The sequence below is a fragment of the Klebsiella sp. HMSC25G12 genome (assembly GCF_001807705.1).
Classification (GTDB): Bacteria; Pseudomonadota; Gammaproteobacteria; order Enterobacterales; family Enterobacteriaceae; genus Klebsiella; species Klebsiella variicola.
Genome location: NZ_KV789778.1, coordinates 1 through 54,648 on the forward strand (window position 1 = coordinate 1; position 54,648 = coordinate 54,648).

Annotated in this window: 56 protein-coding genes and 1 pseudogene (1 of these 57 only partly in view); 30 read left to right on the forward strand and 27 right to left on the reverse strand. The window is 59.1% G+C overall.

Annotation, left to right across the window (positions count from 1 at the left end):
- Positions 1-133: 133 nt before the first annotated feature.
- The 4 genes from phnE (HMPREF3096_RS00005) to phnC form a co-directional block, all read right to left on the reverse strand.
- Positions 134-1,018: a phosphonate ABC transporter, permease protein PhnE gene (gene phnE / locus HMPREF3096_RS00005; protein WP_012968865.1), complete on the reverse strand. Its 885-nt coding sequence runs from the start codon at positions 1,016-1,018 to the stop codon at positions 134-136.
- The gene (gene phnE, locus HMPREF3096_RS00010; RefSeq protein ID WP_012968864.1) at positions 1,015-1,887 is read right to left on the reverse strand and encodes a phosphonate ABC transporter, permease protein PhnE; all 873 of its coding nucleotides are present in this window, start codon (positions 1,885-1,887) and stop codon (positions 1,015-1,017) included. Before phnE (HMPREF3096_RS00010) ends, phnE (HMPREF3096_RS00005) begins: the two co-directional genes overlap by 4 nt.
- A 67-nt stretch (positions 1,888-1,954) precedes the next feature.
- Positions 1,955-2,893, reverse strand: coding sequence for a phosphonate ABC transporter substrate-binding protein (phnD, locus tag HMPREF3096_RS00015; protein ID WP_032691132.1), 939 nt, complete (start codon positions 2,891-2,893; stop codon positions 1,955-1,957).
- 22 nt (positions 2,894-2,915) lie between these two features.
- Positions 2,916-3,758 carry a phosphonate ABC transporter ATP-binding protein gene (gene phnC / locus HMPREF3096_RS00020; protein WP_012542738.1) on the reverse strand — a complete coding sequence of 281 codons (843 nt, stop codon included), beginning with the start codon at positions 3,756-3,758 and terminating at the stop codon, positions 2,916-2,918.
- Between the two features lie 843 nt (positions 3,759-4,601).
- On the opposite strand from phnC, the gene ecpR reads away from it, so the two are divergent.
- From ecpR to HMPREF3096_RS00050, 6 genes are all read left to right on the forward strand, one after another.
- Positions 4,602-5,144, forward strand: a complete 543-nt coding sequence (gene ecpR, locus HMPREF3096_RS00025) for an ECP biosynthesis operon DNA-binding transcriptional regulator EcpR (RefSeq protein ID WP_008805314.1) — start codon at positions 4,602-4,604, stop codon at positions 5,142-5,144.
- A gap of 74 nt (positions 5,145-5,218) precedes the next feature.
- Positions 5,219-5,806: a common pilus major fimbrillin subunit EcpA gene (gene ecpA, locus HMPREF3096_RS00030; protein WP_012542737.1), complete on the forward strand. Its 588-nt coding sequence runs from the start codon at positions 5,219-5,221 to the stop codon at positions 5,804-5,806.
- Between the two features lie 58 nt (positions 5,807-5,864).
- A complete protein-coding gene (locus HMPREF3096_RS00035) occupies positions 5,865-6,533 on the forward strand; it encodes an EcpB family pilus assembly chaperone (protein WP_032729410.1) in 669 nt (222 codons plus the stop codon).
- Between the two features lie 25 nt (positions 6,534-6,558).
- The gene (gene ecpC, locus HMPREF3096_RS00040) at positions 6,559-9,084 is read left to right on the forward strand and encodes a fimbrial usher EcpC (RefSeq protein ID WP_012542736.1); all 2,526 of its coding nucleotides are present in this window, start codon (positions 6,559-6,561) and stop codon (positions 9,082-9,084) included.
- The gene (gene ecpD, locus HMPREF3096_RS00045; protein ID WP_012968862.1) at positions 9,074-10,717 is read left to right on the forward strand and encodes a fimbrial adhesin EcpD; all 1,644 of its coding nucleotides are present in this window, start codon (positions 9,074-9,076) and stop codon (positions 10,715-10,717) included. Before ecpC ends, ecpD begins: the two co-directional genes overlap by 11 nt.
- Positions 10,686-11,396, forward strand: a complete 711-nt coding sequence (locus tag HMPREF3096_RS00050; protein ID WP_012542735.1) for a fimbria/pilus periplasmic chaperone — start codon at positions 10,686-10,688, stop codon at positions 11,394-11,396. The genes ecpD and HMPREF3096_RS00050 overlap by 32 nt, the downstream gene beginning before the upstream one ends.
- A 3-nt stretch (positions 11,397-11,399) precedes the next feature.
- Here HMPREF3096_RS00050 and HMPREF3096_RS00055 read toward each other — a convergent pair whose 3' ends face one another.
- From HMPREF3096_RS00055 to HMPREF3096_RS00070, 4 genes are read right to left on the reverse strand one after another with little or no spacing between them, the layout of a single operon-like run.
- Positions 11,400-12,089, reverse strand: coding sequence for an amino acid ABC transporter permease (locus tag HMPREF3096_RS00055; protein WP_012968861.1), 690 nt, complete (start codon positions 12,087-12,089; stop codon positions 11,400-11,402).
- Positions 12,079-12,831, reverse strand: a complete 753-nt coding sequence (locus HMPREF3096_RS00060) for an amino acid ABC transporter permease (RefSeq protein WP_012968860.1) — start codon at positions 12,829-12,831, stop codon at positions 12,079-12,081. The genes HMPREF3096_RS00055 and HMPREF3096_RS00060 overlap by 11 nt, the downstream gene beginning before the upstream one ends.
- Entirely contained in the window at positions 12,828-13,646 is an 819-nt protein-coding gene (locus HMPREF3096_RS00065; protein ID WP_008805322.1) for an amino acid ABC transporter ATP-binding protein, read from the reverse strand. The genes HMPREF3096_RS00060 and HMPREF3096_RS00065 overlap by 4 nt, the downstream gene beginning before the upstream one ends.
- Position 13,647: 1 nt before the next feature.
- Positions 13,648-14,457 (reverse strand): ABC transporter substrate-binding protein, encoded by an 810-nt coding sequence (locus HMPREF3096_RS00070; RefSeq protein WP_002890106.1) that lies wholly within the window; start codon positions 14,455-14,457, stop codon positions 13,648-13,650.
- Positions 14,458-14,895: 438 nt separating this feature from the next.
- On the opposite strand from HMPREF3096_RS00070, the gene HMPREF3096_RS28275 reads away from it, so the two are divergent.
- Positions 14,896-15,072: a hypothetical protein gene (locus HMPREF3096_RS28275; RefSeq protein ID WP_012542732.1), complete on the forward strand. Its 177-nt coding sequence runs from the start codon at positions 14,896-14,898 to the stop codon at positions 15,070-15,072.
- A 116-nt stretch (positions 15,073-15,188) separates the two neighbouring features.
- Here the strand turns inward: HMPREF3096_RS28275 and HMPREF3096_RS00080 are convergent, their stop codons facing one another.
- Genes HMPREF3096_RS00080 through HMPREF3096_RS00100 form a run of 5 tightly spaced genes read right to left on the reverse strand, consistent with a single transcriptional unit; the run spans position 15,189 to position 19,720 of the window.
- Positions 15,189-15,884: an ABC transporter ATP-binding protein gene (locus HMPREF3096_RS00080; protein WP_004204908.1), complete on the reverse strand. Its 696-nt coding sequence runs from the start codon at positions 15,882-15,884 to the stop codon at positions 15,189-15,191.
- The gene (locus HMPREF3096_RS00085) at positions 15,877-16,659 is read right to left on the reverse strand and encodes an ABC transporter ATP-binding protein (protein ID WP_032729412.1); all 783 of its coding nucleotides are present in this window, start codon (positions 16,657-16,659) and stop codon (positions 15,877-15,879) included. Before HMPREF3096_RS00085 ends, HMPREF3096_RS00080 begins: the two co-directional genes overlap by 8 nt.
- Complete coding sequence (locus HMPREF3096_RS00090) at positions 16,646-17,695, reverse strand: branched-chain amino acid ABC transporter permease (protein ID WP_008805324.1); 1,050 nt, start codon at positions 17,693-17,695, stop codon at positions 16,646-16,648. The genes HMPREF3096_RS00085 and HMPREF3096_RS00090 overlap by 14 nt, the downstream gene beginning before the upstream one ends.
- Positions 17,695-18,594, reverse strand: coding sequence for a branched-chain amino acid ABC transporter permease (locus HMPREF3096_RS00095; RefSeq protein WP_002890128.1), 900 nt, complete (start codon positions 18,592-18,594; stop codon positions 17,695-17,697). Before HMPREF3096_RS00095 ends, HMPREF3096_RS00090 begins: the two co-directional genes overlap by 1 nt.
- Positions 18,595-18,613: 19 nt before the next feature.
- Positions 18,614-19,720 (reverse strand): ABC transporter substrate-binding protein, encoded by a 1,107-nt coding sequence (locus tag HMPREF3096_RS00100; protein WP_004147267.1) that lies wholly within the window; start codon positions 19,718-19,720, stop codon positions 18,614-18,616.
- On the opposite strand from HMPREF3096_RS00100, the gene HMPREF3096_RS30685 reads away from it, so the two are divergent.
- Positions 19,713-19,856 (forward strand): hypothetical protein, encoded by a 144-nt coding sequence (locus HMPREF3096_RS30685; protein WP_048293348.1) that lies wholly within the window; start codon positions 19,713-19,715, stop codon positions 19,854-19,856. The two genes, HMPREF3096_RS00100 and HMPREF3096_RS30685, sit on opposite strands and share 8 nt — an antisense overlap.
- Positions 19,857-20,295: 439 nt before the next feature.
- Here the strand turns inward: HMPREF3096_RS30685 and eutC are convergent, their stop codons facing one another.
- Genes eutC through eat form a run of 3 tightly spaced genes read right to left on the reverse strand, consistent with a single transcriptional unit; the run spans position 20,296 to position 23,846 of the window.
- The gene (eutC, locus tag HMPREF3096_RS00105) at positions 20,296-21,072 is read right to left on the reverse strand and encodes an ethanolamine ammonia-lyase subunit EutC (RefSeq protein ID WP_023297110.1); all 777 of its coding nucleotides are present in this window, start codon (positions 21,070-21,072) and stop codon (positions 20,296-20,298) included.
- On the reverse strand, positions 21,069-22,457 hold the full coding sequence (locus HMPREF3096_RS00110; protein ID WP_032729415.1) for an ethanolamine ammonia-lyase subunit EutB: 1,389 nt from the start codon (positions 22,455-22,457) through the stop codon (positions 21,069-21,071). Before HMPREF3096_RS00110 ends, eutC begins: the two co-directional genes overlap by 4 nt.
- Before the next feature lie 9 nt (positions 22,458-22,466).
- Positions 22,467-23,846 (reverse strand): ethanolamine permease, encoded by a 1,380-nt coding sequence (gene eat / locus HMPREF3096_RS00115; RefSeq protein ID WP_008805328.1) that lies wholly within the window; start codon positions 23,844-23,846, stop codon positions 22,467-22,469.
- Positions 23,847-23,908: 62 nt separating this feature from the next.
- On the opposite strand from eat, the gene HMPREF3096_RS30690 reads away from it, so the two are divergent.
- The 3 genes from HMPREF3096_RS30690 to mmuM all read left to right on the forward strand — a co-directional run bounded on the left by HMPREF3096_RS30690 (position 23,909) and on the right by mmuM (position 26,448).
- Positions 23,909-24,037, forward strand: a complete 129-nt coding sequence (locus tag HMPREF3096_RS30690) for a hypothetical protein (protein ID WP_162494421.1) — start codon at positions 23,909-23,911, stop codon at positions 24,035-24,037.
- 82 nt (positions 24,038-24,119) lie between these two features.
- Entirely contained in the window at positions 24,120-25,529 is a 1,410-nt protein-coding gene (gene mmuP / locus HMPREF3096_RS00120) for an S-methylmethionine permease (RefSeq protein WP_008805329.1), read from the forward strand.
- The gene (gene mmuM / locus HMPREF3096_RS00125; RefSeq protein WP_008805330.1) at positions 25,516-26,448 is read left to right on the forward strand and encodes a homocysteine S-methyltransferase; all 933 of its coding nucleotides are present in this window, start codon (positions 25,516-25,518) and stop codon (positions 26,446-26,448) included. Before mmuP ends, mmuM begins: the two co-directional genes overlap by 14 nt.
- Positions 26,449-26,754: 306 nt before the next feature.
- Here mmuM and HMPREF3096_RS00130 read toward each other — a convergent pair.
- Positions 26,755-27,765, reverse strand: a pseudogene (locus HMPREF3096_RS00130) (IS110 family transposase).
- 276 nt (positions 27,766-28,041) lie between these two features.
- Here HMPREF3096_RS00130 and tauA point away from each other — a divergent pair.
- The 4 genes from tauA to tauD are packed head-to-tail and all read left to right on the forward strand — an operon-like array spanning position 28,042 to position 31,455.
- Positions 28,042-29,004, forward strand: a complete 963-nt coding sequence (gene tauA, locus HMPREF3096_RS00135) for a taurine ABC transporter substrate-binding protein (RefSeq protein WP_008805331.1) — start codon at positions 28,042-28,044, stop codon at positions 29,002-29,004.
- 11 nt (positions 29,005-29,015) lie between these two features.
- Positions 29,016-29,783, forward strand: coding sequence for a taurine ABC transporter ATP-binding subunit (gene tauB, locus HMPREF3096_RS00140; protein ID WP_004893960.1), 768 nt, complete (start codon positions 29,016-29,018; stop codon positions 29,781-29,783).
- Positions 29,780-30,607 carry a taurine ABC transporter permease TauC gene (gene tauC, locus HMPREF3096_RS00145; RefSeq protein WP_032729417.1) on the forward strand — a complete coding sequence of 276 codons (828 nt, stop codon included), beginning with the start codon at positions 29,780-29,782 and terminating at the stop codon, positions 30,605-30,607. The genes tauB and tauC overlap by 4 nt, the downstream gene beginning before the upstream one ends.
- Entirely contained in the window at positions 30,604-31,455 is an 852-nt protein-coding gene (gene tauD, locus HMPREF3096_RS00150) for a taurine dioxygenase (RefSeq protein ID WP_004144604.1), read from the forward strand. Before tauC ends, tauD begins: the two co-directional genes overlap by 4 nt.
- A gap of 174 nt (positions 31,456-31,629) precedes the next feature.
- Here the strand turns inward: tauD and HMPREF3096_RS00155 are convergent, their stop codons facing one another.
- From HMPREF3096_RS00155 to ampH, 4 genes are all read right to left on the reverse strand, one after another.
- Positions 31,630-33,348, reverse strand: a complete 1,719-nt coding sequence (locus HMPREF3096_RS00155) for a bifunctional ornithine lipid synthase OlsF (RefSeq protein WP_008805333.1) — start codon at positions 33,346-33,348, stop codon at positions 31,630-31,632.
- A 178-nt stretch (positions 33,349-33,526) separates the two neighbouring features.
- Complete coding sequence (locus HMPREF3096_RS28280; RefSeq protein WP_012968855.1) at positions 33,527-34,018, reverse strand: REP-associated tyrosine transposase; 492 nt, start codon at positions 34,016-34,018, stop codon at positions 33,527-33,529.
- 255 nt (positions 34,019-34,273) lie between these two features.
- Positions 34,274-35,248 (reverse strand): porphobilinogen synthase, encoded by a 975-nt coding sequence (hemB, locus tag HMPREF3096_RS00160; protein WP_032729418.1) that lies wholly within the window; start codon positions 35,246-35,248, stop codon positions 34,274-34,276.
- A gap of 105 nt (positions 35,249-35,353) precedes the next feature.
- Positions 35,354-36,514, reverse strand: coding sequence for a D-alanyl-D-alanine-carboxypeptidase/endopeptidase AmpH (gene ampH / locus HMPREF3096_RS00165; RefSeq protein WP_032729419.1), 1,161 nt, complete (start codon positions 36,512-36,514; stop codon positions 35,354-35,356).
- Between the two features lie 219 nt (positions 36,515-36,733).
- On the opposite strand from ampH, the gene HMPREF3096_RS00170 reads away from it, so the two are divergent.
- The 3 genes from HMPREF3096_RS00170 to HMPREF3096_RS00180 all read left to right on the forward strand — a co-directional run bounded on the left by HMPREF3096_RS00170 (position 36,734) and on the right by HMPREF3096_RS00180 (position 39,709).
- On the forward strand, positions 36,734-37,246 hold the full coding sequence (locus tag HMPREF3096_RS00170) for an isochorismatase family protein (RefSeq protein WP_162493340.1): 513 nt from the start codon (positions 36,734-36,736) through the stop codon (positions 37,244-37,246).
- Between the two features lie 117 nt (positions 37,247-37,363).
- On the forward strand, positions 37,364-38,584 hold the full coding sequence (sbmA, locus tag HMPREF3096_RS00175) for a peptide antibiotic transporter SbmA (RefSeq protein ID WP_008805336.1): 1,221 nt from the start codon (positions 37,364-37,366) through the stop codon (positions 38,582-38,584).
- An 18-nt stretch (positions 38,585-38,602) separates the two neighbouring features.
- Positions 38,603-39,709, forward strand: coding sequence for a DUF1615 domain-containing protein (locus HMPREF3096_RS00180; RefSeq protein WP_012968854.1), 1,107 nt, complete (start codon positions 38,603-38,605; stop codon positions 39,707-39,709).
- On the opposite strand, the gene HMPREF3096_RS00185 is transcribed toward HMPREF3096_RS00180, so the two are convergent.
- Entirely contained in the window at positions 39,706-40,008 is a 303-nt protein-coding gene (locus HMPREF3096_RS00185) for a YaiY family protein (protein WP_012542723.1), read from the reverse strand. The two genes, HMPREF3096_RS00180 and HMPREF3096_RS00185, sit on opposite strands and share 4 nt — an antisense overlap.
- Before the next feature lie 253 nt (positions 40,009-40,261).
- On the opposite strand from HMPREF3096_RS00185, the gene HMPREF3096_RS00190 reads away from it, so the two are divergent.
- Positions 40,262-40,465, forward strand: coding sequence for a DUF2754 family protein (locus HMPREF3096_RS00190; protein WP_012968852.1), 204 nt, complete (start codon positions 40,262-40,264; stop codon positions 40,463-40,465).
- A 31-nt stretch (positions 40,466-40,496) separates the two neighbouring features.
- On the opposite strand, the gene ddlA is transcribed toward HMPREF3096_RS00190, so the two are convergent.
- The gene (gene ddlA / locus HMPREF3096_RS00195) at positions 40,497-41,594 is read right to left on the reverse strand and encodes a D-alanine--D-alanine ligase (protein ID WP_012542722.1); all 1,098 of its coding nucleotides are present in this window, start codon (positions 41,592-41,594) and stop codon (positions 40,497-40,499) included.
- A 99-nt stretch (positions 41,595-41,693) separates the two neighbouring features.
- Between ddlA and HMPREF3096_RS00200 the strand changes: the two genes are divergently transcribed.
- From HMPREF3096_RS00200 to HMPREF3096_RS00220, 5 genes are all read left to right on the forward strand, one after another.
- Positions 41,694-42,377, forward strand: a complete 684-nt coding sequence (locus tag HMPREF3096_RS00200; RefSeq protein ID WP_023297115.1) for an extensin-like domain-containing protein — start codon at positions 41,694-41,696, stop codon at positions 42,375-42,377.
- A gap of 169 nt (positions 42,378-42,546) precedes the next feature.
- The gene (locus tag HMPREF3096_RS00205; RefSeq protein ID WP_032729420.1) at positions 42,547-43,746 is read left to right on the forward strand and encodes a multidrug efflux MFS transporter; all 1,200 of its coding nucleotides are present in this window, start codon (positions 42,547-42,549) and stop codon (positions 43,744-43,746) included.
- Between the two features lie 300 nt (positions 43,747-44,046).
- Positions 44,047-44,307 (forward strand): anti-adapter protein IraP, encoded by a 261-nt coding sequence (gene iraP, locus HMPREF3096_RS00210; RefSeq protein ID WP_008805343.1) that lies wholly within the window; start codon positions 44,047-44,049, stop codon positions 44,305-44,307.
- Positions 44,308-44,397: 90 nt separating this feature from the next.
- Entirely contained in the window at positions 44,398-45,828 is a 1,431-nt protein-coding gene (gene phoA / locus HMPREF3096_RS00215; RefSeq protein ID WP_008805344.1) for an alkaline phosphatase, read from the forward strand.
- A 91-nt stretch (positions 45,829-45,919) separates the two neighbouring features.
- Complete coding sequence (locus tag HMPREF3096_RS00220; RefSeq protein WP_008805345.1) at positions 45,920-46,237, forward strand: PsiF family protein; 318 nt, start codon at positions 45,920-45,922, stop codon at positions 46,235-46,237.
- A gap of 71 nt (positions 46,238-46,308) precedes the next feature.
- Here HMPREF3096_RS00220 and proC read toward each other — a convergent pair whose 3' ends face one another.
- Positions 46,309-47,118 (reverse strand): pyrroline-5-carboxylate reductase, encoded by an 810-nt coding sequence (gene proC / locus HMPREF3096_RS00225; protein WP_008805346.1) that lies wholly within the window; start codon positions 47,116-47,118, stop codon positions 46,309-46,311.
- Between the two features lie 115 nt (positions 47,119-47,233).
- Between proC and HMPREF3096_RS00230 the strand changes: the two genes are divergently transcribed.
- On the forward strand, positions 47,234-47,692 hold the full coding sequence (locus HMPREF3096_RS00230; protein ID WP_008805347.1) for a YaiI/YqxD family protein: 459 nt from the start codon (positions 47,234-47,236) through the stop codon (positions 47,690-47,692).
- Here HMPREF3096_RS00230 and HMPREF3096_RS00235 read toward each other — a convergent pair.
- Positions 47,689-48,387, reverse strand: coding sequence for a DUF2076 domain-containing protein (locus HMPREF3096_RS00235; protein ID WP_032729422.1), 699 nt, complete (start codon positions 48,385-48,387; stop codon positions 47,689-47,691). The two genes, HMPREF3096_RS00230 and HMPREF3096_RS00235, sit on opposite strands and share 4 nt — an antisense overlap.
- A 326-nt stretch (positions 48,388-48,713) precedes the next feature.
- Here HMPREF3096_RS00235 and aroL point away from each other — a divergent pair, with 326 nt between their 5' ends.
- From aroL to ppnP, 4 genes are all read left to right on the forward strand, one after another.
- Positions 48,714-49,247: a shikimate kinase AroL gene (gene aroL / locus HMPREF3096_RS00240; RefSeq protein WP_008805349.1), complete on the forward strand. Its 534-nt coding sequence runs from the start codon at positions 48,714-48,716 to the stop codon at positions 49,245-49,247.
- A 71-nt stretch (positions 49,248-49,318) separates the two neighbouring features.
- A complete protein-coding gene (locus HMPREF3096_RS00245) occupies positions 49,319-49,510 on the forward strand; it encodes a YaiA family protein (RefSeq protein ID WP_008805350.1) in 192 nt (63 codons plus the stop codon).
- A 249-nt stretch (positions 49,511-49,759) separates the two neighbouring features.
- Positions 49,760-50,440 carry an AroM family protein gene (locus HMPREF3096_RS00250; protein WP_008805351.1) on the forward strand — a complete coding sequence of 227 codons (681 nt, stop codon included), beginning with the start codon at positions 49,760-49,762 and terminating at the stop codon, positions 50,438-50,440.
- Positions 50,441-50,517: 77 nt separating this feature from the next.
- Complete coding sequence (ppnP, locus tag HMPREF3096_RS00255) at positions 50,518-50,802, forward strand: pyrimidine/purine nucleoside phosphorylase (RefSeq protein WP_002890284.1); 285 nt, start codon at positions 50,518-50,520, stop codon at positions 50,800-50,802.
- Between the two features lie 71 nt (positions 50,803-50,873).
- On the opposite strand, the gene rdgC is transcribed toward ppnP, so the two are convergent.
- On the reverse strand, positions 50,874-51,785 hold the full coding sequence (gene rdgC / locus HMPREF3096_RS00260) for a recombination-associated protein RdgC (RefSeq protein ID WP_002890285.1): 912 nt from the start codon (positions 51,783-51,785) through the stop codon (positions 50,874-50,876).
- A gap of 91 nt (positions 51,786-51,876) precedes the next feature.
- Here rdgC and mak point away from each other — a divergent pair, with 91 nt between their 5' ends.
- On the forward strand, positions 51,877-52,791 hold the full coding sequence (mak, locus tag HMPREF3096_RS00265) for a fructokinase (protein WP_022065176.1): 915 nt from the start codon (positions 51,877-51,879) through the stop codon (positions 52,789-52,791).
- Positions 52,792-52,997: 206 nt separating this feature from the next.
- On the opposite strand, the gene sbcC is transcribed toward mak, so the two are convergent.
- Positions 52,998-54,648 carry the 3' portion of an exonuclease subunit SbcC gene (gene sbcC, locus HMPREF3096_RS00270; protein WP_032729423.1) on the reverse strand. It continues 1,487 nt past the right edge of the window, so 1,651 of the gene's 3,138 nt are visible here — the last part of the coding sequence; its start codon lies off the right edge, out of view; the stop codon is at positions 52,998-53,000.

The following is a 54,648-nucleotide window of genomic DNA, read 5'->3' on the forward strand; positions in this document are numbered from 1 at the left end:
CGGGAACGTCTCAGCGATTTTGAGGCCGCCAGTACCGGCAGTTTCAGTTGCCCCAGGCCCGGCGGTGAGTCAACAGCCAGTCCTGGACGAGTAGGCCGGATAAGGCGAAGCCGCCATCCGGCGCAAAGGTGTGCTAGCGTCCGCCCTGATACAGCGGCACCGCGGCGCCGCCGATATAGCGACGGCGCAGCCAGGCGGAAAGGGTGTCCATGATCATCACCACCGCCACCAGCAGCAGGGTGATAAACATCACCACATCCCAGTTCCACAGGCGCATGTTCTCGGCATAGATAAGCCCGATACCCCCGGCGCCGACGAAGCCCAGCACCGCCGCGGAGCGGGTGTTGGATTCAATCTGATACAGGCTCAGGGCGAGGAAGGTTGGGAACGACTGGGTAAAAATGCCAAAGCGATGCTTTTGCAGGCCGTTCGCGCCCACGGCGGTCAGCCCGCGCCCGGGCGAGCGGTCCACGGCTTCGTGTCCTTCCGCGTACAGCCGTCCCAGCAGACCGGTGTCCTGCATGATGATCGCCAGCACCCCAGCCAGCGGCCCGAGGCCGACCGCGCGCACGAAAATCAACCCCCAGATAGCCATGTCGATCCCGCGCAGCACATCAAACAGGCGGCGCATCAGCAGGGCAAGGGTCCCCAGCACCACGCCGCGCATGATGTTGCGGGCGGCAAAGAAGGAGAGCAGCAGCGCCAGCACCGTGGCGGTCAGCGTCCCGGCGAAGACGATAGCCAGGGTGATGCCGATTTGCGTGAAGTAATAGCCGAACGGCCAGTTCCAGAAGTCGTGCCAGACGAACATCCGCGCCAGGTAGCGGCCAATCTGCTGCAGACCGGTGGTCAGCTGCTCGCCGCTGATGCCAAACTGCAGAAAAAACCAGACGTAATAGAGCACGCAGGCCAGCGCCACCAGCCCGACGTAGCGCAGGTAGCGCCCCTGAACCTGATAGAGCTGTTTATGCTGCCGCCGGCTGGCGGCGATATCCGGTTGCATGTGCCAGACGCTCATTTCTTACCCTCCAGTACCCACAGGCGCAGACGACCGGACAGCATGTCCAGCGCCGACACCACCAGAATGATCAGCAGCAGGGTGATGCTCACCTGATCGTAGCGGTCGAGCTTGATATTGGTCATCAGCTCCTGGCCGATACCGCCCGCGCCCACCAGCCCGAGAATCGTCGACGAACGGAAGTTGATTTCAAGCCGCATAAAGCCGTAGGAGAGAAACAGCGGTTTCACTTGCGGCCACAGGGCGAAGCGGATTTTCTGCAGCGGCGACGCGCCGCAGGCCGCCAGGCCGCGTACCGGTTTGTTTTGCGCGCTCTCCACCGCCTCGTAGAACAGTTTGGTCAGGCTGCCGACGGTGTGCAGCATCAGCGCCAGAAATCCCGGGATCGCGCCGATGCCGAACGCCATGACAAAGATCACCGCCCACGCCAGCTCGGGCATGGTGCGCAAAAACGCCACCAGTACCCGAATGGCAAAGCGTACCGGCGCTGGGGTCCAGGCGTTGTTGGCGGCGAGGAACGCGAAGATGGTGGCAATGGCGACCGCCACCAGCGTCGAGGCCAGCGCCAGCTGCAGGGTTTCCCAGATGAGCGGCAGCTGGATCGGCAGGCGATAGCCCCACCAGGCCAGCGAGCCTTTGGTCTGCACATCGGCGAACAGGTTACCGGCACTCAGAGGCGGAATGGTCTCTGCCATATAGTCAAAGAAGTGGGGCAGCGAGTGCCAGATGGTCAGCAGATTAAATTCTGCGGCGCTGCCGGCGGCAAAATAGAGCGCCAGCAGGAGTAACGACCAGCAGACGGTATCGCGCTTTTGCCGCGAGCGTACTTGCTGGTAATAGCGTTCAAATTCGGTGTGGGTCGTCTTCATGCGTCGGGGATCTTCAACGTAGCGCCGCCGCTCACCCTGGGGGCAAGCAGGCGGCGTTGAGGCAGGATTAACGCGCGCTCACCAGCTCGCGTTTCATGTCGATAATCTGCTGGAAGTCAGCCACGCTGCCCGGACCGATGTGCTGGGTACCGCCCATCGCTTTGATAAAGCAGGCGTGATCCTCGGTGTCCAGTTTTTTCACCGCCGCCACGACCTTCGCCTTAAAGTCCGCCGGCAGCGCATTGCTCACCAGGATCGGGCCGTTCGGGATCAGCGGCGATTGCCAGATAATGCGGATCTGCTTCATCAGATCCGGATGATCCATGCGAATCAGACGGTTGAACGCGCCGGTGGTGTAGCCGGTGTTGTAATCGCCGACCATCGAGGTCCAGGTGACCGCGCCCGCGAACTGGCCGTTCAGCACGCCGAGAATGTCCTGCTCGTGGCCGCCGGAGAAGGTGACGCTGGAGAAGGTATTGTTGTATTTGTTGTCGGCGTTTCCGCCAAATTTTTCTTTAAACGCATGGTTAGGGATCAGATACCCGGAAGTGGAATCCGGATCGGCGAAGCCGAAGGCTTTGCCTTTTAAATCGTCCAGCGTTTTGTACGGGGAGTCGGCTTTGACGATCACCACGGAGTGATAGCCGCGGGACTGATCTTTATCGTCCACGGCGATGCCGACGATATCCACGGCTTTCGGGTTATTGATATAAACCGAAGCGTAAGAGGAGGGGGACATGCTCAGCACCACGTCGACTTTACCCCCCAGCAGACCCTGGATCACCCCGGAATAGTCGGAAGAGTTACGCAGTTTGGTATCCACGTTCAGCTCTTTATCGAGGAAGGTCTTCACACACTGGTTATCACCGATTTGCTGGGTGGCGTTCTGCCCGCCGAGAATGCCCAGATTCAGCTCTTTCGGCTGCGCTGCCGCCGCCTGCCATGCCATCATCATGCCCGCGACCACTGCGGATAAACGAACTGCGCCAGTCATATATTTTTTCATTATGTTGCCCGTGTGAGTGGAATTAATGCAATTGGCTAACTTCATCGCCGTACAGCTGCTGCAGCACATCCTGCGTCAGCCGGGAGGGGTGATCGTCAAAAATAAGCTGGCCGCTGGCGACGCCGATAACCCGGGTGCAGTAGGCCTTCACCAGCTCTACCGAATGCAGGTTTACCATCACGCTGATGCCCTGCTCGCTGATCTCGCGCAGCACATCCATGATGCGCTGGGTGTTTTTCGGATCCAGCGAGGCGACAGGTTCGTCGGCCAGCAATATGCCGGGGTTTTGCATCAGCGCCCGGCAGATTGCCACCCGCTGCATCTGTCCCCCGGAGAGATTCTCCGCCCGCTGCAGCGCGTGCGGCAGCATGTTCATCCATTCGAGCAGCGCAATGGCGCGCGCCCGGTCGGCGGCGGGGAAAATTTTAAACAGCGACTTCAGGGTTGAGGTCTGGCTGAGCCGGCCAAGCAGGACGTTGGTGAGCACGTCGAGGCGCGGTACCAAGCAGAAGTCCTGAAAGATCATCCCGCACTGACTGCGCCAGGCGTTGAGTGAGCGGCCTTTCAGCTTTGAGACATCGTGTGGCATACCGACTTCCGGATAGCTAAGAATTTCACCGCCGCTGGCGCTGTGCGTACCATTAAGGACATGCAGGAGCGTCGATTTACCGGCGCCGGAGCGGCCAATGACCCCGACCATTTCACCGGCGTGCAGGTCAAAGCTGATGCCGTCCAGCACCTTGTGCTGAGCATGATAGGCTTTCGTCAGGTTACGCACGCTTAAGACCTTCCGCTGCAGGCCGGCATCGAGATCGGTGAACGGCTGGAAATCAGTTTCGGCCACCGCGGCAAGAGAGCTGTTCATAAGAGTGTCCAGGTTCGTCATTAACTGGGCACTATTAATAGGTCTTTATATGAAATTTCGATGACGGTATTGCGAACAAAGCGTGAACAGGCGGGAAAAGGCGGGGATGACAGGCCGACCGCGCGGCTTGCTGACCGCTGGCGAAGCCTTGAAAAGCGGCTATGCTTTCGGGGGGCGCGAAGGCAGGCGCACCCGTGACGGCAGGCACCTATCGGCAAAACTCGTTTTATCTTGCTAATGAGGTCTGTTTAATCGAATAGATAATGCTTCTACCTTTGTTTAGCATTCATCATTCCGCAGAATTAACATATGCATAACTATTTTGTGCGGCAGGTTAATCTATTCATGTGGCTTATGAATTGGTAAATCATCCTGGTTATTGCTTATATTTAGATTTATATTCTTTATTTTGTTGTTAATTTGGTTTATTTGACAACTCCATCCTGCCCCTCATTAAGAATATTCCTAACATAATAGGGCGAAGATCCTGGGTAATATAAAGCACAAGTAAGAATTGAGGGTAATATTGCCAATAACCTCATGAAAATAAATGTCTTTTTCCACTCCTCAAAAATCCGATATTTTCAGTTTTTGTAAATATTGACCCAGGCACGAAATTGATTGCCTGTCCGCGTGTTGACACTCCATAGGAAAAAACTTAAATTCAACGCCATGCAGAAATAATTAAAATTAAACCCGGCTTATCAAATATTGATAAGTAATGCGTGTCTTATTTAATGGCGATTTATTAAAGGAAGCGAATACGCCAGTTAACTTTGTAGGCCTGGCAAACAGTGAAGTTGTAAAAATGATTACTTCAAGGACTATGAGGTTAAAAACTATATGGAATATAAATGCTGTTCCGATAAGTACATTTGGTCTGCCCATGACTCCTACTTCTATAAAGGACTATCCGAACTCATTCTGGATATCGATGAATTAATTTATCTGTCGCAGGAGAAGATTAGAAAGGATTTTGTGTTTATCAATCTCAACACGGCTTCTTTAAATGAATTTATCAGGCGCGATAGCGAATGGCTATCCGCGGTAAAGGGGAAACAGGTCGTATTGATTGCGGCCAGGAAATCAGAAGCCTTAGCAAATTACTGGTATTACAATAGCAATATTCGCGGCGTGGTATATGTTGGCCTGAGTCGCGATATTAGAAAAGAACTGGCCTACGTAATTAATGGCAGATTTCTCCGCAAAGATATTAAGAAAGATAAAATTACTGACCGGGAAATGAAAATAATCCGCATGACCGCTCAGGGCATGCAGCCGAAATCGATCGCCAGAATTGAAAATTGTAGCGTGAAGACAGTATATACCCATCGGCGCAATGCTGAGGCCAAACTGTATTCCAAAATATATAAGTTAGTTCAGTAACACCCAGGCAATATTGTTTTTTAAATGGTTCACCGGGACATCATGTCCTTAATTCAACTCAGGATGAAAAAGCGATGAAAAAAAAGGTTCTGGCAATAGCTCTGGTAACAGCGTTTACCGGTATGGGTGTGGCGCAGGCTGCTGACGTAACGGCTCAGGCTGTTGCGACCTGGTCGGCGACCGCTAAAAAAGACACCACCAGCAAGCTGGTTGTGACCCCGCTCGGCAGCCTGGCATTCCAGTACGCCGAAGGCATTAAAGGCTTTAACTCGCAGAAAGGTCTGTTTGACGTGGCGATTGAGGGTGACGCAACGGCGACCGCCTTTAAGCTGACCTCGCGCCTTATCACCAACACCTTAACCCAGCTGGACACTTCCGGCTCCACGCTGAGCGTGGGTGTGGATTATAACGGCGCCGCGGTCGAAAAAACGGCAGATACCGTGATGATCGATACCGCTAACGGCGTGCTGGGCGGCAACCTCAGCGCGCTGGCTAATGGCTACAACGCCAGCGGCCGTACCACCGCGCAGGATGGTTTCACTTTCTCCATCATCAGCGGCACCACCAACGGCACCACCGCAGTGACCGATTACAGCACCCTGCCGGAAGGGATCTGGAGCGGCGACGTCAGCGTCCAGTTCGACGCCACCTGGACCAGCTGATCCTTCTGATGCACCAGCAGGGGGGGCTCCCCCTGCTTTTTTCACGGACGGAATTGTTATGAAAAAGCACCTTCTGGCTCTCGGGCTGCTGCTTGTCGGGGTGTCGCCGGCGCAGGCGTTGGATGTCGGCGATATCTCATCTTTTATGAACAGCGGCAGCAGCACGCTGAGCAAAACAATCAAGAACAGCACAGACAGCGGTCGACTGATCAATATCCATCTCGAACGGCTCTCTTCCCCGCTGGATGGTGGGCAGGTTATCCCGATGGATAAACCGGATGAGGTGCTGCTTACCCCCGCCAGCCTGCTGCTACCCGCCCAGGCCAGCGATGTCATCCGTTTCTTCTACAAAGGCCCGGCGGATGACAAAGAGCGCTACTACCGCATTGTCTGGTTCGATCAGGCACTCAGCGATGCCCAGCGCGATAACGCCAACCGCAGCGCGGTAGCGACGGCGTCCGCCCGCATCGGCACCATTCTGGTGGTGGCGCCCCGGCAGGTGAACTATCGCTTTCAGTACGCCAACGGCTCTCTGACCAACACCGGGAATGCGACGCTGCGGATCCTCGCCTACGGCCCTTGCATGAAGGCCGCCGACGGTAAGGAGTGTAAAGAGAATTACTACCTGATGCCGGGTAAATCGCGCCGTTTTACGCAGGTGGACACGGCGAATAAAAAAGGACGGGTTGCGCTTTGGCAGGGTGAGCAGTTTGTTCCCGTGAAATAGACAGTTGTGCAGATGGATAACGACGATGCCTCTACGACGGATTTCCCCAGGACTGAAAACGCAGCTTGCCTTCGGCATGATCTTTTTGTTCGTTCAGCCCGACGCCAGCGCTGCTGCCGTACGTGCCCAGCAGATTGGCGGGGTGATTATTCCGCAGGCCTTCAGCCGGGCGCTGCAGGACGGTATGAGCGTCCCGCTCTATATTCATCTTGCCGGCAGCCAGGACACCCGTGACGATCAGCGGATCGGCAGCGCCTTTATCTGGCTGGACGACGGCCAGCTGCGTGTCCGGCAGATCCAACTGGAGGAGAGCGAGGGGAACGCCAGCGTCAGCCAACAGACCCGACAGCAGCTGATCGGCCTGGCCAACGCCCCGTTCAGCGAGGCACTCACCATTCCCCTGACCGACAGCGCGCAGCTGGATCTCAGCCTGCGTCAGCTGCTGCTGCAGCTGGTGGTCAAACGCGAGGCGCTGGGCACCGTGCTGCGCTCGCGCAGCGAAGATATCGGTCAGTCCAGCGTGAACACCCTCAGCAGCAACCTGAGCTATAACCTCGGCGTCTATAACAACCAGATGCGCAATGGCGGGAGCAACACCTCCAGCTACCTGTCGCTGAACAACGTCACCGCGCTGCGAGAGCATCACGTGGTGCTCGACGGCTCGCTGTACGGGATCGGCAGCGGTCAGCAGGACAGTGAATTATATAAGGCCATGTATGAGCGCGATTTCGCCGGCCACCGCTTTGCCGGCGGGATGCTCGACACCTGGAACCTGCAGTCCCTGGGACCGATGACCGCTATTTCGGCCGGCAAGATTTACGGCCTTTCCTGGGGGAATCAGGCCAGCTCCACCGTCTTCGACAACAGTCAGTCGGCCACGCCGGTGATTGCCTTTTTACCGGCGGCGGGCGAGGTGCATCTCACCCGTGACGGCCGGTTGCTGAGCGTCCAGAACTTCGCCATGGGCAACCATGAAGTGGATACCCGCGGCCTGCCGTACGGTATTTACGACGTGGAAGTGGAGGTGATCGTTAATGGTCGGGTGGTCAGCAAACGCACCCAGCGGGTCAATAAGCTGTTCAGCCGGGGACGCGGCATCGGCGCGCCGCTGGCGTGGCAGGTATGGGGCGGCAGTTTCCATATGGATCGCTGGTCGGAAAGCGGCAAAAAGACCCGGCCGGCAAAAGAGAGCTGGCTGGCAGGCCTCTCGACCTCCGGGTCGCTCAGCACCCTGAGCTGGGCGGCAACGGGCTATGGCTACGACAACCAGGCGGTGGGGGAAACCCGCCTGACGCTGCCGCTGGGCGAGTCGATCAACGTTAACCTGCAGAATATGCTGGCCAGCGACAGTTCCTGGAGCAGCGTCGGCAGCATCAGCGCTACGCTGCCGGGAGGCTTCAGTTCAGTGTGGGTCAACCAGGAGAGAACCCGCATTGGCGATCAATTGCGGCGCAGCGATGCCGACAACCGGGCGATCGGCGGCACCCTCAACCTGAACGCGCTGTGGTCGAAGCTGGGGACGTTCAGCGTCAGCTACAACGATGACCGCCGCTACAACAGTCATTACTACACTGCGGATTACTATCAGACGGTCTACAGCGGCGCCTTTGGATCGCTCGGCCTGCGGGCGGGGATCCAGCGCTATAACAATGGCGACAGCAGCGCCAACACCGGGAAATATATCGCTCTCGATCTCTCGCTGCCGCTGGGCAACTGGTTCAGCGCCGGGATGACCCATCAGAACGGCTACACCATGGCTAACCTCTCAGCGCGCAAGCAGTTTGATGAAGGCACTATTCGCACCATCGGCGCCAATCTGTCGCGGGCCATCTCCGGCGATACCGGGGATGACAAAACCCTCAGCGGCGGAGCGTATGCCCAGTTCGACGCCCGCTACGCCAGCGGCACGCTGAACGTCAACAGTGCGGCGGACGGCTACGTCAACACTAACCTCACCGCCAGCGGCAGCGTCGGCTGGCAGGGCAAAAACATCGCCGCCAGCGGACGAACCGACGGTAACGCCGGAGTGATCTTCAACACCGGGCTGGAGGACGATGGTCAGATTAGCGCCAGGGTTAACGGGCGGATTTTCCCGCTCAGCGGCAAGCGTAACTACCTGCCGCTCTCTCCCTATGGCCGCTATGAGGTGGAGCTGCAGAACAGCAAAAACTCGCTCGATAGCTACGACATCGTCAGCGGGCGTAAGAGTCATCTGACCCTTTATCCGGGCAACGTCGCAGTGATTGAGCCAGAGGTGAAGCAGATGGTCACCGTCTCCGGTCGTATTCGTGCAGAAGACGGCACGCTGCTGGCGAATGCGCGGATTAACAACCATATCGGCCGTACCCGGACCGATGAAAACGGCGAGTTTGTCATGGACGTGGATAAGAAATACCCCACTATCGATTTCAGCTACGGCGGCAATAAAACCTGCGAAGTGGCGCTGGAGCTCAGCCAGGCACGCGGCGCCGTCTGGGTCGGGGATGTGGTCTGCAGCGGCCTCTCGTCGTGGGCGGCGGTGCAGCAGACAGGAGAAGAGAATGAAAGTTAATGCACTGATGGCGCTGGCGATCCTCGCGCTGCTTTGGCCGGCAGCCGCACTCAGGGCGGCGGTGACCAAGACCACCTGGTCGGATGCGCCGGCGCGCGAGTTTGTGTTTGTTGAAAACAACTCCGACGACAACTTTTTCGTCACCCCCGGCGGGGCGCTGGATCCGCGTATGACCGGCGCTAACCGCTGGACCGGCTTAAAATACACCGGCTCCGGCACCATTTATCAGCAGAGTCTCGGCTATATCGATAACGGCTACAACACCGGGCTCAATGCCAACTGGAAGTTTGATATGTGGCTGGAAAACTCGCCGGTTTCGCACCCCTTAACCGGCCTGCGCTGCATCAACTGGTACGCCGGGTGCGATATGGCCACCAGCCTGATCCTGCCGCAAACCACCGACGCCAGCGGGTTTTATGGCGCGACGGTGACCAGCGGCGGCGCGAAGTGGATGCACGGCATGATGTCGGACGCGTTTTATCAATATTTGCAGCAGATGCCGGTCGGCGGCAGCTTTACGATGACCATCAATGCCTGTCAGACCTCGGTGAACTACGATGCCAGCAGCGGTGCGCGCTGTAAGGATCAGGCCTCCGGTAACTGGTATGTGCGCAACGTCACCCACACCAAAGCCGCGAACCTGCGGTTGATTAATACCCACTCGCTGGCGGAGGTGTTTATCAACAGCGACGGCGTGCCGACCCTGGGTGAAGGGAACGCCGACTGCCAGACGCAGACCATCGGCAGCCGCGCAGGATTAAGCTGTAAGATGGTCAACTATACCTTACAGACCAACGGCTTAAGCAACACCTCGATCCATATTTTCCCGGCGATCGCCAACTCGTCGCTGGCCTCGGCCGTCGGGGCGTACGATATGCAGTTCAGCCTCAACGGCAGCTCCTGGAAGCCGGTGAGCAATACCGCTTATTACTACACTTTCAACGAGATGAAGAGCTCAGACTCGATCTATGTTTTCTTCTCCAGCAACTTCTTTAAGCAGATGGTGAACCTCGGGATCAGCGATATCAACACCAAGGATCTGTTCAACTTTCGCTTTCAGAACACCACCTCGCCGGAGTCAGGCTGGTATGAGTTTTCCACCTCCAACACGCTGATTATCAAGCCCCGTGATTTCAGCATCAGCATTATCTCGGACGAATATACCTCGGCGCCGTCGCGCGAGGGATATGTCGGCAGCGGCGAACCGGCGCTCGATTTCGGCTACATCGTCACCACCAGCGGTAAAACGGCCGCCGATGAAGTGCTGATCAAGGTGACCGGACCGGCGCAGGTGATTGGCGGGCGTTCCTACTGTCTCTTCAGCTCTGATGACGGTACGGCGAAAGTGCCGTTCCCGGCGACGCTCTCTTTTATCACCCGCAGCGGCACGACGCAGACCTACGATGCCGGGTGCGATGACAGCTGGCGGGATATGACCGATGCGCTGTGGCTGACCACGCCATGGACCGATATCTCCGGCGAAGTGGGGCAGATGGATAAGACCACGGTGAAATTTTCGATTCCGATGGATAACGCCATTTCGCTGCGGACGGTAGACGATAACGGCTGGTTTGGCGAAGTCAGCGCTTCAGGAGAGATTCATGTCCAGGCGACGTGGCGCAACATTAACTAAGGCCCTGCTGACGGTGGGCTGCCTGCTGGCAGCGCCGCTGGCGCAGGCGATCTCGGTCGGCAACCTGACCTTTTCCCTGCCGGCCGAAGCGGATTTCGCCAGTAAACGGGTGGTCAACAACAATAAAAGCGCGCGGCTGTACCGCATCGCCATCAGCGCCATCGATCGTCCGGGCGGCAGCGAAGTACGCTCCCGGCCGGTGGATGGCGAACTGCTGTTTGCCCCCCGCCAACTGGTGCTGCAGGCAGGTGAGAGCGAGTATTTTAAATTTTACTATCATGGCCCGCGGGATAACCGCGAGCGCTACTATCGGGTCTCGTTTCGCGAAATCCCCACCCGCAACCTGACGAGGCGCAGCCCGACCGGCGGCGAGGTCAGCATGGAGCCGGTGGTGGTGATGGATACCATTCTGGTGGTGCGCCCACGCGAGGTGCAGTTTAAATGGTCTTTCGATAAGGTGGCCGGGACGGTGAGCAACACCGGCAATACCTGGTTCAAGCTGCTGATTAAACCCGGATGCGATTCGACCGAAGAGGAGGGGGACGCGTGGTATCTGCGTCCTGGCGACGTGGTTCGCCAGCCAGCGTTGCGCCAGCCGGGGAACCACTATCTGGTTTATAACGACAAATTTATTAAGATCAGCGATACCTGCCCGGTGAAGCCCCGTCCCGCGGAGTGACCCTTATCCGGTGGTCGCGCGGCGGGTAAAACGCCGGCTGGCCAGCAGGCTCAGACCGCAGCACAGCAGGTAGTACACCGCGCCGGTGAAGACGAAGATCGCCAGGGGATAGATCTGCACCCGGTTGTTGACCTGGCCGGCCACGGTAGTCAGCTCCGGGACGTTGACGATAAACGCCAGCGACGTGTCTTTCAGCAGGCCGATAAAGATCCCCACCAGCGAGGGCTGAACGTTACGCAGCGCCTGCGGGAGCAGCACCAGGCGCAGCGTTTGCCCGGGGGCGAACCCCTGGGTTAGCGCCGCCTCATACTGTCCTTTCGGCAGCGACTGCAGCCCGGCCAGCACCGAGTGCATCACCGAGGCGGCGGTAAACCACGCCAGCGCCAGGGTCACGGTTACCGCGCCGGGCAGATCGCCGCCGGTCAGCATCGGCAGCAGATACCACAGCCAGAAGATGACAAATATCAGCGGGATGCCGCGAATAATTTCCGCCCACAGAAACAGCAGACGCCGCACCAGCCCGCCGTAGCGCCAGGCCAGGCCCGCCAGCGCAATGCCTCCCGGCAGCGCCAGCAGGGTGGCGCCGATGGCCATCAGCAGGGTCAGCGCCACGCCGCCGGGCTGGCCCTCCGCCAGTCGGCCCCACAGCAGGTAATCGAGGTTATCGGCGATCACCGCCAGATTAGCGTTCATGTTGGGCGCTCCGTTGCAGTTTTCTTCCCGGGCCGAGACGCGTTAGCGCCACGCCCATCGCCACCCCCAGCGCCAGGTACAGCGCGGTACCGACGGCAAACGCCTCCAGGGCGTGCGCGTTATAGCTCTCAATCTGTCGTACCTGATAGGTCAGTTCCGCAAAGCCGATGCCGCTGGCCAGCGATGAGAGTTTCATCAGGTTAAGATACTGGCCGACAATCGGCTGCCAGGCGTTGGCCAGCCCCTGCGGCAGGAGGATAAAGCGCAGCTCCTGCCACGGCGTAAAGCCCTGCGACAGCGCGGCTTCCCGCTGCCCGTGGCTGACGGCGCGCAGTCCGGAGGCGATCTCTTCCACCAGAAAGGCGGAGGTAAAGACCCCCAGCCCCCACATCGAGCAGAGGAACTCCGGCGTCAGCCACCAGACGTTACCCGGCAAAATGGACCAGGCGTGTTCGTCGTTCACCACCTCCTTCACCGCCAGCGGCAGCAGGTTCCAGGCGGCAAAGTACCAGAACAGCAGCTGGACCAGCAGCGGAGTGTTGCGAAACAACGAGACCCACGCGGCCACCAGTCCGCGCCCCGCGCGGCCGCCGCCGAGGCGCAGGGCCAGCAGCAGGACCGCCAGCAGGGTGGCGAGCAGGATCCCGGCGACGCTGACCCAGACGGTGGTGAGAAAACCAGAGATAATCCATTGCAACGGCTGCCCGCTCAGGACGCCGTGCCAGTCAAGCATCGGCGTCACTCGAGGCTCTCCTGGTGCAGCGGATCCAGCACCTTCTGCAGAAAACGCCGTGCGCGGGCATGCTGCGGATGGGCGAAAAACTCAGCCGGCGGGGCGACCTCGAGAATGTCGCCGCCGTCGATAAACACCACCCGGTCGGCAATTTCCCGGGCAAACTGCATCTCATGGGTCACCACCAGCATGGTGATCCCGCTGTGGGCGAGGGTTTTCATCACCTGCAGCACTTCGCCGATCATCTCCGGGTCGAGCGCCGAGGTGGGCTCATCGAACAGGATAATCTGCGGCGAGGAGGCCAGGGCGCGGGCGATCGCCACTCGCTGCTGCTGGCCGCCGGAGAGCTGCGCCGGCATCTGCTGCGCTTTTTCTTCCAGTCCGACCTGGCGCAGCAGCGCCAGCGCCCGCTCCTGAGCCGCGCTTTTCCCCCAGCCGTGAACGCGCTCCAGCGCCAGAGTGATGTTCTCCTGCGCCGTCAGGTGGGCGTAAAGGTTGAACTGCTGGAAGACAAAGCCGACGCGGCTGCGCAGCTGGCGCAAGGCGCTGCCGCTCAGCCGGCTGGTCGGTTTATCGTCGATCAGGATCTCGCCGCCGCTTAAGGATTCGAGCTGGTTGATCAAGCGGATCAGCGTCGATTTTCCCGAACCGGAAGGGCCGAGGATCGCCACCACTTCGCCGGGCTCGACCTGCAGGTTGATGGCGTTTAGCACCTGATGATCGCCGTAGCGCTTGGCCACATCACGGAACGTAATGCTGGCGCGCTGCAGACGTGAAAAATCCGCGGCCGGGGCCGCGGAGTGGGAGAGTAAACCCGAGAACATATTATTTCGCTTCTATGGTAAAGGCGCGCGGCTGCGGCGTTTTAGTGGCAGGGCCAAACCAGACATCATAGATTTTCGCGGCTTCGCCGGTTTTCTCCAGCTTCACCAGCTCATCGTTAACGGCTTTCAACAGGGCCGGTTCGCCTTTCTTCACGCCCACGCCAATCTCTTCTTTGCTGAGCAGGTCGGGCAGAATTTTAAACTTGGCTTTATCCGGCGCTTCCGCCAGCAGACCGGCGAGGATGGTGCTGTCCTGGGTGATGGCCTGGACGTTGCCGTTGCGCAGGGCGGTCAGGGCCAGCGGAATATCGTCATAGGAGAGGACGCGAGCCTGCGGGAAACGCTGGTGCAGGGCCTGTTCGCCGGTGGTGCCTTTCACCGCGCCGATGCGCGCTTTGCTGTACTCATCAAGCTTATCCGGAGAGCCGGCCGGCACGAGGAACTGCTGGCCGGTGACGAAATACGGCGTTGAGAAATCAATAACCTGGGCCCGCTCCGGGGTGATGGTAATGTCGGCGACGATCAGGTCGGCTTTGCCGGACTGCAGCAGCGGAATACGGTTGGCCGGGTTGGTGGCCACCAGCTCGAGTTTGACGCCGAGCGCTTTCGCCAGCGCCTGGGCAAAGTCGACATCATAGCCGACGATATGGTGGGTTTTGGCATCCACGGAGCCGAACGGCGGGTTGGCGTCGAAGGTGGCGACTTTCACGACGCCGGCGGCTTTGATGTCAGCCAGCTGGTCTGCCTGTGCCTGAGACGCGAGCAGCAGCATACCCAGCGCCAGTGCAATTTTTGTGGTTTTATTGCGCATGTTTTTTCCCCTGAATCCCTGTTTTGTTTTGTGGACATCACGCTCCCACAAATTCCCCGTCGGCGGCAAAGAAGAAAAAATTCTTATCTATAACGAAAAAGAACTTAACAAACCTGTGGGTATTCTTTATGCGCCGCTGGCGTTTTACCGGCGCGGCAACGATTGCCGGGCGGCCCTCACTCCCTCCGGAGAGAGGGAGAGGGGATAGGGGTAATTTTCCGTTCATCGTGCGCATGGGCGTTAGCCCCGCGGTGTATACCGGGGCTGTAACGATTGCCGGGCGGTTCCCTCTCCCTCAGGGAGAGGGTTAGGGTGAGGGGATAGGAGCGGGAGTAATATGCGCCAGCCAGGATTGCAAATTCGGAATTAATATTTCCCGCGCCCGGCCAACTGTGGTTGAAATAGACCCAGGCGATTCGCTTCCCGACAGAGGAGAAAATGAAAGTGGCATTGTGGCAACGATTAACGGGCTGGCTGGCTTTTTTGTCCAACGGTGAAGCCGGACAGCAGGATACCCAGCGCGTCATGGAGGCGATACTGCCGGTGGCCAGCCTCTACGGCGTGGACATTGGCAACGTGGAAACCCGGTGGTTCCGTCATGATAAGACATACTGAGCGACGCAGGACGCGAGAAGCCTACTGGAACGAGGTGTGCTTTGTGTAGCAAGAGACTGCCTGAGGTTGCGGCAACACAGGATGCGCCGCCGCAGCCCAGGCAGTTTTGACCACGCTTATCCCCCCAGATACATCCGCTTAATTTCCGGGTTAGTCAGCATCTCCCGCGCCGCGCCTGACAAGGTGATCCGGCCATTCTCCAGGACATACGCCCGATCGGCGATAGCCAGCGCGGCCGTCGCATTCTGCTCCACCAGCAGCACCGTCATATTCTCTTCGCGCAGTTGCTTAATGATGCCGAACAGCTCGCCGACAATTTTCGGCGCCAGCCCGAGGCTCGGTTCATCCAGCATCAATAACACCGGCTCGCTCATCAGCGCCCGGGCGATGGCCAGCATCTGCTGCTCGCCGCCGCTCATGGTGCCCGCCATCTGATGGCGCCGTTCCTTGAGCCGAGGAAAGAGGGCGTACATGCGATCGCGCAGGCGGGTGTAGCCGGCGAGATTATTGTAAGCGCCCATGCGCAGGTTCTCTTCGATAGTCAGGTTGGTAAAGACCCGACGTCCCTCCGGCACCAGCGCCAGCCCGCGGCGTACAATCTGGTGGGTCTGGCTGCGTGAGATATCGTCGTTGAGGAAGCTGACGCGCCCGCTGGAGCGCACCAGGTTGACGATCCCGTTGAGGGTGGAGGTTTTACCGGCGCCATTGCTGCCGATCAGGGTGACGATCTCCCGGTCATAGACGTCGATATCAACACCTTTCAGCCCCTGGATCACGCCGTAAAAGACCTTCAGTTCCCGGGCGTTAAGCATAATTGGCTTCTCCCAGATAAGCGGAAATGACGTCAGGATGCTGGATCGCCTCGGCCATCAGGCCGCTGAACAGCGGCTTACCATACTCCAGCACCATCACCCGCTCGCACAGGCGGTTGACGAAGGGCATATCGTGCTCAATCAGCAGGACGCTGAGCTGATAGTCATGTCGCATGCGGAAGATAAGCTCCGCCAGGTCCTCGGTCTCCTTCGGGTTCATCCCGGCGGCCGGCTCATCGAGCAGCAGCAGCTTCGGCCCGGTGGCCAGCGCGCGGGCGATCTCCACTTTGCGCTGGTTGCCATAGCTCAGGTTTGTGGCTTGCATATGGGAGAAATGGGCGATGCCGATGTCCTCCAGGATAGCCATTGCTTTGGCCTTCGCCGCCCGCTCGGCCGGAAAGTAGCGGCCAATATGCAGAGCTGCCTCCAGCAGCGAGTAGCGGCTGGCGCGGTCGAGTCCGACCATCACGTTCTCCAGCACCGTCATGGAGTTAAACAGACGGATATTCTGGAAGGTACGGGCGATCCCGGCGTTCACCACCTGGTTGGGCTTCAGCCCCTTCAGCGAAGTACCCGCCAGGGTGACGTTGCCGCTGGTGGGTTTATAGTTGGCGGTGATGACGTTAAACAAAGTGGTTTTGCCCGCGCCGTTAGGGCCGATAAGGCCAAAGATCTCCGCTTCATCAACATGGAAGCTGACGTTGTCGATGGCCCGCAGGCCGCCAAACTGCATGGTGACGTCCTGCACCTGCAGGATAACGTTATTTTCCGCCATAGCTGCTGTTCCTTCTTCCCATCTGCCAAATCTCTTTTTTCCCCAACAGCCCTTCGCGGGCGAAAAGCATGATGATCAGCAATAGCAGGGAGAAGACCACCATTCGCAGGCCCGGATAGGCGCCAAGATCGTGGCCGAAAAACTGCAGCGGCTGGTCGAGGAAGCGCAGCCATTCGCCGCTGCCGACCACCAGTACGGTGCCGAGCAGGGCGCCGGTGGTGCTGCCGAGTCCGCCGAGGACGATAATAATCAGCAGCTGGAAGGTGAGCATAAAGTCGAACAGCCCCGGGGAAATGGTGGTCAGCAGCGAAGCCAGCAGACCACCGCCGATCCCTTCGAAGAAGGCGCTGGTGGCGAAGGCGCAGGTTTTGATGCGGAAGGTGTTGACCCCCATGGCGATCGCCGCATCTTCATCGTCGCGAATGGCTTTCATCATCCGGCCATACTTCGACCACACCAGCTGAAGGATCATGCCGGTGGCCAGCAGGGCGAACAGCCCGCACCAGAACAGGAGATGCGGCTGCTGCGGAATATCGTTCAGCCCGATGGCGCCGTTGGTGATTTGCGGATTGTTAATAGCGAGGATCTTGATGATAAACCCAAAGCCGAGGGTGACAATGGCCAGGTAGTCGCCACGCACCCGGAAGACCGGCACGGCGAGGCACACCGCCAGCGCCGCCGCGCACAGGCCGCTTATCAGCAGGGCAGGGAGGAAGCCTGCGTGCAGGCTGAGGATCCACGGGCTGGGGGCGGCCATTTCAAACATGTCTACCTTGCTGTCGCTGGAGAGGATCAGCAGGGCGGTGACGTAGGCGCCCACCGCCACGAAGCCGTTCGGCTCCAGCGACAGCTGGCCGGTCACGCCGTTGATCAGGTTGTAGCTGACCGCAAGGATCATAAAGATAAAAATGGTGCTGATGACACGAACAATGTAGTCATTGAAAACCACGTTGATTCCGGCCAGCAGCGCGATACAGATGACAATAATGGCCAGGTTGCGCAGCTGCGCCCCGGCGGTCGTCGTCGCGTTGAGCATCAGAAACGGCTCCTTTCCAGACGTTCGTCGCCCATAATGCCGACCGGGCGGAACAAGAGGACCAGAATCAAGAACAGGAAGGCGAAAGCATCTTTATAGCCGCCCAGTTCGGGGAAGATCGCCACGGCGACCACTTCGGTAAAACCGAGGATAAAGCCGCCCAGCACCGCGCCGGTGACGCTGCCGATCCCGCCCAGCACGGCGGCGGCGAAGGCCTTCAGGCCGATAAGCACGCCCATCAGGGGATCGATAGTGGGGTAGCTGATGGAGTAGAACACGCCGCCGAGCGCCGCGAGACTACTGCCGAGGGCGAAGACCAGGGAGATGATCCGGTTGGCGTCAATGCCCATCAGGCGCACGGTGTTGACGTCAAAGGCCACCGCGCGGATCGCCATCCCATAACGGGTGCGGTACAGCAGCCAGAGGATCGCCAGCAGCAGCAGGACGGTGATCAGCGGCACAATCCACGCCACGTTGGTAATGATGACGCTGCCGAAGGCGCGGGTCTGGTTGAAAAAGTCAGGGGCGGAGAAGAAGCGTGAGCTGCCGCCGAACAGCACGTTAAACAGGTTTTCGAGGAAGAAGCTGACGCCGATGGCGGTGATCAGCATGGAGATTTTCGAGGCCTGACGCAGCGGACGATAGGCGACCCGGTCAATCAGCATACCAAACAGGCCGCACAGCCCGAGGGTCAGGAAAACGGCTACCCCGAAGGGTAGCCCAACTGAAGAAAATAAAAACAGCGTACTAAACGCGCCGACCATCATCACGTCCGCATGGGCGAAGTTGATCAGCCGTAGCACGCCATAAACCATCGTATAACCGATGGCAATCAGGGCGTACATGCCCCCAAGACTCATTCCATTGACCACTTGCTGGAGAAAAATGGCGCCGTCCATTTTGTAGCCTCGTCACAACTTAAGGGTTAACCACGGTACGAAACGCCAGCTTGCCATCTTTCACTTCGTTGATGACCGCGCTGCGAATGGCATCGCCGTTCTGTAACGTCAGCGTGCCGGTCACGCCCTGGAAATCTTTGGTGGCGCGGATTTTTTCATTCACGCAGACCCGATCGTGGGGATCGCTGCACTGGTTCATGGCGTTGACGATGACGTTATAGGCGTCCGCCGCCATTGCGCCCCAGGTATGGGTCGGCTGCTGGTATTTGGCTTCCCAGGCTTTGATGAAGGTTTCCCCGGCCGGGGTCTGCTCTTTGGCGTTCGGCGAGTAATAATCGGTGGTCATATAGCCGTTGACCGCGTCTTTACCGACATCGAAGAAGACCTGATCCGCGGCCAGACCGTCGCCGCCCACCACCGGTTTGTTGAGCCCCAGTTGTTTAGACTGCACGGCAATCAGCGCCCCTTCGGTGTAGTAGATCGGCATGTAAATCATGTCGACATTCTTCGCCTTGACGCTCGCCAGCTGGGCTTTAAAGTCCTTGCTGCCGCCCGGGGCCTGTACCTCGATGGGAATGGTGCCGCCGTTTTTCAGGAACTGGGTGCGGAACGCTTTCGCCAGGCCGACGGAGTAGTCGTTGCTGCTGTCAAACACGATGGCGGCGGTTTTGGCTTTCAGATCGCGGGAGGCCAGATTGGCCCCGACCACCCCCTGGAAGCTGTCCGAGAAACAGACCCGGCTGACGTACGGATGGTTACGGGTGACGCGGTCGTTGGTGGCGGTGGAGGAGACCAGCGGCGTTTTGCTGTCGTCGGCGATCTTGGTCATCGCCAGGGTGTTGGAGGAGGTGACTTCCCCGATCACGGCATCCACTTTATCGCTGGAGACCAGGCGCTGCATGGCGTTAGCCGCTTCGACTTTGTCGCTTTTATCATCGATAACGATAAGCTTGATGGTATCGCCATTTTTTAAGGTCGGGGTGATGGCCTGAATAATGTCCAGCCCTTTCTGCGACGGCTGGCCATAGCCGCTGAGGGCGCCGCTCAGGGGTAATACCACCCCGATTTTAATTTCCGCTGCCTGCGCGCTGCTGGCGCCGACCAGCGCGGCAACCAGCGTGGCCATTAAAGCCGCTTTCCCGGAAAACGATTTCATTGGTATTTCTCCGTCGGTCGATTATTTATCTTTAACCATCAATGACTGCATAACATTGAGGAATAATTCGCCAGCGTGTCCGACGAATTATTGGCTGTTATGTTGAATAGATAACGAGATATATACCCTAAATAATTCGAGTCGCATGAAGGCGGCAAGTGAGCGAGTCCCCAGGCGCTTACAGAAGTCAGTGACTGGGGGGAGAGAACGCAGCCAACGCACATGCAACTTGAAGTATGACGGGTATTTTTAATGCGCTGATTTACCTTACAACGTCCGTTTCGTTTTTACTCATGCAATATTCTTATTACCTGCTGGGAGAGGCATAAGGCTGATGACAACACGGTTTTTGGTACGGTGAACGCATTTTGCCGGGTGGCGACTGGCGCCTTACCCGGCCTGAAAAATCCACCATATAAACCGGTTGAACGGTTTGCGCAGGCCCGCGCAAGCGAAGCGCCGTCGGGCAATTTCAGCGCGCACCCGAATATAATATTCAGGTGCGCCGGTAGTATTAAAATTTATTCTGCTGCTGGTGTGACTTATTATTTTAAAGGGGTCAACGGTTTTATTTTTCCATGCAGCGCCGGATTATCACTTTCATCTTTTAACTGCACGCCGGTGACGCGGCGTAAAAAAGCCTGCTCCAGCAGCCAGGCCAGTTTAAAGGCGGCGGCGTCATGGCTTAATCCCTCCGGACGAATATTGGAGATACAGTTGCGCTCAGATTCCAGACGCTGACGATGGGGCTGCCAGGTGAGGTAGACGCCGAGGCTGTCCGGCGAGGAGAGACCCGGTCGTTCGCCAATCAGGATCGCCACCGCGCGGGCTTTCAGGGTTTCGCCAATATCATCCCCCAGCGCCACCCGCGACTGATGCGCCAGCACTACCGGCGCCAGGCCGATACCCAGCGTTTGCAGATAGGGCAGCAGGGCGCGGATCAATGGCACCGCCTGGCGCTCTACCGCCCAGGAAGAGAGGCCATCGCCGATCACCAGCAGCAGATCGGCGGGGCGGACGCCGCTGGCGGCGAGGTCGGCGCGGCTTTCGTCGGCGAGCTGCCGCCCGAGATCCGGACGCCGAAGATAGGTGTGACGGTCCGGCGCGGCGCTGCGCACCGTCAGGGCGTCGAGGCCGAGCGCCGCCAGCGGCGCCACCAGCTGCTGGCTGGCGAACGGCTGATGAATGGCATCCCGCGCTCTGGCGTGGGCCAGACCAAAGTTGAGGACTTCGCGGGTCGGCAGGCTGGCGCCGCTGCGGCCCAGGGCGATCCGCGCATCGGTAAATTCACGCAGCGGGTTCCAGGCATCGGGACGATTCATACGGAGGCTCCTTGCGGAAGGACGGACAGCAGCGGATGGCGGGCGTCGGTGAGCCGCAGCGTGCCGTGCGGATCGATAATCTGCATCTTCGCCAGCCAGTCGGCGAACTCCGGGGCATGTTTTAAGCCCAGCAGGCGACGGGCGTACAGCGCGTCATGGAACGAGGTGCTCTGGTAATTGAGCATGATATCGTCCGCTCCGGGCACACCGATCAGGAAGGTGAGCCCGGCGGTGCACAGCAGGGTCAGCAGGGTGTCCATATCATCCTGATCCGCTTCCGCGTGGTTGGTATAGCAGACGTCGCAGCCGATCGGCAGGCCCATCAGCTTGCCGCAGAAATGATCCTCCAGCCCGGCGCGAATAATCTGCTTGCCGTCGTAGAGATACTCCGGACCGATAAAGCCGACCACGGTATTGACCAGTAGCGGTTCAAAGTGACGGGCGACGGCGTAGGCCCGCGCCTCACAGGTCTGTTGATCGACGCCGTGGTGGGCGTTGGCCGACAGGCAGCTTCCCTGGCCGGTCTCAAAATACATCACATTGTTGCCGAGGGTACCGCGCCTGAGGCTGAGGGCCGCCTCGCGGGCCTCCTGCAGCATGGCAAGATTGATGCCGAAGCCGCTGTTGGCCGCTTCGGTTCCCGCCACCGACTGAAACACCAGATCCACCGGCGCGCCGCGCTCAATCAGCTGCAGCGTATTGGTGACATGGGTCAGAATGCAGGACTGGGTGGGAATGGCGAAGCGCTGAATAATATCGTCCAGCATGACGTTCAGCTGCGCCAGCACCGGTAAGCTGTCGCTGGCCGGGTTGATGCCGATCACCGCGTCCCCGGCGCCGTACAGCAGCCCGTCGAGCATACTGGCGGCGATGCCTTTCAGGTCGTCGGTAGGATGGTTGGGCTGCAGGCGTACGCTGAGGTGGCCGGGCAGGCCGATGGTGTTGCGAAAGCACGTCACCACCTGGCATTTGCTGGCGGCAAGGATCAGATCCTGATTGCGCATCAGCTTACTGACCGCCGCCGCCATCTCCGGGGTGATGGCGCGGGCGACCCGCTGCAGCGTGGCGGTATCGGTAGCATCATCCAGCAGCCAGTCGCGAAAATCGCCGACCGTCAGATGGCGCAGGTCGGCAAAGCCCTGCGCATCATGGGTGTCGAGGATCAGGCGAGTCACTTCGTCCTGCTCGTAAGGGATAAGCGGGTTGTCGAGAATGTCGGTCAGCGGCACCTCGGCGAGGGCCATTTTCGCCGCCATCCGCTCTTCGGCTGAGGTGGCGATAACCCCTGCGAGGGCGTCGCCGGAGCGGGCTGGCGACGCTTTCGCCATCAACGTTTTCAGACTATCAAAGCGCCATACCTGGCCCGATAGCGTGGTTTTATACATGCCGCCTCCTCAGGAGACCGTGCGCAGTTGAGGATCCACTGGCGCCCGTTCACGGGCCGCTGCGGTTTTGCGGAACCACAGGTAGCCGCCGAGCATCATCGCCGCGAAAATCAGCGCCAGCAGCAGGTTATACCAGACCATCGCCACCAGGCAGAGCACCGCCATGCCGAGGGCAAAGGCCGGCGCCAGCGGGTAGAGCGGGGCGCGGAATGGGCGGATCAGCTTCGGCTCGCTACGGCGCAGTTTGAACAGCGCCGCCATGGAAGTGATATACATAACAATAGCCCCAAATACCGACATAGTGACGATACAGGCGGTCAGCGGCATGCCGCTGATGGTGATCAGCGAGTCGGAGAAGATCGCGGCGATACCGACCACCCCGCCGGCGAGGATCGCCAGATGCGGGGTGCGGGTGCGGCGGTTGAGGGTCGCCAGCCCGGCGGGCAGATAGCCGGCGCGGGCGAGGGAGTAGATCTGCCGCGAATAGCCCATAATGATGCCGTGGAAGGAGGCGACGAGGCCAAACAGCCCCAGCCACACCAGCATATGCAGCCAGCCGCTGCCATTGCCCACCACCGTCTTCATCGCCTGGGGCAGCGGATCGTTAATATTGGACAGCGCGCGCCAGTCGCCGACGCCGCCGGCGAAGACCATCACGCCGATCGCCAGCACCGTCAGCGTCAGAATGCCGCCGCCCAGGGCGCGCGGAATGGTGCGCTGCGGATCTTTGGCCTCTTCGGCCGCCATGGAGGCCCCCTCAATGGCGAGAAAGAACCAGATGGCGAACGGAATGGCGGCGAACATCCCCGGCAGCGCCAGGCCGCTGAAGCTTTCCGCGCCCGCCCAGCCGTTAGTGGTGAAGTGGCTCCAGGAGAAGCCGGGCGCGACCACGCCCATGAACACCAGCAGCTCGAAGATGGCCAGCAGGGTGACGATCAGCTCGAAGGTGGCGGCAATGCCGACGCCGAGAATATTGAGCGTCATAAAGATCACGTAAGCGCCGCAGGCGACCCATTTCGGATCCAGCGCCGGAAACTGCACGTTGAGGTAGGCGCCGATGGCCATGGCGATGGCCGGCGGGGCGAAGACGAATTCAATCAGGGTGGCAAAACCGGCGATAAAACCGCCGGTGGGCCCGAAGGCGCGGTAGGCATAGGCGAAAGGGCCGCCAGCGTGCGGGATGGCGGTGGTCAGCTCGGTAAAGCTGAAAATAAAGGCGCAGTACATCGCGGCGACCGCCAGGGCGACGACCATAAATCCCATCGTGCCCGCCTGTGACCAGCCGTAGCTCCAGCCGAAGTACTCCCCGGATATCACCAGTCCGACGGCGATCCCCCATAAACGAAAACTGCCGAGCGTTCTTTTTAAGGTGGTGGTTTGCTCTGTCATACGTGTTGCCTCGCCAGATAGAAAGGTTCTGAACGACAGGCTGCAAAGAGAGTGCCAGAACGTTGTCTGTCGCGATGAGGCGTCAGCGCGTGGCGCGCCCGCTGGCGCTGCGCAAAAATGGGGCAGGCTGCACGCTGTCGGCGCGTGCCCTGGTGCAGCGGCTTTGCTTTTTCCGCGGCGGCACGGTATAACACTTCTTCTTTTGGATGTTTAGATGTCTATACGTTTATACGCATCATGACCCGGGCAAGCGGGCTGGCGTGAGAAAATAAAATGCAAAGCACAACACAACAACAAGGTGGGCAACTGAAGCGCACCATGAAAACGCGCCATCTGATCATGCTGTCGCTCGGCGGCGTGATTGGCACCGGCTTATTTTTTAATACCGGCTATATCATCTCCACCACCGGCGCGGCCGGGACGCTGCTGGCGTATCTGATTGGCGCCCTGGTGGTCTGGCTGGTGATGCAGTGCCTCGGTGAATTGTCGGTGGCGATGCCGGAGACCGGCGCCTTCCACGTTTACGCGGCGCGCTATCTTGGCCCGGCGACGGGCTATACCGTGGCGTGGCTCTACTGGCTAACGTGGACGGTGGCGCTGGGGTCGAGTTTCACCGCGGCGGGTTTCTGCATGCAGTACTGGTTCCCGCAGGTGCCGGTCTGGATCTGGTGCGTGGTGTTCTGCGCGGTGATCTTCGGCCTTAATATCATTTCGACGCGTTTCTTCGCGGAAGGCGAGTTCTGGTTCTCGCTGGTGAAAGTGATCACCATCATCGCGTTTATTATTCTCGGCGGCGCGGCCATTTTCGGCATCATTCCGATGCAGGATGGCTCGCCGGCGCCGGGCCTGCACAATATCACCGCCGAAGGCTGGTTCCCGCACGGCGGCCTGCCGATCCTGATGACCATGGTGGCGGTGAACTTCGCCTTCTCCGGGACGGAGCTTATCGGCATTGCCGCCGGAGAGACGGAAAACCCGCATAAGGTTATTCCGGTCGCCATCCGCACCACCATTGCCCGGCTGATTATTTTCTTTATCGGCACCGTGTTCGTGCTGGCGGCGCTGATCCCAATGCAGCAGGCGGGGGTGGAGAAAAGCCCCTTCGTGCTGGTGTTTGAAAAGGTGGGCATCCCTTACGCGGCGGATATTTTCAACTTTGTGATCCTGACGGCGATCCTCTCGGCGGCTAACTCCGGCCTCTACGCTTCCGGGCGGATGCTGTGGTCGCTGTCGAACGAGAAGACGCTGCCGGCCTGCTTTGCCAAAGTCAATAAACGGGGCGTGCCGGTGACCGCGCTGTCGGTGAGTATGCTGGGCGGCGTGCTGGCGCTGTTCTCCAGCGTGGTGGCGCCCGATACGGTGTTTGTGGCGCTGTCGGCGATCTCCGGTTTTGCGGTAGTGGCGGTGTGGTTGAGCATCTGCGCCTCGCACTTTATGTTCCGCCGCCGCCATCTGCAGCAGGGTAAGGCGCTGAGCGATCTGCAGTATCGCGCTCCCTGGTATCCGGTGGTGCCCGTTCTGGGGTTTGTGCTGTGCCTGGTGGCCTGCGTGGGCCTCGCCTTTGACCCGAGCCAGAGAATTGCGCTGTGGTGCGGGATCCCCTTTGTGGCCCTGTGCTATGGTGCCTGGTATCTCACTCGTTCACGGAATATGACTCAGGAGTCCCAACATGTCGCAGACTAACCCGTTCACTGCTCTGCTTGCCGCCCAGCCTTATGTCCTGCTGGACGGCGCCATGGCCACCGAGCTGGAGGCCCGCGGCTGCGATCTGGCCGACAGCCTGTGGTCGGCGAAAGTGCTGCTGGAGAACCCGCAGCTGATCCGCGATGTGCATCTCGACTACTTTCGCGCCGGGGCGCAGGTGGCGATCACCGCCAGCTATCAGGCCACCCCGGCGGGCTTTGCCGCGCGCGGGCTGGATGATGCGCAGTCCCGGGCGCTGATCGGCAAAAGCGTCGAACTGGCGCGCAAAGCGCGCGAGGCGTACCTCGCCGAGAACCCGCAGGCCGGCACGCTGCTGGTGGCCGGTTCGGTAGGGCCGTATGGCGCGTTTCTCGCCGACGGCTCGGAGTATCGCGGCGATTATCAGCGCAGCGCGGCAGAGTTCCAGGATTTCCACCGCCCGCGCGTCGAAGCCCTTCTGGATGCGGGCGCCGACCTGCTGGCCTGTGAAACCCTGCCGTCATTTGCTGAGATCCAGGCGCTGACGGCCCTGCTGCAGGACTATCCCCGCGCCCGCGCCTGGTACTCTTTCACGCTGCGCGACGCCGAACATCTCAGCGATGGGACGCCGCTACGCGAGGTGATGGCTGCCCTGGCGGATAACCCGCAGGTGGTGGCGGTGGGCATCAACTGTATCGCCCTGGAAAATACGCCCGCGGCGCTGGCGCATCTGCACAGCCTGACGGCCCTGCCGCTGGTGGTCTATCCTAACTCCGGCGAACATTATGATGCGGTGAGCAAGACCTGGCACCATCATGGCGAAGCCTGCGCCACCCTGGCGGATTATCTGCCGCAGTGGCTGGCGGCCGGGGCGAAGCTGATTGGCGGCTGCTGCCGCACCACGCCGAAGGACATCGCCGCGCTTAACGCGAAGCGCTGAGTTTTTTGCCGGGTGGCGCTGCGCTTACCCGTATATGGACACCTCCCGTTATGCAAGCCATTCTGCATTTTGTGTAACGGGAGTAAGATGCTTTCGTATATCCGGCCTCTCTTTCGGTACCGTCGTACCCGGCCATGATGTTATCTGCACACCTGGTTCCATTCGGCCTAACGGCTTTGCTTCGCAGGGAGCCTTCGGGTAAACCGGAGTTTTCAGGTGTCGGTCTTACCTGTTACACATCACTGCTTAATGACTCCGCAATCTCACGACAGGATGACGCTTCTCTGACATTCAGTCAGGTCTGTATCACATCACACGATACTCTTCCCCCCGGCTCAGTACCGACCAGGCTATACGTGCATTTTTGTTCGCCATGGCGACCGTTGCGATATTCCTGTTACGTCTTTCTGCCACCGACTGAAGCCACCGGCTTCGCCGGTCCTCCTTGTGATCACACGCATTCAGCACCGCACGGGCACCGTGGATCAGCAGCGTTCGCAGGTAGCTGTCGCCCCTTTTGCTGATGTGACCCATTTTTGTTTTTCCGCCGCTCGAATGTTGCCGGGGCACCAGTCCCAGCCAGGCTGCCATCTCCCGCCCGCTCTTAAACTGTTTTGCATCACCCACTGCGGCGACCAGGGCGCTGGCGGTTACCGGACCAATCCCGCTGATCTCCTGAAGTCGTCTGATACGCTCATCTTCCTGCGCCAGTTGTTTAAGCCGGCGGTCATAACGATTCAGTCGCTCATCAAGTGCCTAAAGTTCTTCTGTTAACTCACTCAGCAGACGGATAAAGCGGTTATCCCATTTTTCCTGTTGAGAAAATATTTCCGGCAGTGCTTTACGGAGAGCGGACAACCCAGCGGGAAGTACAAAGCCAAATTCACCCAGCATCCCGCGTATTTCGTTGCTGAGCGCTGTTCTGTCGTGGATCAGGCGGGCACGAACCCGGTGTTCAGCCTGCATGCTCTGTTGTGCTTCAGACTTAATGGCAACATAGCGCATCCCCGGCCGGCTGACGGCCTCGCAGATCGCTTCGGCATCATTGGCATCATTTTTATTGCCCTTCAGATAAGGCTTAACGAACTGAGGCGGAATAATGCGAACCGTGTGACCGAGTCGGGTCAGCTCGCGTGCCCAGTAATGCGAGGAGCCGCATGCTTCGATACCAATAAGACAGGGTTCGAGCCGGGTGAAAAAGGTGAGCATCCGGGCGCGATGCAGGGTTTTGCGAAGCACAACACGTTCCTGGTGATCAACCGCATGAAGCTGAAAAACCTGTTTTGCGAGATCGAGGCCAATACGTTTAATATTCATGTGGACACCTCCCCCTGGGAACTGAAGTTAACACCTCAGTCTGGCACATTGATGCCGTAAGGTGGGAGGTGTCCATTACATCGGCCTACATATTGCGCGATCCGTCGCCGCCACCCGGCGCCAACCCTCTGCCACTCACCAACCGCTCAAAACCAACTATCCTTTCCCGCTTTTGTTCTAAAAACGATTCGCTATTAGCCAGAATTTTTAATTACTTCATCTCCCTCCTGATGCCGGAAATACTGCACCTATAACAACTCAGGGGAAGCAGACATTATGGCATTCACATCGCGAATTACTCTTCTGGCGGCGCTGGCTGTCGCCGCCTTCCAGGCGCAGGCGGTCAACGTGACCGTGGCGTATCAAACCTCCGCTGAGCCGGCGAAAGTCGCCCAGGCGGACAACACCTTCGCCAAAACCAGCGGCGCGACCGTCGACTGGCGGAAATTCGACAGCGGCGCCAGCGTGGTGCGCGCCCTGGCCTCCGGCGATGTGCAGATCGGTAATATCGGCTCCAGCCCGCTGGCGGTGGCCGCCAGTCAGCAGGTGCCGATTGAAGTGTTCCTGCTCGCTTCAAAGCTCGGCAACTCCGAAGCGCTGGTGGTGAAAAAAAGCATTACCAAACCGGAAGATCTGATCGGCAAGCGCATCGCCGTGCCGTTTATCTCCACCACCCACTACAGCCTGTTGTCGGCGCTCAAACACTGGGGCATCAAGCCGGGCCAGGTGCAGATTATTAACCTGCAGCCGCCGGCGATTATCGCCGCCTGGCAGCGCGGGGATATCGATGGCGCTTACGTCTGGGCGCCAGCGGTTAACGAACTGGAAAAAGAGGGCAAGGTGCTGACCGATTCCGCGCAGGTTGGGGAGTGGGGCGCGCCGACCCTCGACGTTTGGGTGGTCCGTAAGGACTTCGCCGAGCAGCATCCGGAGATCGTCAAAGCCTTTGCTAAAAGCGCCATCGACGCCCAGCAGCCCTACATCGCCAACCCGGAAACATGGCTGAAACAGCCGGACAACATCAGCAAGCTGGCGCGCCTGAGCGGCGTGCCGGAAGCCGATGTCCCCGGGCTGGTGAAGGGGAACACCTACCTGACCGCCGCTGAGCAGGCGCAGGCGCTGAATGGTCCGGTCAATCAGGCCATCGTCGATACCGCGCGCTTCCTGAAAGAGCAGGGCAAAGTGCCCGCGGCGGGAACCGATTATCGTCAGTACGTCACTGACCGTTTCGTGAAGTAAAGGAGGCGGCGATGCTGCAAATCTCGCATCTTTCCGCCGACTACGGCGGTAAACCGGCGCTGGCGGATATCAACCTGACGCTGGAGAGTGGGGAGCTGTTGGTGGTGCTGGGGCCTTCGGGCTGCGGTAAAACTACCCTGCTGAACCTGATTGCCGGATTCGTGCCCTATCAGCACGGCAGCATCACCCTCGAAGGTCAGCGGGTGACCGGGCCGGGCGCAGAGCGCGGCGTGGTCTTCCAGAACGAAGGCCTGCTGCCGTGGCGCAATGTGCAGGATAACGTGGCGCTGGGCCTCCAGCTGGCGGGCGTGGATAAAGCGCAGCGCCGGCAAGCGGCGGCGCAGATGCTGAAGAAGGTGGGTCTCGAAGGGGCGGAAAAACGCTTTATCTGGCAGCTGTCCGGCGGTCAACGCCAGCGGGTGGGCATCGCCCGGGCGCTGGCGGCGAATCCGCAGCTGTTGCTGCTGGATGAGCCCTTCGGCGCGCTTGACGCCTTTACCCGCGAGCAGATGCAGACATTGCTGCTGAAACTGTGGCATGAGACCGGCAAACAGGTGCTGCTGATCACTCATGACATTGAAGAGGCCATCTTTATGGCCACCGAGCTGGTGCTGCTGTCGCCGGGGCCGGGACGGGTGGTGGAGCGGCTGCGGCTTGATTTTAGCCGTCGCTTTGTCGCGGGCGAATCCTGCCGCAGCATCAAATCCGACCCGCGGTTTATTGAACAGCGGGAATACATTCTGAGCCGGGTGTTTGACCAACGGGAGGCTTTCTCATGAGCGTGGTACTGAACGACAAACCGCGTCAGACGACGCTGAAGTGGCGCTGGCCGCTCTCCCGTCAGCTCACCCTCAGCGTGGCGACTCTGGCGGTATTGCTGGCCGTCTGGTGGGCGGTCGCGGCGCTGCAGCTGATTAGCCCGCTGTTTCTGCCGCCGCCGGGTCAGGTACTGCAAAAGCTTATCATCATCGCCGGGCCGCAGGGTTTTATGGATGCGACGCTCTGGCAGCATCTGGCGGCGAGCCTGACGCGGATCGTCATCGCCTTGCTGGCGGCAGTGCTTATTGGCGTACCGGTGGGGATCGCCATGGGGCTCAACTCGACGGTGCGTGGGATCCTCGATCCGCTGATCGAACTCTATCGTCCGGTGCCGCCGCTGGCCTACCTACCGCTGATGGTGATCTGGTTTGGCATCGGTGAAACCTCGAAGATCCTGCTGATCTACCTGGCGATTTTCGCGCCGGTAGCCATGTCGGCGCTGGCAGGGGTAAAAAGCGCGCAGCAGGTGCGCATTCGCGCCGCCCGTTCGCTGGGCGCCAGCCGGGCGCAGGTGCTGTGGCTGGTGATCCTGCCCGGCGCGCTGCCGGAGATCCTCACCGGGCTGCGCATTGGTCTCGGGGTGGGCTGGTCAACGCTGGTGGCCGCTGAGCTGATCGCTGCCACCCGCGGATTAGGATTTATGGTGCAGTCTGCCGGCGAGTTTCTCGCCACCGATGTGGTGCTGGCGGGGATCTCGGTGATTGCCATTATCGCCTTTTTACTGGAACTGGGTCTGCGCGCGCTACAGCGTCGCCTGACGCCCTGGCATGGAGAAGTACAATGAGTGAACGTCTGAGCATTACCCCGCTGGGGCCCTATATTGGCGCGCAGGTGACCGGGGCGGATTTAACCCGTCCGCTGAGCGACAACCAGTTTGAACAGCTGTATCACGCGGTGCTGCGTCATCAGGTAGTATTCCTGCGCGAGCAAAATATCACCCCGGCGCAACAGCGCGACCTGGCTCTGCGGTTTGGCGACCTGCATATCCATCCGGTCTACCCTCACGCCCCTGGCGTGGAAGAGATTATCGTCCTCGATACCCACAACGATAATCCGCCGGATAATGACAACTGGCATACCGATGTCACCTTTATCGACACGCCGCCCGCCGGCGCCATTCTGGCGGCGAAAGAGCTGCCGACGACCGGCGGTGACACCCTGTGGACCAGCGGCATTGCCGCCTGGGAAGCGCTGTCAGAACCTTTCCGGCAGCTGCTGAGCGGCCTGCATGCCGAACACGATTTCCGCAAATCGTTCCAGGAGTATAAGTACAACAAGACCGAAGCCGAGCATCGGCGCTGGCAGGAAGCGGTGGCGAAGCATCCGCCGCTGCTGCATCCGGTAGTGCGTACCCACCCGGTGACCGGCAAGCAGGCGCTGTTCGTTAATGAAGGGTTTACCACGCGAATTGTCGAGGTGAGTGAGAAAGAGAGCGCAGCGCTGCTGAACTTCCTGTTTGCTCATGTCACTAAACCGGAGTTTCAGGTGCGCTGGCGCTGGCAGCCGAACGATGTCGCTATCTGGGATAACCGGGTGACCCAGCATTACGCCAATGCCGACTATCTGCCGCAGCGGCGGATCATGCACCGGGCGACGATCCTCGGCGATAAGCCGTATTACCGGGCGGGGTAATGCTTGTAGCCGGTTAAGGCATCAGCCGCGAGCCGCGGAGAAAAGCGGATGCTGCATTGCCCGTTGCTTCCCGGAGGCGGCGCCTGACGCGCCTTTTCCGGGCTACCGATCCGTCGGAAACGGTGTACCGTAGCCCGGCTAAGGCGCAACGCGCCGCAAGCCGGGAAAAAGCGTTTATGCCGATTTTTGCGCACCCAGATGCGCGCCAATATAGCGCTGATAGCGATTGGCCTTCAGGTAGGTGAGATCCACCAGCACCAGACCATCCACGCAGTTATTGAAATCCGGGTCGCTGCCGAAATCGATAAATTGCACGCCGCCCGGCTCGCACACTTCCGAGTACTGCTTATACAGCGGCGGGATCGCGCAGCCGAGATTGCCGAGCAGGGACTTCAGCCGGGCCAGGTCGTCGTTGTAATCCTCCCCGCCAAACTGCGCCAGCACGTCGGGCAGCGACGCCGGATAAGGTCGACGCGACTCCGCCAGCGGATGCGTCGCCGGGAACCACAGCCGGTAGAACGCCACCAGCAGATCGCGGGCGGCGGGCGGCAACCCGCCAGAAATCGACACCGGACCAAACAGATAGCGATAGTGCGGATAGCGCGCCAGATAAGCGCCGATGCCGGACCACAGGTAGTCCAGCCCGCGACGCCCCCAGTAGCGCGGCTGGATAAAGCTGCGCCCCAGCTCAATGCCGTGCTGCAGGACATCGTCCATCCGCCCGTCGTAATGGAACAGGCTGTAACTGTAGATCCCTTCCAGGCCGCGCTTTGCCAGCTGGATGGCCGTCGGCATAAAGCGGTAAGCGCCGACGATTTCCAGATCGTCTTCATCCCACAGGATCAGATGCAGATAGTCGTCGTCATACCCGTCGATATCCCGCCGTTTGCCGCTGCCTTCCCCGACCGCGCGGAAGGCGATTTCCCGCAGACGTCCCAGCTCGCGCAGCAGCGGCGCGTCCTCCTGGCCGTTGCGCTGCCAGAGGTAAATCACTTTGCCGTCGGTGGTGCGGCCCAGACACTCGGCCTTATGCAGTTCGCGTTTGAGCAATGCCCGGTCTTCCGGACGGGCGATGGCGCTTTCGGTTTTGAACTGCCCCGGCAGCCCTTTGCGCAGTTGTTCCAGGTGCTGATAGCAGCGGCCGGTAAGCTCGCGAGCGCTGGACTTGGCATCGAACCAGCTCGACCAGGGGATCTGCTGGCCGATGCGCACCGGCAGGCTGCTGTTGCGCCGGCGAAACATCTGCTGCATCAGCAGGAGCAGCGGCAGGTTGTCGGAGACCAGCGTGCTGGCGTAAAACAGGGCGCTGTTGTGGGCGTTAATCCACGCCGGCAGCAGCGGGGCGCGATATTTTGCCGCCAGCTTAATAAAGCCGGAGTGCCATTTTTTATCGCGGATACCGCGACGGGTGAGGCGGGAGACTTCCCCCGCCGGGAAGAAGATCAGCACCCCGCCGGCCTGCAGCTGGTGATCCATCTGCTGCAGCGCCGCTTTAGCGGTGCGGCCATGAATATTATCTACCGGGATAAACAGCGAGCTCAGGGGCTCAAGGTGGGTGAGCATGCGGTTGGTGACCACTTTGACATCGCGGCGCACGCGGGATACCGCATACAGGAGCGCCAGGCCGTCGAGGGTGCCGGTGGGGTGGTTGGCGATAATGACCAGCGGGCCATATTCGGGGATTTGTTCGAGATCGTGCGCCGGGATGGCGCAGCGGATATTGAGGTATTCCAGTACCTGTTCGACCGTATCAAGCCCCTTCAGGTGGCGATGACGATCGGCAAATTGTTGAAACTCTTCCTCATGAAACAGCTTTTTTAACAGTTTCTTTTGCCAGGGGGCGGGCCTCGCCTGAGGCCACAGGTCATCGAGTACGTTGTCGAGACTAAACATAGTGGCTCCTCCTCCGTCCTGCCCAGACAGTAGAAGGTGGAGATGTCGTTCAGATTACAGTTGGGTGAAGTTTCGGTCGCAGCGGGGGAGGTTTCCCGGATAGCGGCTAACGCCTCATCCGGGCTACGGTTGGCGCCGATTTGTAGCCCCGGTAAGCGTCAGCGCCACCGGGGAGAGGCTATCGGCGTTCAGCGCAGCTAAGATCAAAGCTATCGCCAGCCCAATTTGGGGGATATAGCCCGCGCTGGACATCGCGATGAAAGGTTGAAAATGGCCAATCGATCACCCGGGTGACCCAGCCATGCTTAAGTGGATTGATATGGATGTAATCAACGTGTCGGCGGTAATCATCTTCATCGCGTATGGCATGCTCCCAGAAGCGCGGTTGCCAGAGGGGTTGTCGTTTTAACGTTCTGCTAAAACAGCCTTTGATATCTCTCCAGCGTGAAGAAAAATCGTCATCATTATGAGGTAGTGTCCAGATGCAATGCAGATGTTCAGGCAACACCACCCAGGCATCAATAATAAAGGGGCGATGTTGTTTAACAACGGCGACAGAGTAGCGCAATAATTCTATGTTTTCAGTTAGGTGCATGCTTCTACGGTCTTTAAGGTTAACAGTGAAGAACCAGGTTCCCCCCTTAATGTAATAACGTCGATAAGCCACCACAGGATCTCCTGGAATTCGGTATTTATGATGTGGTTTAACACGTTAGAAGGCGAAATCCGGTACGCCAAGGAGAAGGCGCAGAAGGTGGAAAGCGGCGCGCAAAGTTTTAGCTACAGATATTGGTTAGCGCCTGTCCCCGGATAGCGGCGCAAGCGCCTTATCCGGGCTACGGTGTGGTGGTCGCGATAAATACAGCGCACCGGGGATGAGGTTTGGTAGCCCCGGTAAGCGAAGCGCCACCGGGGAGGGGCGGGTTTAACGGAGGATTTTTTTCTCGGCCAGATCGAGGGCGAAATAGCTGAAGATCAGGTCGGCGCCTGCGCGTTTGATAGCGCCGAGGCTTTCCAGAACCACTTTCTCTTCATCGATAGCGCCCGCCTGGGCAGCGAATTTGATCATCGCGTACTCCCCGCTGACCTGATAGGCGCCGAGCGGCAGATCGCTGCGTTCGCGGATATCGCGCAGAATATCCAGGTAGGCGCCAGCCGGTTTCACCATCAGACAGTCGGCGCCCTGGGCTTCATCGAGCAGCGACTCGCGAATGGCCTCCCGGCGGTTCATCGGGCTCATCTGATAGGTTTTCCGATCGCCCTTCAGCGCGGTACCGGCCGCTTCGCGGAACGGGCCGTAGAAGGAGGAAGCGAACTTGGTGGAGTAGGACATAATTGCCGTATTAGTGAAACCGGCGGCATCCAGCGAGCGGCGAATCGCCTGTACCTGACCGTCCATCGAGGCGGAAGGAGCGATGAAATCCGCCCCGGCGGCGGCGGCGACAACGGCCTGCTTGCCGAGGTTTTCCAGGGTCGCGTCGTTATCCACCCCGTGGTCGCACAGCACGCCACAGTGACCGTGGGAAGTGTATTCGCAGAAGCAGGTATCGGACATGACGATCATCTCCGGCACCGTGGACTTGCAGATCCGCGACATACGCGCCACCAGGCCATTTTCATTCCAGGTATCGCTGCCGGTAGCATCGGTGTGATGAGAAATGCCAAAGGTCATCACCGAGCGAATGCCGGCGTTAGCGATGCGTTCGATTTCACGTGCCAGATATTTTTCCGGAATGCGCATCACGCCGGGCATGGCCTCGATCGCTTTGTAATCATCAATTTCTTCTTCAACAAAGATCGGCAACACCAGGTCGTTCAAACTCAGTGTTGTCTCTTCAAACAGGGCGCGCAGCGCAGCGGATTGACGCAGGCGGCGGGGGCGAGTGATTAAATCTGTCATGGTTTGCCTGATTTTGTGAAATGAAAGACGTTAGTGTAACTGAAATGGCATGGGGATGTTTCGCCAAAACGATCGTTATGTCGTGTTGGCGAAACCCCCGCGAACTTACTGGCTGGCCGTCTGCATGTTGGGCTGCGCGCCGCTCAGCTCGCTGACCAGGTCGTTGATGCCATCGCTCATATTGTTGAAGCGGGTTAACGGCGAGCGGGTTACCACCACAAAGGCGCCGACGTTAGCCTGCGGATTCATCGCCATATAAGTGATAAACCCGCCGCCACCGCCGGTTTTCTGAATAATCCCCGGATGGCCATTCTTCGGCTTCATATACACCCAGCCAAGTCCCAGCGCGTCGGCGCGGCCCGGCACGTCCATACCAATCACCCGGGTCAGTTGGTTACGCTGATAAATCAGCGTCTGCATCCGATCGGCCTGCTGGCTGCGGGTATAGAAATCGGATGACAGGAACTGCTGCATCCAGCGCATCATATCCCCCGGCGTCGAGTAGACTCCGCCGCTACCGATCGCCGCCAGGGTGTTGTTGCATGGGCTGGCGCCTTTTTCCGGGATCATCAGCCGCTGGCACTGATCCGGTGACGGGGTAAAGGTGGTGTCCTTCATCCCCAGCGGCCGGGTGATCTGTTCTTCAAACAGCTGCGGATAAGGTTTGCCGGCAGCGGTGGAGAGCGCGTCCGCCAGTAAATCAAAGGCCAGGTTGGAGTAGGCTGCCTGTGAGCCCGGCGAGGTCTTCAGGGTCGCGGTAGAGAGCCAGTTCCAGCGCTGCTGGCGGGTCGGCCAGACAAACACCGGACGATGAGCGGCGCCGCCAGGCTGCTCGCGCGGCAGGGCGCTGGTATGGGTTGCGAGGTTAACCAAGGTGATTGGTTTTCCCTGCCAGTCAGGCACCCGGGTACCCGGCGGGGCGTATTTGCTCAGCGGATCGTTGAGTTTCACCACCCCCTGGTCGAGCAGCTTCACCAGCATCTCGCTGGTCATCAGTTTGCTGAGGGAGGCGATACGGATCACCGAGTCGAGCTGCGGGTGCTGATTATTCCCCGGGCGGGTTTCGCCAAAGCTGCGAAAAACACGCTGATTGCCATCGATAACCACCAGCGCCATGCCGGTGGCGCCGCTGCCGTAGTAGATATGATTGGCGTAACGATCGACCACATCCGAGGCGAAAACCGGGTCAACGGTAGGCTGTGCGGCCTGCACCGAGGTCCACGACGCCGCGCACAGCGCAGCAAAAATGAGCAAACTACGTTTCAACGGAGATCATCCATTAAATAAATAAAAAAGAAGAGGGTATTTATACTACGAAGTGGCGCAGAACAAAGTGGGATTCACGACATTCCTGCAGGAAAAAGGTAACGGTGCGTAAAAAAGACTTTTTTACGCTTTCAGATATCGGCTTTTTCCGCTGCCGCGTATGATGACCGTTTGGCTGAAAGTTCGTGGGAGAGAACAATGACGGCTCAACGGGTAGTGATGGTCGTGGATATGCAAAACGGCGTGTTCGCCACGCCGCGTCTGGCGCGCGAGCGCTGCGTCGCGCAAATTAATCGTCTGGTGCGCGCGGCGGACAAGGTTATTTTCATTCAGCATGATGAGGCCGGCGGCCTCGAAGCCGGCAGCGAAGGCTTCGCCCTGCTTCCCGAGCTGGAACAGCCAGCTGGCGCGCTGTATGTCACCAAAACCGCCTGCGACGCCTTCTACCACACCTCGCTGGCGCAGGTGCTGGACGAACACGACATTCAGCAGTTCGTCATCTGCGGCTGCGCCACCGACTACTGCCTCGACACCACCATTAAAAACGGCGCCAGCCGCGGGTACGGTATTGTGATCGCGGAAGATGCCCATACCACCGCCGACCGCCCCGCCGCGCAGGCCGCGACGCTTATCGCCCACTACAATGAGGTGTGGCGTACGCTGACCGTTCCTGGCAATCCTTTACAGGTGAAACCCACAGAAACAATTCTGCACGCCTGGCAGCAGAACTAAGCTGTTGATATCCGGTCTTATCATTCGTCTGCCCCGCGAGAGCGCATCCACGCGGCGGCCGACGTATGCGTCGTACACAGCAATAGCAGAACGATAAGAAGTTAGCAGGAGACAATGATGTTTAAATCTTTTTTCCCCAAACCGGGGCCGTTTTTTATTTCTGCCTTTATCTGGTCGCTGCTGGCCGTGATCTTTTGGCAGGCGGGCGGCGGCGACTGGCTGCTGCGGGTCACCGGAGCATCGCAAAATGTGGCGATCAGCGCGGCGCGCTTCTGGTCGCTCAACTATCTGGTGTTCTACGCTTACTATCTGTTTTGCGTCGGCGTGTTTGCACTCTTCTGGTTTGTCTACTGCCCGCATCGCTGGCAGTACTGGTCGATTCTCGGCACGTCGCTCATCATCTTCGTCACCTGGTTTCTGGTGGAAGTCGGGGTGGCGATCAACGCCTGGTATGCGCCGTTCTACGACCTGATCCAGAGCGCGCTGGCCACCCCGCATAAGGTCAGCATCAACCAGTTTTATCATGAGATCGGCATCTTTCTCGGCATCGCGCTCATCGCGGTGATCATTGGCGTGATGAACAACTTCTTCGTCAGCCACTACGTCTTCCGCTGGCGCACGGCGATGAACGAACACTATATGGCCCACTGGCAGCATCTGCGCCATATCGAAGGCGCCGCGCAGCGTGTGCAGGAAGATACCATGCGCTTTGCCTCCACCCTGGAAGATATGGGGGTGAGCTTTATCAACGCGGTGATGACCTTGATCGCCTTCCTGCCGGTGCTGGTGACGCTCTCCGAACACGTTCCCGACCTGCCTATCGTCGGCCATTTGCCGTATGGTCTGGTGATTGCCGCTATCGTCTGGTCGCTGATGGGGACCGGCCTGCTGGCGGTGGTGGGGATTAAGCTGCCGGGCCTGGAGTTTAAAAACCAGCGCGTGGAAGCCGCCTATCGTAAAGAGCTGGTCTACGGTGAGGACGATGAAACCCGCGCCACGCCGCCGACGGTGCGCGAGCTGTTCAGCGCGGTGCGTCGCAACTATTTCCGTCTCTATTTCCACTATATGTATTTCAATATCGCCCGCATTCTCTACCTGCAGGTGGATAACGTTTTCGGCCTTTTCCTGCTGTTTCCGTCGATCGTTGCCGGTACGATTACCCTCGGGCTGATGACGCAAATTACCAACGTCTTCGGCCAGGTGCGCGGCTCGTTCCAGTACCTGATTAGCTCGTGGACGACGCTGGTGGAACTGATGTCCATCTACAAACGTCTGCGCAGTTTTGAACGCGAGCTGGACGGCAAGCCGCTGCAGGAAGCGATCCCGACATTACGTTAATTAAGACAAGGAAGCATGATGGCCGCACGTTTATCGCGCATTATTCCCGGTTCATTGACGCTGTTGGCGGCCATGGTGCTGAGCGCCTGTACCAGCCAGCAGGCCCCGACGCTGAAAAAGGGCGAGAAGCCCGTTGACGTGGCGTCGGTGGTGCGGCAGAAAATGCCGGCCAGCGTCAAGGATCGGGAGGCCTGGGCGCAAGCCATTGCCACCGCGTTTGACAGCCAGAAGCTGGCGCCGACGGAAGAGAATGTCTGCTCGGTGCTGGCGGTCGCGCAGCAGGAGTCTAACTATCAGTCCGATCCGGTGGTGCCGGGGTTGAATAAAATCGCCTGGCAGGAAATTGACCGCCGGGCGGAAAAAATGCACATTCCGCCGTTTCTGGTCCATACCGCGCTGAAGATCACCTCGCCAAACGGTAAAAGCTATAGCGACCGTCTGGACAATGTGAAGACGGAAAAGCAGCTGAGCGCCATTTTTGATGACTTTATCGGGATGGTGCCGATGGGGCAGAAGCTGTTCGGTTCACTTAACCCGGTGCACACCGGGGGGCCGATGCAGGTCAGCATTGCCTTTGCCGAGCAGCACACCTCCGGCTACCCGTGGAAAATGAACGGGACGGTGCGCCAGGAGGTCTTCAGCCTGCGCGGCGGCCTGTGGTTTGGCACCTATCATCTGTTGAACTACCCGGCCAGCTACAGCGTGCCGCTGTACCGCTTTGCCGACTTCAACGCCGGCTGGTATGCCAGCCGTAACGCCGCCTTCCAGAACGCGGTGGTGAAAGCCAGCGGGGTGAAACTGGCGCTCGACGGCGACCTTATCCGCTACGACAGCGAGGAACCGGGCAGCACCGAGCTGGCGGTGCGTCGTCTGGCGGGCCAGTTGGGAATGAGCGACAGCGAGATCCACAGCCAGTTGAAAAAGGGCGACAGCCTGGCGTTTGAGAAGACCGACCTTTATCAGCAGGTTTTCCGCCTCGCCGAGAAAAGGGCGGGCAAGACTCTGCCGCGGGAGATGTTGCCAGGGATCCAGCTTGAGAGTCCGAAAATTACCCGTAATCTGACGACGGCGTGGTTTGCAAAACGGGTTGATGAGCGGCGGGCAAATTGTATGGCGCGGCGTTAACGGCGCTGACGCCAGCGCACAATGAGCGCCAGCAGCCCGATGAACGAGCAGCCGATCAGGAAAGGGATCAGGCCAAAGAGGGTGCCAACGGCGAGACTGATGTCGACTTGCGGACGGCTGGCGTCCTGCGTTTGCATCAAGCGTTCAAATACCCCCGGAGCGTGGATCAGCATGCTGAGCATCTGCGCGCCGGCCCAGCAGCAGACCAGCACGAACAGGCCGTAGGCGACATGGCTGCCGGTCAACGCCCCTCTTTTTTTATTTCCCAAAAGCGATTTTGAAAAACTGAATTCAGCCATAGGCCCTCCCACCTCTGTACTGCTGGTTTTTTCTCCAGCTCTATGGCAGGTATTCTGGCAGTGAGGGGCCATTGTCAGTATCAGATTGCTGGTAATTGCCGTCCAGGAATAATCCTGTTTTCGCCGGTGTGTTAACCGCGCCACAGGAATGGAAAAGGGAGAGCGGCGTCGCAATCCAGCAACATTCTCTCCCGCGCTACAGACCGCCGCGGGCGGCTATGCGAAGATGCGTTTTTTTGCTGTTGGAGGTCGCATGAAGCTCACAGATAAAATTCGCCGCGACTGGCACTACTACGCGGTGGCGCTGGGGCTAATTTTTATTCTCAATGGGGTGGTGGGGCTGCTGGGGTTTGAAACACAGGGCTGGCAATCCTACGCCGTCGGTCTGGTGACCTGGGTCATTAGCTTCTGGGCCGCGGGCCTGGTGATCCGCCGCCGCCCGGCAGAAGAGGCCTAAGACCCCTGCTGCCAGGCGCGATAAACGCGTTTTAGTTCATGGAGGTTTTCAGCGCCCGGTCCGCGGCATGGCGCTCCAGCGCCAGCTCAATCAGCCGGGTGATCAGGCTGGTGTAGTCGAGGCCGCTGGCCTGCCACAGCTTCGGATACATGCTGATGTTGGTAAAGCCCGGCAGGGTGTTGATCTCGTTGATCACCACCTCGTTGTCGGCGGTGAGGAAGACGTCGACGCGGGCCATGCCGCTGCAGCCCAGGGTCTGGTAGGCCTGCACTGCAATCGCGCGGATCTTGTCGTTGATCTCAGGGGCGATGGCGGCCGGGACCACCACCTGCGCGCCCTGGTCATCGATATATTTGGTGTCGTAGGCGTAAAACTCGCTGTTGAGGACAATCTCACCGCAGGTGCTGGCCTGCGGGTGGTCGTTACCCAGCACCGCACACTCAATTTCCCGCCCTTTAATGCCTTGTTCCACCACGACTTTATGGTCAAATTCAAAGGCCAGGGCCACCGCCTGATGGTACTGCTCTTCGTTTTTAACTTTGCTGACGCCAACCGATGATCCCTGGTTGGCCGGCTTCACGAACAGCGGCAGCCCCAGCTTCGCTTCGACATCGGCAAAGCTGAACTGCGCGCGGTTGGCGCGGGTCAGGGTGATAAACGGGGCGACGGCGAGCCCGGCATCGCGCAGCAGACGTTTGGTCACGTCTTTGTCCATACAGGCCGCGGAGCCCAGCACATCGGAACCAACGAAAGGCAGATTCGCCATGCGCAGCATCCCCTGCAGGGAGCCATCCTCGCCCAGCGTGCCGTGGACGATGGGGAAAATCACATCGATAGCCGCCAGCGGCTGGCCGCTGTCGGCGTTAATCAGCTGCTGTGCTTCTCGGCCCGGGATCTGCGCCAGGGTCACCGTGGAAGGACGCAGGGCAATGCGGGCAGGATCCTGAGCATTGAGCAGGTAGTTGCCGGCGTCGTTGATGTGCCATAGCCCCTGTTTATCAATACCCAACAGAACCACATCGAAGCGCGATTTATCAATCGCTTCCACGATATTCTTCGCTGACTGCAGCGACACTTCATGCTCCGCCGACTTGCCGCCAAAAACGATCCCAACCCTCATCTTTGCCATTTCAACTTCCATCCAGATAACATCAAAGGGCATAACATACCATGTGAAACCGCTGCCTGCCTGCCATAATATTTACCTGATCAATTGACGGGAGTGGGCGTGAGAGGAAAGACGCTGCTGGTGCTGGCCGGGCTGCTCGGCGCGGGCCTGTTAGGATACCGCTATCTGCCGCCGCACCTGAATCCGCTGGCGCCGCTGGCGCTTGACGATCCCCCGGGCTGGTTGACGTCATTCAAGCTGCGCAGGCTGACGGCAGACCAGTGCGCCTCCCTGCTGGCGGAAGCCAATCGCCGCCGGCTTATCGCCAGCCAGCCGGTGGCGGACAGCGAGGGAAGCTGCCCGCTGCATAACGTGGTGCGGGTAGCGAATTTTGGCAGCGTGACGCTGAGCAGCAGTTTCCTCGCCAGCTGCCCGCTGGCGCTGAGCAGTGCGCTGTATGTCGAGCAGCAGGCGAAACCGCTGACCCGTCAACTGATGGCGAGCGATCTGCGCCAGATCGATCATCTCGGCAGCTTCGCCTGCCGCAATATCTACCATCGGCAACAGGCGCGGCGCAGTGAACACGCCACGGCGGACGCGCTGGACGTCAGCGGTTTCCGCCTGGCGGACGGCCGACGCGTCAGCGTCCTGCAGGGCTGGCGGAGCGAGACCTCGCATCCCTGGCTGGCGGCGCTGTTGAACAACAGCTGCCACTACTTCGGCAACGCGCTGGGGCCAGAGTACAATGCGGCTCACGCCAATCATTTTCATCTGGGGATGCGCGGACAGGGCTTCTGCTTTTGAGCATAAAGCGCTGTGAGTAGCCTAAATGACCAGAAAATGCTTCGTCAGGTTCTCATCCACACTCATAAAACACCAAACTCACCGCCAGCGCATCTATGGTAGTACACCAGTGGAATGAAATTGCTAAGCTAGGTAATAATTGGCAAATCATTAATGAATACGCGTAGTTATGGAATCCTGGAAGGTTAATCTCATCTCCGTCTGGTTTGGTTGCTTTTTTACCGGCCTGGCGATCAGTCAAATTCTCCCTTTTTTGCCCCTCTACGTCTCCCAGCTGGGCGTTACCTCGCATGAAGCGCTGTCGATGTGGTCGGGGCTGACCTTCAGCGCGACTTTTCTTGTCTCGGCGATCGTCTCGCCGATGTGGGGGAGCCTGGCAGACCGCAAAGGCCGCAAGCTGATGCTGCTGCGTGCCTCGCTGGGGATGGCGATTGCTATTTTACTGCAGGCCTTCGCCACTAACGTCTGGCAGCTGTTTATCCTGCGGGCGATCATGGGCTTAACCTCCGGTTATATCCCCAACGCCATGGCGCTGGTGGCCTCCCAGGTGCCACGCGAGCGCAGCGGCTGGGCGCTGAGCACGCTATCAACCGCGCAAATCAGCGGCGTGATCGGCGGCCCGCTGCTGGGCGGCTTCCTGGCGGACCACGTCGGGCTGCGGATGGTCTTTTTTATTACGGCAATCCTGCTGACCATCAGTTTTCTGGTGACCCTGTTTCTGATCAAAGAGGGAGGGCGCCCTCAGGTCAGTAAAAGCGAGCGCCTCACCGGAAAACAAGTCCTTGCCTCTTTACCCTATCCGGGGCTGGTGATCAGCCTGTTCTTCACCACCCTGGTGATCCAGTTGTGCAACGGCTCAATTGGCCCGATCCTGGCGCTGTTTATCAAGTCGATGGCGCCGGACAGCAACAATATCGCCTTTCTGGCCGGGATGATCGCCGCGGTGCCTGGCGTGTCGGCGCTGATTTCTGCGCCACGGCTGGGTAAGTTAGGCGATCGCATCGGTACCTCGCGGATCCTGCTCGCGACGCTCTGCTGCGCAGTGGTGATGTTTTTCGCCATGTCTTTTGTCACCACCCCGCTGCAATTGGGTACGCTGCGTTTCCTGCTCGGCTTTGCCGATGGCGCGATGCTCCCGGCGGTGCAGACTTTATTGCTGAAATACAGCAGCGACAGCGTCACCGGACGCATCTTTGGCTATAACCAGTCGTTTATGTATCTGGGCAACGTCGCCGGGCCGCTGATTGGCGCCTCTGTATCGGCCATGGCCGGCTTCCGCTGGGTGTTTATTGCTACCGCCATTATCGTTTTCATTAACCTCTGGCAGCTGGCATGGATGCTGCGCCGCACCCGCCGGGCTAACGCCTGAACCTCTGCTGACGGTATTTATCGCGATACCGTCAGCGTTATTCACCGTCGGTACATTTACCATTACTTTTTGTTATCGCCATGCCGTGAGCGCTATTCCATTTTATTATTTCCTGCGCCATCTGGTTATAACCATCCCCGACCATGATTAAACAATACTATTTATAGTGGTATTTTGTTGTGGTAAAACGTTTCGCTGTATATTGGGTGTTGCGATGATTCTTATTTTAAGTAATTCTGAGGTCCGTCATCGGGTATGACATCCCAATCAAAAACAGGCCTCGCATAAGGAACTGGTGCTATGAAGAATCTCATTGCTGAGTTACTGGTTAAACTGGCGCAAAAGGAAGAAGAAGCAAAGGAACTGACGGTGCAGGTTGAAGCGCTGGAGATCGTGGTCACCGCATTATTGCGCCATATGGAGCATGATGCCCAGCAGGCATTGATTCAGGATATAGAACAGGCGATTGACCAGGTGACGCCCTGTCCGCCGGTCAACGACCAGGATGCGATGCTGCTGCAGCAATATCTAAAGAAGCTGTTGCGGCATCCTCGTAGCTAGTCTTTGTGACACGACAAGGATGCCGTCATTTTTCTGTCATCTCCCTTTTATAAAGTCTCCCTCGTTTTGTTTTTTTTAAGTATTTTTTACATGGAGATGACAAAAGTGAAATTAAGCGCCCTGTTTATTGCCCTGGTTCCTCTGCTGGGCTCGCCGGTTATTCATGCAGAAACGACTGCTGCGCCGGTTCTGGAAAATCGCGCTGCGCAGGGAGATATCACCACTCCCGGCGGCGCGCGTCGTTTAACCGGCGATCAAACCGAAGCGCTGCGCGCCTCGTTAATCAATAAGCCGGCTAAAAACGTTATTTTGCTGATTGGCGATGGCATGGGTGATTCGGAAATTACCGCTGCGCGAAATTATGCGCAAGGGGCGGGCGGTTTCTTTAAAGGGATTGACGCCTTGCCGTTAACCGGGCAGTACACGCACTATTCGCTGGATAAAAAAACCGGGAAACCGGACTACGTGACCGACTCGGCGGCGTCCGCCACTGCCTGGACCACCGGCGTCAAGACCTATAACGGCGCGCTGGGCGTCGATATTCATGAGAACGCGCATCAGACCCTCCTCGAGCTGGCGAAAGCGGCGGGGCTGGCCACCGGCAACGTTTCCACCGCCGAGCTGCAGGACGCCACCCCCGCAGCGCTGGTGGCGCATGTGACATCGCGTAAATGTTACGGCCCCACGGTCACCAGTGAAAAATGCCCCAGCAATGCGCTGGAGAAAGGGGGCAAAGGCTCCATTACCGAACAGCTGCTGAACGCCCGGCCGGATGTCACCTTAGGCGGCGGGGCGAAGACCTTTGCCGAAACGGCGACGGCGGGCGAGTGGCAGGGCAAAACCCTGCGCGAGCAGGCGGAAGCGCGCGGCTACCAGATTGTGACCGACGCGGCTTCCCTTGCCGCCGCGACTGACGCCAGTCAGGCTAAGCCGCTGCTGGGTCTCTTCGCCGATGGCAATATGCCGGTTCGCTGGGAAGGGCCGAAGGCGTCTTATCACGGCAATATCGATAAGGCGCCGGTGACCTGTACGCCAAACCCGAAACGCGACGCCTCGGTGCCGACGCTGGCGCAGATGACGGAGAAAGCGATTGACCTGCTGAGCCGCAACGAGAAAGGTTTCTTCCTGCAGGTGGAAGGCGCTTCCATCGATAAACAGGATCATGCGGCGAATCCGTGTGGCCAGATCGGCGAAACCGTAGACCTCGACGAAGCGGTGCAGAAGGCGCTGGAGTTTGCGCGAAAAGACGGCAATACCCTGGTGATCGTCACCGCCGACCATGCGCACGCCAGCCAGATCATTCCGGCGGACAGCAAAGCCCCGGGACTGACCCAGGCTCTGAATACCCACGATGGCGCAGTGATGGTCATGAGCTACGGCAACTCTGAGGAAGAGTCGATGGAGCATACCGGCACCCAGCTGCGCATTGCGGCCTACGGTCCACACGCGGCTAACGTCGTCGGCCTGACCGACCAGACCGACCTGTTCTCGACCATGAAAGCCGCCCTGAGTCTGAAATAAGTCGCTGCCGGTGGCGAAATCGCGTCACCGGCTGGTTTTTTTTCTATCTGCGTCCAGACTTACAACGATCCACTCACAGAAGGATGGTGCGATGAAAATAACCTTACTAATGACTCTACTGTTTGGCTTGATCTTTATCAGCGCGGTTGGCGCGGCAGAAAAAACGCCCACTCCACAGCAGCAAAAGATGACGGACTGCAATCAGCAAGCGTCAGCCAAAGCGCTGAAAGGAGATGAGCGCAAAACGTTTATGAGCCAGTGCCTGAAAAAAGAGACCACTACGTCGCAAGGAAAAGCGCTCACCCCTCAGCAGCAGAAGATGAGCGACTGCAACAAAGCGGCCTCGGCAAAATCGTTGAAGGGTGATGAACGCAGTACCTTCATGAGTACCTGCCTGAAGAAAGCCTGAAAAAAAAGGGAGCGCCTGCGCGCTCCCTTCTTCTTTGAACACTCAGGGCATTGCTGCCTACCCTCTCAGGCTCAGGAGCGGCTCAGTTTCTCTGATTTCTCCATACACTGGGTGATGGCTTCGATCACCGCGGAGCGGAACCCTTTCTCTTCCAGTACGCGGACGGCTTCGATGGTGGTCCCGCCAGGCGAGCAGACCATATCTTTCAGCGCCCCCGGATGCTCGCCGCTCTCCAGCACCATTTTGGCGGAGCCCATTACCGCCTGGGCGGCGAATTTATAGGCCTGGGCGCGCGGCATGCCGCCGAGGACGGCGGCATCGGCCATCGCTTCGATAAACATAAAGACATAGGCCGGCGCGGAGCCGCTCACGCCCACCACCGGATGGATCATCGGCTCGGCAATTTGCTCCGCCTGGCCAAAGCAGCGGAAAATGGTCAGCACTTCGGCCACATCTTCGCTGCTCACCAGCGCGTTAGGCGTGACGGAGGTCATACCGGCGTTGACCAGTGACGGCGTATTGGGCATCGCGCGAATAATTTTGCGATCGTGACCGAGGGCGCGCGCCAGTTGCTCAAGCGTGACCCCGGCGGCGATGGAGACCACCAGCGACTCTTTATTCAGGCTTGAGGCGACGTCGCCCAGCACTTTGGTCATGATCCCCGGCTTAACCGCGCCGAAGACGATATCGGCAATCTGCGCCACTTCCTGAGCGCTCCCGGCGGCGTTGATGCCATACTGGTCGCGCAGAGCCGCAACCTTATCCGGCGACGGGGTGTAGACCCAGATTTGTCCCGGCTGTACCTGGCCGCTGGCGATCAGTCCACCCAGAATGGCCTTACCCATATTGCCGCAGCCGATAAAGCCAATTTTCTTATCCATCACCATTCCCCTCTGCTTTTTTCGTTACGATCTGATTAGCTTACCATCCTGCGCTTTCATGGGGGAGAAAAGCAGGTAACATTGGCGTCACTTATTGCAGGTAACAGGAGCTGGCATGGCTATTTGGGTAGATGCGGACGCGTGTCCGAACGTGATTAAAGAGATTTTGTTCCGCGCGGCAGAGCGTACCCAGACCCCGGTGACGCTGGTGGCGAATCAGCCGCTGCGCGTGCCGCCGTCGCGTTTCATCCGCACTCTGCGGGTTGAGCAAGGTTTTGACGTGGCGGATAACGAAATCGTTCGCCAGTGCGCGGCGGGAGATTTAGTCATCACCGCCGACATCCCGCTGGCGGCAGAGGTGCTGGCGAAGGGCGGGGCGGCGCTGAATCCGCGCGGGGAACGCTACAGTGAGGCGACGATCCGCGAGCGCCTGACGATGCGGGATTTTATGGAGACATTGCGGGCCAGCGGCGTGCAGACCGGCGGCCCGGATAGTTTATCGCAGCGCGACCGGCAACAGTTTGCTGCCGAGCTGGAGAAGTGGTTGCTGGCGGTTAAACGTCAGCAGGGTTAAACCCAGCTATCGTCGTCGCTGCCAATATCATCGTCGCCAAAGCCGGCGTCGAAGTCGTCGTTCCAGGTGTTGTCGGCAAGGAACTGATCGTCTCCCTGGCGGAACGGATCGTCACCCGCGGTGGCGTCCTGCGCGGCGGCGGCATCAGGCTGCGGCTGCTCTTCGATGATATTGACGATCTCCTGCGGGTGCGAGCCGCTGAACATGTTGGTCAGCATATTGCCCAGCACCACGCCGCCCGCTACGCCTGCGGCCGTTTGGAGCGCGCCCGCCATAAAGCCGCCACCGCGTGCGGCTGCCTGCGGGGCATAGTTCGGTTGCTGTTGCGGCGGGGCATACTGCGGCTGGGCGCTGGCCTGCGGGCGACCGTATTGCTCCGCGCCCGGGATGGGGTCAGAGCCGCGTGACGAGCCGCCACCGCCAAACAGGCCGGAGAGGAATCCGCCGCTGCTGGGCTTCGCCGCCTGCAGCTGGCTGACCTGGCTCTCCAGCGCCTGGATGCGATCGTTAAGCTGTTTAATCGCGGCTTCCTGGATAAGAATGGTTTGCGCCATATAGTAGGGGGCCGCCGGCTGCGCGCTTACATGTTGGGCAATCCGCTCCTCGGCGCTGGTATCGCGCGATGCACTGTGCGCCTCAGCCTCTTTTAGCCGGGAAAACAGTCCATCAATAAGGCGTTGTTCTTCAGATTGCATGTTACATTCCTCTGTCACACTGTCGAATAGGCATCAGGGTGCGTCTGAAACACGATGTTGTAAATATGTTGCTTCGTAAAGCTATGCATAAATGTGTTACCGTTTACGCCAGCGTTGGATAAAAATAACGCCCAGCCGAAAGTAAAGCTGGTTAAACACTTAATGCAATGATAAGTTTACATCAAGAGCCCCTTTTGTCACTGTGGTGATGGGGTGCAAAGAAGTTGTGTAACGTTTTGTTTACTACTACGTTACGGAACAAACAGCGATAATACGTTCTTTCGTTTTCATATTTTACGACAGGCGGAACCAGGGGGTCTTCGGTCATGACACAGCCAATCTTTCTCATCGGGCCACGAGGCTGCGGTAAAACCACCGTCGGTCATGCGCTGGCGCGAGCGCGGCATTTTCAGTTCTCCGATACCGATCATCGGCTGCAGGCCCATGAGCAGCGGACGGTGGCAGAGATCGTGCAGGCAGAAGGGTGGGCGCGTTTTCGCGAACTGGAGACCCTGTCGCTGAAGGCCGTGACTCTGCCGAATACGGTGATCGCCACCGGCGGCGGTATTGTGCTGGCGGAAGGTAATCGCCAGTTTATGCGGGAAAACGGCGTGGTGATCTATCTGCAGGCCTCGGTGTCGGCGCTCATTGATCGTCTGGAGGCCTACCCAAAAGCCGAACAGCGGCCGACGCTTACCGGTAAGCCGGTACGTGAGGAAGTGGGCGAGGTGTTGGCGCAGCGCGAAGCCTTATACCGTGATGCCGCCCATCATATTGTCGATGCCACGGCCTCCCCGGATCGGGTGGTGGAGCAGATTATGACCATGCTGTGCGGCGCGACGGCAACCCCGGTAAGTTAAGAATTTACTTACATTAAGGCGGCGAGGGGCGCCTATACTTGATAGTTCTGATACCAGAAGAAGGAAGAACTATGCCAAACAGGCCCCCATATCCGAGAGAAGCGCGCGTGGTTGCGGTAGAGAAAGGCCCGCAGGGTCAGACCGTCACCTGGTATCAACTCCGCGCGGATTATCCTGAACCCAATTCGCTGATCAGCGAACATCCTACCGAGCAGGAAGCCGTGGATGCCAAGCGGCGCTATGAAGATCCTGATAAGTCGTAACCCCTGAGCCCGGATTGCCGGCCATACTGGCAATATCGGGCGTATCTCACATTTTTTATTTATCAGTCGTACTAATGAATATCTAACACACGGATTTTTCAGGCACGCCGCTGTCGCCCGGCAATCTTTACATTCAACCGCGGCGCGGAACTGCTACGCTTCTCGACGGTTGATTTTTACTCACCGGGGGGGCGGATGCCGTGTGTGGTAAGTCTGTCTTGAAGCAGTGGTAGTGAAAAGGTACATGATATGAGTAGTGCAACGATGGCAATTTTGACCATCGGCGTTGTGCCGCTGGCGGGAGTGTTGCCGCTCCTGACCGAACATATCAGGGAAGAACAGATCACCCACATTAGTTTGCTGGGCGATATGACACATGCTGAGGTAACCAAAGAGTACGCGGTGGGTGACGGCGAGCAGGGCCTGCTGACCTTGCTCAATGATAACCAGCTGGTGATGGTATCGCGGCAGAAAATTGAACGCGATATCCGCAGCGTGATCGCGATGCTGGATCGGCAGAACTATGATGTGATCCTGTTGCTTAGCTCCGAACAGTTAAGCGGTTTTACCACCCACCATGCGATCCTTCTTGAGCCGCAGCGGATCATCCCGCCGCTGGTGGCGTCGATCGTCGATGGGCATCAGGTGGGGGTGATCGTGCCGGTGGAAGAGATCATGCCTATGCAGCGGCAAAAGTGGCTCTCGCTGGAAAAGTCGCCGTACTACGCGCTGGCCAACCCTTTTACCGGCAGCGACAGTGAGTTATTAAGCGCCGGCAAAACGCTGCTGGAGCAGGGCGCCGACGTGCTGGTGCTCGACTGTCTCGGTTACTATCAGCATCACCGCGATGTGTTACAAAAAGCCCTGGACGTCCCGGTTTTGCTGTCGAATGTGCTGGTTTCCCGACTGGCGGCAGAACTATTGGTCTAATGTGTTAATTTCACGTGACAGGGGCAAGGAGCGCCCCCTATATTGAGCCTTTAACCGACGATCAGAAGGGCTTGTTTATGCTTCAAAGCAATGAATACTTTGACGGAAAAGTGAAATCCATTGGCTTCACCAGCAGCAGTACCGGTCGCGCCAGCGTTGGCGTGATGGCGGAAGGGGAATACACCTTTGGTACGGCGCAGCCGGAAGAGATGACGGTGGTCAGCGGGGCGCTGAATGTCCTGCTGCCGGGTGAGACTGAGTGGAAAGTTTACGCCGCCGGCGAAGTTTTCAATGTGCCAGGCAACAGCGAATTTCATCTGCAGGTGGCTGAGCCAACCTCTTATCTGTGCCGCTATCTGTAAGCCAGAGTGACACCCGGCGCCTGCCGCCGGGTTGTTTTTTCCTTCCTGCCTGGCAGGAAGGAAAGCGGCGCTTAGCGCTGCGCTTCGCCGCCGAGCCCTTCTACCAGGCTTTGGATCAGGGCAGCCAGCTCGCCGGTCATTAAGATAAAGTCGGCGTCAAAGCGCTGGGCGAAATCCTCCCGATCGATATCTTCGTTTTGGTCACGTAATTCATCGCAGAACTTGAGGCGCTTAATTGACGCATCGTCGCAGATCACAAACTGAATACGCTGCTGCCAGTCCAGCGCCAGCTTGGTGACGACCTTCCCGGCCTCAATGTGCACGGCGATTTCGTCGCTGACCAGATCCTGTTTCTTGGCGCGGATCACGCCGCCATCTTCCAGCATCGCTTTCAGCTCGGCTTCATCCAGCAGCTGGAAGCCCTGCGCCACGGTGCCGGAGCGGACCCACTCGGTCAGCGTCAGCTCAATCGGATTCTCCAGGGTCAGCGGCACCACCGGCAGCGAACCGAGGGTTTTACGCAGCAGGGCCAGAGTGTCTTCCGCTTTCTTCGCGCTGGCGCAGTCGACCATGATCAGGCCGTTAACGGTATCGATCCACATCATCGTCTGGCTGAAGCGGCTGAAGGCGCGCGGTAGCAGCGAGTGCAACACTTCATCTTTCAGGGAATCTTTCTCGGTCTTCTTCAGCTTGCGGCCCTGATCGGCTTCCAGCTTCTGGATCTTCGCCTCCAGCGCCTGCTTGATCACCGGCGACGGCAGGATCTTTTCTTCTTTACGCGCGCAGATAATGATCTGGCCGTTTGCCGTATGCGTCAGCGCGTCGCTGTGCGATCCCATCGGCGACACCCAACCGGTTTTCGCCATATCCTGGCTGCCACACGGGGTAAATGTCAGCTCGGCCAGCTGTTTTTCCATCTCCTCGGCGCGCAATTCGATATCGCGGCTGAGACGGTAAACCATTAAATTTTTGAACCACAGCATGATAATTTCCACGGCTTTGTCGTTAAATCAGGCGGGCATGATAGCGAATTGTCGCTATGCTTGCATTGTTAATCGGGGTGAGGAGCTGAGCGTGCGTATTGGTATTGATTTAGGTGGAACAAAAACCGAAGTGATAGCCCTGAGCGACCAGGGAGAGCAGCTGTTTCGCCACCGGTTACCCACGCCGCGTGAGGACTACCGGCAAACCATCGAGACTATCGCCACCCTGGTGGCGATGGCCGAGCAGGCGACCGGGCAGCAGGGTACCGTGGGGATGGGCATTCCTGGCACAATTTCGCCCTATACCGGGGTGGTGAAAAACGCCAACTCGACCTGGCTCAACGGCCAGCCCTTTGATAAAGATCTCAGCCTGCGCCTTGAGCGTGAAGTCCGGCTGGCCAACGACGCCAACTGTCTGGCGGTGTCGGAGGCGATGGACGGCGCGGCGGCGGGGGCGCAAACGGTGTTTGCGGTGATTATCGGCACCGGCTGCGGCGCCGGGGTGGCGCTCAACGGGCGGGCGCATATCGGCGGCAACGGTAACGCCGGCGAGTGGGGGCATAACCCGCTGCCGTGGATGAACGACGATGAGCTGCGCTATCGCGCCGAAGTGCCCTGCTACTGCGGTAAACAGGGATGTATCGAAACCTTTATCTCCGGCACCGGCTTTGCCACCGACTACCAGCGGCTGAGCGGCAAGGGGTTAACTGGCAGCGAGATTATGCGTCTGGTGGGCGAAGGTGACGAAAAGGCCGAACTGGCGCTGAGCCGCTATGAACAGCGGCTGGCGAAATCGCTGGCCCACGTGGTGAATATCCTCGACCCGGACGTTATCGTGCTGGGCGGCGGGATGAGCAACGTCGAGCGTCTGTATCAAACGGTACCGGACCTGGTGAAGCAGTGGGTCTTCGGCGGCGAGTGTGAAACGCCGATCCGCAAAGCGTTGCACGGTGACTCCAGCGGAGTACGCGGCGCGGCCTGGCTGTGGCCGCTCCAGGGGACCTGAACCGCTCCCCCTCACCCCGGCCCTCTCCCTGCAGGGAGAGGGAGAAAAGCGGTACGGTGCGGGTGGTAGAGGCAGTGGCCGGGAACCCCTCATCCTGCAGGGAGAGGGGAATCGCAATAGCGTGCGAAATTACAGACCGGCGCCGGACGGTTCCCTCTCCCTCCGGGAAAGGGTTAGGGTAAGGGGACATCGCCATAATTCAGACCTCACTCCACCGCAAACACTCTGTCCAGCCGACTGTAGCCCAGGCCATTTATCTTCTTCACTTTGATCTGCACCGGAATACGTTCCTTCATTGCCTCCACGTGGCTGATCACCCCGATAATTTTGCCGCTGGCGTTAAGGGCATCCAGGGCGTCCAGCGCCGTATCCAGCGTTTCGCTGTCGAGGGTGCCAAAGCCTTCATCGAGAAACAGGGAGTCAATCCGTGTCTTATGGCTCACCAGGTCTGACAGCGCCAGGGCCAGCGCCAGGCTGACGAGGAAACTTTCGCCGCCGGAGAGAGTGCGGGTGTCGCGCACGGCGTCGGCCTGCCAGGTATCGACCACCTCCAGCTCCAGCGCCTCGCTGGCCTTGCGTTGCAGCAGATAGCGGCCATGCAGGCGGTTGAGCTGCTGGTTTGCCAGCCAGACCAGATTATCCAGCGTCAGCCCCTGGGCGAATTTGCGGAACCGGTCGCCGGTGCTGGAGCCGATCAGCGAATTCAGATAGCCCCAGTCGTCCGCCAGCTGCTCCGCCTCTGCAATCTGCTGCCCCAGCGCCTGCTGCTGCTGGCGGCTTTCATTATCCTGCCTGAGCTGCTGGCGGATCTCACCCTGACGGGTCGTGTTGTCCCGCAGCCGCTGGGCCAGGGCGTGCAGCTGCGTTTGCAGGGTGGGGCCGTCCGCGTCTGATCCTTGCGGCCGCAGCGCCAGATGCGCCTGTTGCTGCTGAGTCGCCTGCTCGCAGAGCACCGTCGCTTGCTGAAGCTGCTGCTCAAGCGACTGTTTTAACTGCGTCAGCCGCTGGGCGGTCTCGTCATCCAGCAGTGCGGCGAGGAACGCCTCCCGATCGTTGAAGCGGCTGGCGGCCAGGGCAGTCGTGAATTGCGTCTGTGACTGATGTACGCGCGCCGTTTCTTCGGTCTCCAGTTGCTGCTGGGCGACAAGCTGGCTGTGCAGCGACAGGCATTCCTCGTGGATTTCGCGCCAGTTGTCCGGGATCACCGGCTCAGCCTCCGCGTCATCCTCATCGCCGGGCGGCAGCGTATCGAGCAGCGGTTTCAGGGCGGCGATCTGCTCCTGGAGCACGCCATGCCGCGTCTGTTGCGCCTGCCACCGGGCAAATTCGCTTTCGCGAGCGTGCAGCCAGGCGGCTTCTGCGCCTTCTTCCGGCAGGCTGAGCGACAGCGTCTGCAGGGCGTTCTCCAGCCCCTGGCGCGTGGTCTCCAGCTGCTGGTGAGCCTGGCGCTCCAGCGCTTGCTGGTCGTTGAGCTGGCTCTGTAACATCAGACGCTGGCTGAGCTGATAGAGCTGCTGCTCGTAGCGCTCCTGCTCCTGCATCCAGTCGTTTATCTCTTGCGCAATATCCCGCGTGACCTGCAGAGCGGCGCAGGTTTCCTGCCACGCTTTAGTGAGCGCTTGCTCTTCCTCTGTGAGCCGCCGGGCCGCTTCGGTCTCACGCTGGAGCTGCTGCGTCAGGGCGTTGACCTGCCCGAGGACCAGCAGACCTTCTTCTTTCAGCGCGGCGACCTCTTTTTCCAGCGCGTCGCGGCGGCGCTGATTATCCGTGACCGTTAGGGAGGCGTATTGCTCAATCGCCGGATGTTCACAGGATCCGCACAGCGGGCAGGGCTTCCCCGCCTCAAGCCGGGCGCGG

Excerpts from the sequence above, each read along its gene's own strand:
- HMPREF3096_RS00090 (WP_008805324.1), bottom strand. The coding sequence starts at position 17,695 with ATGCTCAACGCGACGACGACCGCCGGGGCGCAGCTGCGCAACCTGGCC.
- HMPREF3096_RS00185 (WP_012542723.1), bottom strand. The coding sequence starts at position 40,008 with ATGGCTGAATTCAGTTTTTCAAAATCGCTTTTGGGAAATAAAAAAAGA.
- ecpD (WP_012968862.1), top strand. The coding sequence starts at position 9,074 with ATGAAAGTTAATGCACTGATGGCGCTGGCGATCCTCGCGCTGCTTTGG.
- HMPREF3096_RS00095 (WP_002890128.1), bottom strand. The coding sequence starts at position 18,594 with ATGGACGGCGCCATTTTTCTCCAGCAAGTGGTCAATGGAATGAGTCTT.
- HMPREF3096_RS00180 (WP_012968854.1), top strand. The coding sequence starts at position 38,603 with ATGGCCGCACGTTTATCGCGCATTATTCCCGGTTCATTGACGCTGTTG.
- HMPREF3096_RS00170 (WP_162493340.1), top strand. The coding sequence starts at position 36,734 with ATGGTCGTGGATATGCAAAACGGCGTGTTCGCCACGCCGCGTCTGGCG.
- ecpR (WP_008805314.1), top strand. The coding sequence starts at position 4,602 with ATGGAATATAAATGCTGTTCCGATAAGTACATTTGGTCTGCCCATGAC.
- ddlA (WP_012542722.1), bottom strand. The coding sequence starts at position 41,594 with ATGGCAAAGATGAGGGTTGGGATCGTTTTTGGCGGCAAGTCGGCGGAG.
- HMPREF3096_RS00070 (WP_002890106.1), bottom strand. The coding sequence starts at position 14,457 with ATGCGCAATAAAACCACAAAAATTGCACTGGCGCTGGGTATGCTGCTG.
- HMPREF3096_RS00050 (WP_012542735.1), top strand. The coding sequence starts at position 10,686 with ATGTCCAGGCGACGTGGCGCAACATTAACTAAGGCCCTGCTGACGGTG.
- HMPREF3096_RS00230 (WP_008805347.1), top strand. The coding sequence starts at position 47,234 with ATGGCTATTTGGGTAGATGCGGACGCGTGTCCGAACGTGATTAAAGAG.
- phnE (WP_012968865.1), bottom strand. The coding sequence starts at position 1,018 with ATGAGCGTCTGGCACATGCAACCGGATATCGCCGCCAGCCGGCGGCAG.
- proC (WP_008805346.1), bottom strand. The coding sequence starts at position 47,118 with ATGGATAAGAAAATTGGCTTTATCGGCTGCGGCAATATGGGTAAGGCC.
- HMPREF3096_RS00085 (WP_032729412.1), bottom strand. The coding sequence starts at position 16,659 with ATGGCGGAAAATAACGTTATCCTGCAGGTGCAGGACGTCACCATGCAG.
- HMPREF3096_RS00245 (WP_008805350.1), top strand. The coding sequence starts at position 49,319 with ATGCCAAACAGGCCCCCATATCCGAGAGAAGCGCGCGTGGTTGCGGTA.
- HMPREF3096_RS00035 (WP_032729410.1), top strand. The coding sequence starts at position 5,865 with ATGAAAAAGCACCTTCTGGCTCTCGGGCTGCTGCTTGTCGGGGTGTCG.
- hemB (WP_032729418.1), bottom strand. The coding sequence starts at position 35,248 with ATGACAGATTTAATCACTCGCCCCCGCCGCCTGCGTCAATCCGCTGCG.
- phnD (WP_032691132.1), bottom strand. The coding sequence starts at position 2,893 with ATGAAAAAATATATGACTGGCGCAGTTCGTTTATCCGCAGTGGTCGCG.
- HMPREF3096_RS00205 (WP_032729420.1), top strand. The coding sequence starts at position 42,547 with ATGGAATCCTGGAAGGTTAATCTCATCTCCGTCTGGTTTGGTTGCTTT.
- tauA (WP_008805331.1), top strand. The coding sequence starts at position 28,042 with ATGGCATTCACATCGCGAATTACTCTTCTGGCGGCGCTGGCTGTCGCC.
- HMPREF3096_RS00055 (WP_012968861.1), bottom strand. The coding sequence starts at position 12,089 with ATGAACGCTAATCTGGCGGTGATCGCCGATAACCTCGATTACCTGCTG.
- ppnP (WP_002890284.1), top strand. The coding sequence starts at position 50,518 with ATGCTTCAAAGCAATGAATACTTTGACGGAAAAGTGAAATCCATTGGC.
- aroL (WP_008805349.1), top strand. The coding sequence starts at position 48,714 with ATGACACAGCCAATCTTTCTCATCGGGCCACGAGGCTGCGGTAAAACC.
- HMPREF3096_RS00080 (WP_004204908.1), bottom strand. The coding sequence starts at position 15,884 with ATGCTTAACGCCCGGGAACTGAAGGTCTTTTACGGCGTGATCCAGGGG.
- tauB (WP_004893960.1), top strand. The coding sequence starts at position 29,016 with ATGCTGCAAATCTCGCATCTTTCCGCCGACTACGGCGGTAAACCGGCG.
- ecpC (WP_012542736.1), top strand. The coding sequence starts at position 6,559 with ATGCCTCTACGACGGATTTCCCCAGGACTGAAAACGCAGCTTGCCTTC.
- iraP (WP_008805343.1), top strand. The coding sequence starts at position 44,047 with ATGAAGAATCTCATTGCTGAGTTACTGGTTAAACTGGCGCAAAAGGAA.
- phnC (WP_012542738.1), bottom strand. The coding sequence starts at position 3,758 with ATGAACAGCTCTCTTGCCGCGGTGGCCGAAACTGATTTCCAGCCGTTC.
- ecpA (WP_012542737.1), top strand. The coding sequence starts at position 5,219 with ATGAAAAAAAAGGTTCTGGCAATAGCTCTGGTAACAGCGTTTACCGGT.
- HMPREF3096_RS00065 (WP_008805322.1), bottom strand. The coding sequence starts at position 13,646 with ATGTTCTCGGGTTTACTCTCCCACTCCGCGGCCCCGGCCGCGGATTTT.
- HMPREF3096_RS28275 (WP_012542732.1), top strand. The coding sequence starts at position 14,896 with ATGAAAGTGGCATTGTGGCAACGATTAACGGGCTGGCTGGCTTTTTTG.
- HMPREF3096_RS00100 (WP_004147267.1), bottom strand. The coding sequence starts at position 19,720 with ATGGCCACGCTGGTTGCCGCGCTGGTCGGCGCCAGCAGCGCGCAGGCA.
- tauD (WP_004144604.1), top strand. The coding sequence starts at position 30,604 with ATGAGTGAACGTCTGAGCATTACCCCGCTGGGGCCCTATATTGGCGCG.
- rdgC (WP_002890285.1), bottom strand. The coding sequence starts at position 51,785 with ATGCTGTGGTTCAAAAATTTAATGGTTTACCGTCTCAGCCGCGATATC.
- HMPREF3096_RS00110 (WP_032729415.1), bottom strand. The coding sequence starts at position 22,457 with ATGTATAAAACCACGCTATCGGGCCAGGTATGGCGCTTTGATAGTCTG.
- HMPREF3096_RS00235 (WP_032729422.1), bottom strand. The coding sequence starts at position 48,387 with ATGCAATCTGAAGAACAACGCCTTATTGATGGACTGTTTTCCCGGCTA.
- mmuP (WP_008805329.1), top strand. The coding sequence starts at position 24,120 with ATGCAAAGCACAACACAACAACAAGGTGGGCAACTGAAGCGCACCATG.
- eat (WP_008805328.1), bottom strand. The coding sequence starts at position 23,846 with ATGACAGAGCAAACCACCACCTTAAAAAGAACGCTCGGCAGTTTTCGT.
- HMPREF3096_RS00220 (WP_008805345.1), top strand. The coding sequence starts at position 45,920 with ATGAAAATAACCTTACTAATGACTCTACTGTTTGGCTTGATCTTTATC.
- mmuM (WP_008805330.1), top strand. The coding sequence starts at position 25,516 with ATGTCGCAGACTAACCCGTTCACTGCTCTGCTTGCCGCCCAGCCTTAT.
- phnE (WP_012968864.1), bottom strand. The coding sequence starts at position 1,887 with ATGAAGACGACCCACACCGAATTTGAACGCTATTACCAGCAAGTACGC.
- HMPREF3096_RS00155 (WP_008805333.1), bottom strand. The coding sequence starts at position 33,348 with ATGTTTAGTCTCGACAACGTACTCGATGACCTGTGGCCTCAGGCGAGG.
- eutC (WP_023297110.1), bottom strand. The coding sequence starts at position 21,072 with ATGAATCGTCCCGATGCCTGGAACCCGCTGCGTGAATTTACCGATGCG.
- HMPREF3096_RS00190 (WP_012968852.1), top strand. The coding sequence starts at position 40,262 with ATGAAGCTCACAGATAAAATTCGCCGCGACTGGCACTACTACGCGGTG.
- tauC (WP_032729417.1), top strand. The coding sequence starts at position 29,780 with ATGAGCGTGGTACTGAACGACAAACCGCGTCAGACGACGCTGAAGTGG.
- sbmA (WP_008805336.1), top strand. The coding sequence starts at position 37,364 with ATGTTTAAATCTTTTTTCCCCAAACCGGGGCCGTTTTTTATTTCTGCC.
- HMPREF3096_RS00250 (WP_008805351.1), top strand. The coding sequence starts at position 49,760 with ATGAGTAGTGCAACGATGGCAATTTTGACCATCGGCGTTGTGCCGCTG.
- phoA (WP_008805344.1), top strand. The coding sequence starts at position 44,398 with ATGGAGATGACAAAAGTGAAATTAAGCGCCCTGTTTATTGCCCTGGTT.